Below are 55843 nucleotides of genomic sequence, written 5' to 3'. Positions count from 1 at the left end.
GCCAGGACGCCCCTCAGGTCGTCTAGCGCGGGTCGAGTGACAGCTGGACCACCCGGCCCTCGCGGAGGACGAGCAGGTCGGGCGATTCGCACTCGTAGTGGCGGATGCGGCCGACCGGGCCCGGCGGGCGGATGTGCGGCGCGATGGCCATGAGGAAGTCCTCCAGGTCCGGGAGCTGTTCCTCGTGGATCTCCTGGCGGGCGGTCAGGGCCCAGCCGCCCCGGTCGGTCGGGGCGAACTCGCCCACGAGCATGCCGCCGACGCGCCACGCAGGGCCGCGGGACGACAGGAGGCGCCAGTCGTCGCCGTCGTTCTCGCGGTCCGGCGCGAGCTGGCGCCGGATCTCCGCGAGGACTGCCTCCGGGGTGCCTTCCACGAGGTCGAAGGCGAGGTCCAGGGCGTAGAGATCAGCCATGCGGCCGATCCTACGGGTCCGGCGCGGACGGCCCGGAAACGGGGTCGACCGGCAAGATCGGCTCCGGTAGCGTGACGGGCACCGTGCGAGCCGCCGAAGTCTCCACTCCCCACATGCCCTTGGAGCTCCCGGTGACCCTTGCCGCACCCGCCCTCGCCGCCCCCCGCCGGACCTGGCTCACCGACCTGCCGGTCCTGGCCGTCGCGGTCGTCTGGGGCGGCAGTTATCTCGCCGCCAAGGGCATCACCGCCACGCACACCGTGATCGCCGTGCTCGTGCTGCGGTTCGCGCTGGTCCTGCCCGTGCTGGTGCTCGCCGGGTGGTCGCGGCTGCGGGCGCTGAGCGCCGGTCAGCTGCGCGGAGCCGGGCTGCTGGGGCTCGTGCTCGGCGGGATCTTCCTCCTGGAGACCTACGGGGTCGTGCACACCTCCGCCACCAACGCCGGGCTGATCATCAGTCTGACCATGATCTTCACGCCGCCGGCCGAAGCCGCCGTACGCCGGGAGGCGCCTTCCGCCGCCTTCCTCGCGGCCGCCGCCGTCTCCGTGGCCGGGGTGGTGCTGCTGACCCAGGGGGGCGGATTCACCGCGCCCAGCCTCGGTGACCTGCTCATCCTCTGCGCCGCCCTCGCCCGCACGCTGCACGTCCTGCTGATGGCGCGCATCAAGGCCGTCCAGGACGCCGACTCGCTGTCCCTGACCACCGTGCAGCTGGGGAGCGCCGTCCTCGTGTTCGCCGTGCTGGCCGCCGTGCCGGGAACCGGGGACAGCCCGTGGGCCGCCGCCGCCGGCTTCGGGGCGGCCGAGTGGGCGGGGCTCGCCTTCCTCTCCGTCTTCTGCACCCTCTTCGCCTTCTTCGTGCAGATGTGGGCCGTGCGCCGCAGCTCGCCGTCCCGCGTCAGCCTGCTGCTCGGCACCGAGCCCCTGTGGGCGGCGGCCGCCGGCATCGTCATCGGCGGCGAGCACCTGGGCGCCCTCGGCCTCGCGGGTGCGGCCCTCGTCCTGGCCGGCACCGCGTGGGGCCGCCGGGCCGCCGCCTGAGTGCCCGGGCGCCCGGTCCACCGAGCGTCCGAATGTCTGAAACGGGCCCCTGTCCAAGGTCAATTGCGGGCCTACGCTGGCCCCCATGCCCGTTCTGGACCTCGGCAACCTCGCCGACGACTTCAACGAGAACCCGTACCCGCACTACGCCCGCTTGAGGGAGAGCGGCCCCGTCCACCGCGTCAAGACGGCCGACGGGGAGAAGATCTGGCTGATCGTCGGCCACGACGAGGCCCGGCAGGCCCTCGCCCACCCCGACGTGTCGAAGAACTGGCAGTCCGCCGGCCTCTACGCCGACCGCACCACCACCACCCTCAGCACCAACATGCTCCGCTCCGACCCGCCCCACCACACCCGGCTGCGCCGTCTGGTGGCCCGCGAGTTCACCTCCCGCCGGGTCGAGGCCCTGCGGCCGCGCGTCCAGCAGGTCACGGACGCACTGCTCGACGCGATGGCCGCCGCCCCGGACCGCCGCGCCGACCTGATCCGGTCCTTCGCCGTGCCGCTGCCGATGACCGTCATCTGCGAGCTCCTCGGCGTCCCCGACCTCGAACGGGGCTCCTTCCGCCGGTGGTCCGCCGAGATCGTCGCGCCCACCGGCAAGGAGGCCGAGACCGCCGCCCTGCGCGCCATGTCCGGCTACCTCGCCGAGCTCATCGACGCCAAGCGCGACACCCCCGGCGAGGACCTGCTCAGCGCCCTCATCCGTACGCGCGACGAGGACGGCGACCGGCTGTCCCCGCAGGAGCTGGTCGGCATGGCCTTCCTGCTGCTCGTCGCGGGCCACGAGACCACCGTGAACCTCATCGGCAACGGCGTACGGGCCCTGCTCGCCCACCCCGACCAGCTGGCCGCCCTGCGCGCCGATCCCGACGGGCTGACCGACGGCGCGGTCGAGGAGATGCTCCGCTACGACGGCCCCCTCGAGAGCGCCACCTTCCGTTTCGCGAGCGCCGACCTCGAGATCGGCGACACCTTCATCGAGGCCGGTTCTCCCGTCGTGGTCGCCCTCGCCGCCGCCGACCGCGATCCGGGGCGCTTCCCGCAGCCCGACGCCTTCGACATCCGCCGCACCGGCCCGAGCCACCTGGCCTTCGGCCACGGCATCCACTTCTGCATCGGCGCCCCGCTGGCCCGCATGGAGGGCCGCATCGCGATCCGGAGCCTGCTGGAACGTTTCCCCGGGCTGGCCGAGGATCCGGGCGCCGGCCCCCGGGAGTGGATTCCCGGCACTCTGATCCGGGGCGTGAAACAGCTGCCGGTGCGCTGGTAGCCGTCCATGTGCCGCATTCCGTACCCGCCGCCCGTGCGGTACGTCCCCGGCAGGGGGACCCGGGCCCGCTCACAGGGCCGGCAGCTCCTCCATCCGGACCCGGCGCCGCTCGCGGCGCGACAGCTCGCACGCCTCCGCGATCCGCAGCGCGGCCAGTGCCTCGCGGCCGTCGCACGGGTTCGGCCCCTCGCCGCGCACCAGACGGACGAAGGCCGCCAGCTCCGCCTCGTACGCCGGGCCGAACCGCTCCAGGAACCCCGTCCACGGCTTGCTCGCCGGGGGCGGGCCGTGCGGCTCCGTCGAGGCGATGGGCGTACGGTCGTCCAGCCCTGCGGAGACCTGGTCCAGCTCACCGGCCAGCTCCATCCGCACGTCGTAGCCGGCGCCGTTGCACCGGGTGCCGGTGGCCGTGACCAGGGTCCCGTCGTCCAGGGTCAGCAGGGCCGCCGCCGTGTCGATGTCACCCGTCTCCCGGAAGAGCGCGGGACCGGCGTCCGACCCGGCCGCGTACACCTCCGTCACCTCGTGCCCGGTCACCCAGCGCACCATGTCGAAGTCGTGCACCAGGCAGTCGCGGTACAGCCCGCCGGACTTCGCCAGGTACTCGGCGGCCGGCGGCGCGGGATCGGCCGTCATCGTCCGTACGGTGTGCAGCCGCCCCAGGGCGCCCGAACGGACCAGCTCGCGCGCGGTGCGGTAGCCCGCGTCGAAGCGGCGCATGAAGCCCACCTGGAGCAGCCCGCCCCCGGCCTCCACCTCGCGCAGCACGGTCAGGGAGCGGGCCAGGTCCGGGGCCACCGGCTTCTCGCAGAACACCGGCAGCCCGCCGCGCACGGCCCGCACGACCAGCTCCGCGTGCCCCTCGGTGGCGCAGGCCACGACCACCGCGTCCACGCCCCAGGTGAACACCTGCTCCACCGAGGGCGCGGCGGTGGCCCCGAGCCGGTCGGCGAGGCGTGCCGCCCGCGCGGGGACGGCGTCCGCGAGCAGGAGCGAGCCCGCCTCCGGGTGGCGGGCCAGGGCCGCCGCGTGGAAGGAGCCGATCCGGCCCGTTCCGATGAGCCCGATGCGCATGCACTCAACGTGGCCCCGTACGGGGTACCTGTCAATCTGCCCGCGCATGCCCCGATGGCCCCGCATGGTCCACTGTGGCGGATACTGGGCGGCTGGAACCGGATGGAACCGGATGGATCCGGAATGACCGAATGATGACGGCCGGGGGACGACGGCGGACCATGACGGACGAGACGGACGAGACGGATGAGGGAAGGGCGCGGCGACGTGGCTAGGGTTCGGACAGGGGTACGGGTCGTGGGCGCCGTGCTCGCGGCGGTACTGGGGGCCTCGCTCGCGGGCTGCAGCAGTACGGGCGGCAAGCGCGCCGAGGAGCGTGCGAAGGCCGCCGAGGCGGGCCGGCCCGCCGTGTCGACCCCGCGCTGGACCTTCGCGATGGTCACCCACGCGGGCGACGGCGACACCTTCTGGGACATCGTCCAGAAGGGCGCCAAGGAGGCCGCGGCGAAGGACAACATCAACTTCGTCTACGCCCACGACGACCAGGCGCAGCAGCAGGCGCAGTTCGTCCAGAACGCCATCGACCAGAAGGTCGACGGGATCGTCGTCAGCCTCGCCAAGCCGGAAGCCCTCAAGGACGTCATCGCCAAAGCCGTCAAGGCCGGCATCCCGGTGGTCACGGTCAACTCCGGATCCGCCCAGTCCGCCGAGTACGGGGCGCTGACGCACATCGGCCAGGACGAGCAGATCGCGGGCGAGGCGGTCGGTGCGGAGCTGGGCAAGCGCGGCCGCAAGAAGGCCGTCTGCGTCCTGCACGAGCAGGGCAACGTCGGCCACGAACAGCGCTGCGCCGGGGCGAAGAAGACCTTCAGCGGGACGATGGAGAACCTGTACGTCGAGGGCACCAACATGCCCTCGGTGCAGGCGGCCATCCAGGCGAAGCTCCAGGCCGACCCCTCCGTCGACGCGGTCCTCACCCTCGGCGCGCCCTTCGCCCCGACCGCGATCAAGGCCAAGGACGCGGCCGCGAGCAAGGCCGAGGTGGACACCTTCGACCTCAACGAGTCCGTCGCCCGCGACCTGAAGTCCGGCGCCCTCGGCTTCGCCGTCGACCAGCAGCCCTACCTCCAGGGCTACGAGGCCATCGACCTGCTCTGGCTCCACCGCTACAACGCGGACGTGCTCGGCGGCGGCCGCCCGGTCCTCACCGGGCCGCAGATCGTCACCGGCGCCGAGTCCGCCAAGCTGGAGGAGTTCATCAAGCGGGGCAGCCGATGAGCGCCGCCACCGCCGTCGACGAACGGCTGGCGCCCACCTCGCTCGTCCGCAGGCTGCTGGGCCGCCCCGAGCTCGGCGCGGTCGTCGGCGCCGCCGCCGTCTTCGTCTTCTTCTCCTTCGCCGCCGACAGCTTCCTGCAGGCCTCCAGCCTCAGCACGATCCTGTACTCGGCCTCCACCATCGGGATCATGGCCGTCCCCGTGGCGCTGCTGATGATCGGCGGCGAGTTCGACCTCTCCGCCGGTGTCCTGGTCACCACCTCGGCGCTGCTGAGCTCGATGTTCAGCTACCAGATGACCGCCAACGTCTGGGTCGGCGTACTGGTCTCCCTGGCCGTCACCCTGGCCGTCGGCTTCTTCAACGGCTTCATGCTGACCCGCACCAAGCTGCCGAGCTTCATCATCACGCTCGGCACCTTCCTGATGCTCACCGGCCTGAACCTCGGCTTCACCAAGCTGATCAGCGGCTCGGTCTCCACCAAGACCATCGCCGACATGGAGGGCTTCCCCTCCGCCCGTGCCCTCTTCGCCTCGCAGTGGAACGCCGGCTCGGTCACCCTCAAGGTCACCATCCTGTGGTGGCTGGCCCTGGTGGCCGTCGCCACCTGGATCCTGCTGCGCACCCGCGCCGGCAACTGGATCTTCGCGGTGGGCGGCGGAGCCGACGCGGCCCGGGCGACCGGCGTGCCCGTCGTGAAGACCCGCATCGGCCTCTACATGGGCGTCGCCCTGTGCGCCTGGATCTCCGGCCAGCACATCCTCTTCTCCTTCGACGTGGTCCAGTCGGGCGAGGGAGTCGGCAACGAGTTCCTCTACATCATCGCGGCCGTGATCGGCGGCTGTCTGATGACCGGCGGCTACGGCTCGGCGATCGGCTCGGCGGTCGGCGCGTTCATCTTCGGCATGACCAGCAACGGCATCGTCTACGCCCAGTGGAACCCGGACTGGTTCAAGTTCTTCCTCGGCGCGATGCTGCTGCTCGCGACGCTGCTCAACGCATGGGTCCGCAAGCGGGCGGAGGCGAAGTGACCATGACCGTGTCCGACGGGAAGGGCACTGCCGCCCTGGTGAGGCTGACCGGCGTCAGCAAGTACTACGGCAACATCCGCGCCCTCCAGGAGGTCTCACTGGAGGTGTCGGCGGGCGAGATCACCTGCGTCCTGGGCGACAACGGCGCCGGCAAGTCCACCCTCATCAAGATCATCGCGGGCCTGCACCGGCACGACGCCGGATCCTTCGAGATCGAGGGGGAGGAAACCGTCCTCGCCAACCCGCGCGCGGCCCTCGACCGGGGAATCGCCACCGTCTACCAGGACCTGGCCGTCGTCCCCCTGATGCCGGTCTGGCGCAACTTCTTCCTCGGCTCCGAGCCGACCAGGGGCCGCGGCCCCTTCCGCCGCCTCGACGTGGAGCTCATGCGCGAGACCACCCGCGCCGAGCTGCTGCGCATGGGCATCGACCTGCGCGACGTCGACCAGCCCATCGGCACCCTCTCCGGCGGCGAGCGGCAGTGCGTGGCCATCGCCCGCGCGGTGTACTTCGGCGCGAAGGTCCTCGTACTGGACGAGCCCACCGCGGCCCTCGGCGTCAAGCAGTCCGGCGTCGTCCTCAAGTACGTCGCCGCCGCCCGCGACGCGGGCCTCGGCGTGGTCCTGATCACCCACAACCCGCACCACGCCCACCTGGTCGGGGACCGGTTCGTCCTCCTCAAGCGCGGCACCATGGCGGGCAGCCACACGCGCGACTCGATCACCCTCGACGAGCTCACCCGGCAGATGGCGGGCGGCTCCGAGCTGGAGGAACTGAGCCACGAACTGGAGCGGGTGGCAGAATCAGGCCCATCACGGTCACCCGACGCCTCCGGCACCACCGCACCCACGAGGGACGACACGACTCGATGAGCACGTACCGGGACTTCTCGCTCGCCCACCGGGGGTCGGCGCGGGGCACCGTCCTGCGGACCGTGGGAACCCGTGAGCGCCGGTCGCACCTGACCGCCCCGCGCGTCCCGACCGTCGGCATCGACATCGGCGGCACCAAGGTGATGGCCGGTGTCGTCGACGCCGACGGCATCATCCTGGAGAAGATCCGCACCGAGACCCCGGACAAGTCCAAGAGCCCCAAGGTCGTCGAGGACACCATCGTCGAACTGGTCCTGGACCTCTCCGACCGGCACGACGTGCACGCGGTGGGCATCGGGGCGGCCGGCTGGGTCGACGCCGACCGCTCCCGCGTCCTGTTCGCCCCGCACCTGGCCTGGCGCGACGAGCCGCTGCGCGACGCCCTGCAGTCCCGGCTCGCGGTCCCGGTCATGGTCGACAACGATGCCAACACCGCCGCCTGGGCGGAGTGGCGCTTCGGCGCCGGCCGCGGCGAGGACCACCTCGTCATGATCACGCTGGGCACCGGCATCGGCGGGGCCATCCTCGAAGGCGGCCAGGTCAAGCGCGGGCGGTACGGGGTCGCCGGAGAGTTCGGCCACATGCAGGTCGTCCCCGGCGGCCACCGCTGCCCTTGCGGCAACCGCGGCTGCTGGGAGCAGTACAGCTCCGGCAACGCCCTGGTCCGCGAGGCCCGCGAGCTCGCCGCCGCCGACTCCCCGGTCGCGTACAACATCATCGCCAGGGTCGGCGGCAACGTCTCGGAGATCACCGGCCCGCTCATCACCGAGCTGGCGCGGGAGGGCGACGCGATGTGCGTCGAGCTCCTCCAGGACATCGGCCAGTGGCTCGGCGTCGGCATCGCCAACCTCGCGGCCGCCCTCGACCCCTCCTGCTTCGTCATCGGCGGAGGCGTCAGCGCCGCCGACGACCTGCTGATCGGACCCGCCCGGGACGCCTTCCGCCGCCACCTCACCGGGCGCGGCTACCGGCCCGAGGCCCGGATCGCCAAGGCCCAGCTCGGCCCCGAGGCGGGTATGGTCGGAGCCGCCGACCTCGCCCGATTGGTCGCCCGCCGCTTCCGCCGCGCCACCCGCCGCCGCGTGGAGCGCTACGAACGGTACGAGCGCTACGCGCAGCAGCTGGGCCGGCGCGAGACCACCGGCCCCGACGACCAGGAACCGAAAGCGTGACACCGCACTCCCTGCCCCGCCAGGCGTCCGCCCCCGACGAGGGCGGCGCGCCGGTGCCCCCCGCCGAGGACCGCAGACACGTCGTCCGGCGGCGCTGGATCACCGCGATCATCATCGTGCTGCTGATCGGCGTACCCGCGGGCTACCTGGCGATCTCCACCCAGCAGAGCCGCGAGAGCGGCCGCGACAAGGCCGCGAAGATCGGCGCCACCAAGGTGCGGCCCGGCTGGCCCTCGAAGGTGCAGCGCAGCATCTACGAGGTCCCCATCCCGGACAAGGCCTGGCGGGTCGGGTTCCTGGAGACCAACAACTGGCGCACCAGCCGGCTCTTCACCGCCTTCGCGGTCACCCCGGAGGACCTGGACGCCTTCCTCGCTTCCGTCGGCACCAGCCGGGCCGCGCTGAACCCGGGCGAAGTCGCGATCTCCCCGCACGACGCCGAAGTCGCGGGCTGGAGCTGGAGCCCCAAGGCCACCTGGTACGGGATCACCCTGGAGCAGCCGGACCCGCGGCCCACCCGGGACATCACGGTCGACATGACGCACCCGGAGCACCCCAGGGTCTACGTGGTTTCCACCACGACCCCGTAAGACACCCCCTAGCCTTGGATCATGAAGCTCACCAAGCGGCTGCACTCCTGCGTCCAGCTGGAGAAGGACGGGCGCACGCTCGTCATCGACCCGGGCGCCTTCAGCGAACCGGACGCGGGCCTCGGGGCGGACGTCCTGCTGGTCACGCACGAACACCCCGACCACTTCGAGGAGGGCCGGCTGCGGGCCGCCCTCGACGCGAATCCGGCAGCCGGGCTGTGGACCCTGCGCAGCGTCGCGGAGAAGCTGGCCCCCGCCTATCCGGGCCGGGTGCACACCGTGGGCCACGGCGACGCCTTCACCGCCGCCGGATTCGACGTCCAGGTGCACGGTGAACTGCACGCGGTGATCCACCCGGACCTGCCGCGGGTCACGAACGTCGGCTACCTGGTGGACGCCTCCCTCTTCCACCCCGGGGACGCCCTGACCGTGCCCGGCGCCCCGGTGGAGGCCCTGATGCTCCCCGTGCACGCGCCCTGGAACAAGGTCTCCGAGGTCATCGACTACGTCCGCGAGGTCAAGCCGCGCCGGGCCATCGACATCCACGACGCCTACCTCTCCGACATCGCACGGCCGATCTACGACTTCGCCCTGGACACCCTCGGCCGCACCGATCACGGCCGGCTCGGCGCCGGGGACAGCGCCCGGCTATGACTGTCGGTGCCGGGCGGTAGGTTGGGAGGCATGCGTATTGCCACGTTCAACGTCAACTCCATCACCGCCCGGCTGCCCCGTCTGCTCGCCTGGCTGGAGAGCTCCGGCACGGACGTCCTGTGCGTCCAGGAGACCAAGTGCTCCGCGGAGCAGTTCCCGCACGCCGAGCTGCGCGAGCTGGGCTACGAGTCGGCCGTCAACGCCACCGGCCGGTGGAACGGCGTGGCCCTGCTCTCGAAGGTCGGCCTCGACGACGTGGTCATGGGGCTGCCCGGCGGACCCGCCTACGAGGGGGTCGACGAACCCCGCGCGATCTCCGCGACCTGCGGCGGGGTCCGCCTCTGGTCGGTGTACGTGCCCAACGGCCGCGAGGTCGAGCACGACCACTACGGCTACAAGCTGGACTGGTTCCGCGCCCTGACCGCCGCCGTCGCCGAGGACGCGGCAGGGCCCCGCCCCTTCGCCGTGCTCGGCGACTTCAACGTGGCCCCGACCGACGAGGACGTCTACGACCCGGCCGTCTTCGCGGGCCTCACCCACGTCACGCCCGCCGAGCGGGCCGCCCTGGAGGCGCTGCGGGCCGCCGGGCTCTCCGATGTGCTGCCGCGTCCGCTCAAGTACGACCGCCCGTACACGTACTGGGACTACCGCCAGCTCGCCTTCCCCAAGAACAGGGGCATGCGCATCGACCTGGTGTACGGGAACGCGCCCTTCTCCAAGGCCGTCACCGACGCCTACGTCGACCGCGAGGAGCGCAAGGGCAAGGGTGCCTCCGACCACGCCCCGGTGGTCGTCGACCTGGACCTGGACGTCGACGGCTGAAGCCCGTCCAGGCGCGCCCTATGGCCGATGGCGGATCCTGGTGCGACGCTGGGCGGTATGAACATCCCTTTCCTGGGCAACTGGCTGAACCGGCACGAATCGGAACAGGGCGCGGGTCTCGCCGCCGCCCTCGCGGACGATCCCGAGGGCGTCGCCGAGTTGTTCTCGGAGTGCGAGATGCTGCGCGTCCAGGCGAGGTCGGCCGGGCTCGAACTGGACGGGAGCCAGGAGTCTTTGGAGGCGCTCGACCAGCTGATGCCCCGCTGGCGGCGGGATCCCGAGATCGTGCCGTGGCTCGGCAACGACGCGGGCTTCTATCTGGGGACGGTGATCATCCGCACCACCCCCGGCGCCGCCTGGCAGGTGTGGCCCAACGGCCAGCCGGTGATCCGGCTGGCCTCGGGACGCGAGCTGAACGTGATCGAATCAGGGGTTTCCTGGGCGATGACCGGCTCCCCCGAGCTCAGCCAGGCCTATGCCGAAGCCTCGGAGGGCTGACCCCGGCCAGCTTTATGTCCCCTTTAGGCGTGTCGAGGTGAAGTGCCCTTCCCGGGCTGGATAGTTTGCGCTGACCTCGACACCGACAAGTGGGCAGGGCAGCGCATGGCCGTCGATCCGTTGATCGAGCTGCGGGACGTCAACAAACACTTCGGGCAGTTGCACGTACTACAAGACATCAACCTCACCGTCGGCCGCGGGGAGGTGGTGGTGGTCATCGGCCCCTCCGGGTCGGGCAAATCGACCCTGTGCCGGGCCATGAACCGGCTGGAGACCGTCGAGTCGGGCACGATCCTCCTCGACGGACACCCGCTCCCCGCCGAGGGCAGGGAACTGGCCCACCTGCGCGCCGAGGTCGGGATGGTCTTCCAGTCCTTCAACCTCTTCGCGCACAAGACCGTCCTGGCGAACATCTCCCTCGCGCAGGTCAAGGTCCGCAAGCGCCGCAGGGAGGAGGCGGACAAACGTTCCCGGGAGCTCCTGGACCGGGTCGGCCTCGCCGACCAGGCCGGCAAGTACCCCGCCCAGCTCTCCGGCGGCCAGCAGCAGCGCGTCGCCATCGCCCGCGCCCTCGCCATGGACCCCAAGGCCCTGCTGTTCGACGAGCCCACCTCCGCGCTCGACCCCGAGATGATCAACGAGGTGCTGGAGGTCATGCAGCAGCTGGCCAGGGAGGGCATGACCATGGTCGTGGTCACCCATGAAATGGGCTTCGCCCGCTCCGCCGCCAACCGCGTCGTGTTCATGGCCGACGGGAGGATCGTCGAGGACCGGACCCCGGAGGAGTTCTTCACGGCGCCCGAGAGCGCGCGGGCCAGGGACTTCCTTTCCAAGATCCTCAAGCACTGAGGGGGCCCGACCGATGAGACACCTGCGCGTGAGACACCTGCGCATGAGACACCTGCGCCCCCTGGCCCTCGTCGCCGTCCTGCTCGCCGCCGCCACCGGATGCGGCAGGTCCGGCAGCCCACCGGTCAAGGGGCCCCAGCCGGAGGACCTGCCCGCGTACGAGGTCGACACCGGCTTCCGGCTGCCCGCCTCCCCGACCTGGGAGAAGGCGCGCAGGCGCGGCCACCTCGTGGTGGGCGCCAAGGAGGACCAGCCGTACATGGGGGAGAAGGACCCCGCGAGCGGCGGCTACTCCGGCTTCGACATCGAGATCGCGAAGATGATGTCCGCCTCGCTCGGCTTCGCCCCCAAGACGATCGAGTTCCGTACGATCGCCTCCGCCAACCGCGAGACGGCCCTGCAGAACGGCCAGATCGACTACTACGTCGGCACCTACACGATCAACGACAACCGCAAGAAGCAGGTCGGCTTCGCCGGCCCCTATTTCATGGCCGGCCAGTCCCTCCTGGTCCGCAGGAGCGAGAAGGCCGTCAAGGGCCCCGAGGACCTCGCGGGCAAGAAGGTCTGCTCGGCCGCCGGCTCCACCCCGTACCAGCGCCTCCAGCGGGAGTTCCCCAAGGCGGTCCTCGTCGCCTACGACACCTACTCGGTCTGCGTGGACAACCTGCTCACCTACCAGGTCGACGCCGTCTCCACCGACGACTCGATCCTCCTCGGCTACGCGGCCAAGGTCCCCGAGGAGCTCAAGGTGGTCGGCAGGCCGTTCTCCGAGGAGCCCTACGGCATCGGCGTCCCACGCGGCGACAACGCCCTGCGCTTCGCGCTCGACGACGCCCTGGAGGCGAACGAGAAGAACGGCAACTGGAAGAAGGCCTACGAGGCCACGCTCGGCCTGTCCGGCGTGCCCGCCCCCACTCCGCCGCCCATCGACCGCTACCCGGCGGGCTGAGGGAGAGGACACCGCCATGGACGTACTCACCGAGAACTTCTCGCTCTACGGGAAGGGGTTCCTCGGCACGGTCGAGCTGACCGTCTACGCCTCTCTCCTCGCCCTGGTCCTGGGCTTCGTCATGGCCTCCTTCCGCGTCGCACCCGTCGGCTCCTTCCGGGTCTTCGGCACGGTCTGGGTCACCGTCCTGCGCAACACCCCGCTCACCCTGCTCTTCTTCGCCGTCCTGCTGGGCCTGCCCCGCTTCGGGCTGGTCCTGCCCTTCCAGCTCTTCGCCGTCCTCGCTCTGGGCTGCTACACGTCCGCCTTCATCTGCGAGGTGCTGCGGTCGGGCATCAACACCGTGCCCAAGGGCCAGGGCGAGGCGGCCCGCAGCCTGGGGATGTCCTTCGGCCAGACGCTCGCCGCGGTGGTCCTCCCGCAGGCCTTCCGCTCCGTCATCCCGCCCATCGGCTCCACCCTGATCGCCCTCGCCAAGAACTCCGCGATCGCCGGCGCCTTCAGCGTCACCGAGCTGCTGGGCACGTACAAGACCCTCAACGAGCTGGGCTACAGCATCATCTGGACCTTCGTCTGGATCGCCGTCGGCTACCTGATCATCACCCTGTCCATCAGCGCGCTCTTCAACGTGCTGGAGAAGCGCTTCGGAGTCGCCCGATGACCGCGCACGCGCTCCACGGGGACACGCAGTCCACCGCCCTCTACGACATCCCCGGCCCCCAGGCCCGGCGCCGGCACTTCCTCTACGGGATCCTGTCGACCGCGCTGATCCTCGGCCTGCTGGCCTGGATCCTCTACCTGCTCTTCGACACCCGCCAGTTCACCGACGCCAAGTGGCGGCCCTTCGCCTACGAGGGCATCCAGGACCTGCTGCTCAAGGGCCTGGGCAACACCCTCAAGGCCTTCGCCTACGCCTCGGTGCTCTCGCTCGTGCTCGGCGCGGTGCTCGCGACCGGCAGGCTCTCGGTCCACCGGCCGGTGCGCTGGCTGTCGACGCTGTGCGTGGAGTTCTTCCGGGCCATGCCGGTGCTGGTGATGATCTTCTTCATCTTCGTCGCGCTGAAGGTCCAGCCGCTGCCCGCGCTGGTGGCGGGACTGACCCTGTACAACGGCTCGGTGCTCGCGGAGGTCTTCCGTACGGGCATCAACGCGGTGGCCGCAGGGCAGCGCGAGGCCGCGTACGCGCTCGGCATGCGCAAGACGCAGGTGATGACGCACGTCCTCGCCCCGCAGGCGGTCCGGGCGATGCTCCCCGCCATCATCAGCCAGCTGGTGGTGGCCCTGAAGGACACCTCCCTCGGTTTCCTGATCACCTACGAGGAGTTCCTGCACGCGGGCAAGCTGATCGCCTCCAACCTCGACTACGACCTGCCCTTCATCCCCGTCGTGATGATCATCTCGCCCGTCTACATCGGGATGTGCATGCTGCTGTCCTGGTTCGCCACCTGGGTGGCCCGGCGGGAGCGGCGCAACCTCAAGACCGAGGCCGTGGAGGTCGCGCCGCCCGATCCGGGCATGGTGCTGCAGGGCCGGGAGTAGGACGCCCCCAAGGACCCTTGCGCCCCTGCGAGCCGGGGGCGCGGGGCGACCCCCGGTCCGGCAGCAGCCGTGGATCACTGCTCGCGCAGCGGCACCGAGACGTACGAGGGATCGGTGCGCGGCGAGGAGAAGGTCAGCTGCGCGCCGGTGGGGTTGTGCTCGATGTAGAGCGGGTCCACGGTGTCGACGACGAGGGCGAGCCGGTGGCCCGCGGGCACGTCGTAGGCGGTGGAGAAGAGCTCGAGGTCCACGCCGAACGCCTGCCCCGGGGTGCGGCCGTGGAAGGTGTACGGGGCGTTGCTGACCAGCTTGCCGATGCCGAGCGGGCCCACGTCGTAGAGGTACGCGACGAAGGTGCCGTCGGCCTTCGTGGGTGTGACGGTGGTGTGCAGCCGGGCCGTGCCGCGCACCCGGCGGTCCTCGCCGTAGCGCTCGGACTGCCAGACCGCCGCGAAGGCGCGGGGGAGGAGCGGGATGGAGGCGGCGGGGGGCGCTTTGACGAACTGGTCGAGGACGCTGGAGAGGAAGATGATCCCGCCGTTGGCGCCGGAGTCCACGTTGGCGAAGAGGTGCTCGCCGTCGGAGAGCGCGATCCTCTCGGTGTCGCCGGAACCGACCGACTTCCAGTCGGCGTAGCCCTCGTAGCCCTCCTGGCTGCGGGACTTGATCTGCACCGGGGCCTCGGTGTCCACGCCGTTGCGCTCGCCCTTGAGGTAGCGGTCGAACCAGCGGTGGGCGTGGGTCCAGGTGTCGTTGGGCAGGCCGAGCAGACCGGTGGCCTCGGCGGTGGCGTGGTCGCCGGGCCGGAACTCGAGGCGCTTGGGGCCGGTCAGCTGCTCGAAGAACTCCGCGTACTGGTTGGGCGGGAAGATGGTGTCGCCCCAGGCGTTGCCCAGCATGATCGCGGCGCCGTTGGCGTTGATCAGGTCCACCTGCTCGGCGGCCGATCGCTTCCTGCCCCATTCGATCATCGCCTGCTCCTTCTCCAGCTTCGAGCCGAGGAAGTCGCCGAGGATCTGCTGCAGTTCGGGGCCGGGGCGGCCGGTGAGGTAGCCGGCGGCGCCCAGCATGCCGGCGGCCTGGAGGTGCTGGGTGCGGCCGGAGTAGATGGAGTCGATGAGGTCGGCCCAGCCGCTGAGCGCGACGACGGCCTTGACGCGCGGGTCGTGCGCGGAGGCCAGCAGACTGATGCCCGCGCCGTACGAGACGCCGCCGAGGCCGACGCGGCCGGGGTCGGCGGGGGTGGTCGCCAGCGCCCAGTCGATGACCGCGGAGACATCGGCGATGTCCGGCGGGCCGGCCACCTCGATCTGTCCGCCGGAGAGCCAGAAGCCGCGGGAGGTGTAACTGACCACCACGTAGCCGGAGTCGGCGAGCTGCCTGGCCTGGGCGACGTATTCGATCTGCGGCATGCCCCAGCTGGTGGGCAGCACGATCAGGGGGTACTTCTGGCCCGCGCGGGCGCCCGCCGGGGTGAAGACGTTGCCCTTGAGGGTGATGCCTCCGGAGCCGGGGATGTCGTGGAACCGCAGCTCCGGGGAGGCGTCGGCGGAGGCCGGCGCGGAAGCCGTGGGAGCCGCCTGGGCCTGGTGGGGGGCCAGGCCCAGGGCGGCTGCCGCCAGCAGCGCCGCCACGGCCGCGGCGGTGGTGGTGCGTTGCATTCAATCGCTCCTCGCGTACGCCGGGGTTGTCAAAGTGACCCGACGGTAACCGGAGGGGATTACCGGGGGTAACCCGCCGGTAAGTTACGCACTGGTAACGATTGAACAAGAGTCAGTGGAGCGTTCAGCCGTTCTGAGGGGCGCCGGACAGGGCGCTCTTGGCCTTCCACTGGTCCCAGGAGAGGTTCCACTCGCCGTAGCCGTTGCCGATGTCGGCGTTGCCCTTCGAGCCCTCGCCGACGACCTCGAAGGGGTCGCCGACCTGCACCCGGGCGTAGAAGGAGGCGGCGTCCGCGTCACTCATCCCCACGCAGCCGGAACTGGCGTTGGCCCTTCCGAAGTTGGCGCTGTTCCACGGCGCGGCGTGCGCGTACATGCCCGACCAGGTCAGCCGCATCGAGTAGTCGACCATCTTGTCGTAGGCATCGCCCAGGCCCACCGTCTGGGAGTCCATCCGGATGGTGCCCTCCTTGGCCATCAGCGCCATCTTCCCGGACCAGGAGGCCTTCTTGCCGCCGGGGGTGCCGGCCGAGATCGGGATGGTGCTCACCGCCTGGCCGTCCTCGGTCACCTTCATCTTCTTGGTGTCGAGGCTGACCTCCATCCGGCGGTCCTTGCCGATCTTGAACTCGGTGGTGTAGTCCCGGGCGAAGAGCCCGCCCCCCGGGCCGGAGTCCACGCCGTTCAGGTTCATCTCGACCTTCACGTCGGTGCCGGACTTCCAGTAGTCCTTCGGCCGCCAGTCCACCCGGTCGTTTCCGGAGTAGTCCTTGAACCAGCCCCAGGACCCCTCGGTGTTGTCCGAGGTGGTGACCTTCAGCTGCTTCTCCACCTCGGCCTTGTTCCGGACCGGATTGTCGAAGACCAGGGAGACGGGCATGGCCACGCCCACGGTGCTGCCCTTGGCCACGTTGATCGAGACCTTGTTCACCTTGTCGGCGGCGGAGGTCTTGAACTGCAGGGCCGCGCTCTGGCTGTCGGTGTTCTGCGCCTCCACCTTGTAGTCCGTGCCGGGCGGGGCGCTGCGCTCCGAGGTCCAAGTCCTGCCGTCGGCGGATATCCGGCCGGCCAGTTCCCCGCCCTTGCCGTCCGTGACCTTCACCAGGGACAGCTTGCCGTCGGCGAGGGTCACCTTCACCGGCTCTCCGGCCTTGACCTGATCGCCCGTGAGGTTCACCGAAAGGGCCATGTCCGGTTTCTGCTTCGAGTCCGCCTGACCGGCCCCGCTCCCGGCGGCTCCCGAGCCGCCCCCGCAGGCGGTCAGCGCGAGGACCAGAAGTGCGGTGCCGGCCATGGCGGTGTGACGTGTGCGGCTCAACGAAGGCCCCTTCAGATGGTTGTGGCTGTGAACGTTCGCAAAGTAGGAGCGGACAAACCGACTTTAGGTTCCGGCAGCCGGGAAAAAGACCGCCCGCGCGGCTGTGACGTGGACCGCAGCGAAACGGTCATCGTCCGGTCACATGCGCCGCGCACTGCGGTCACGGGTGGCTGTGAGAGTCCTGTGCGTATCCCTCCGGACCGGACAGGAAGGCCGTCGGCCGTGTGTGCACTGCTCGTGACCAGCCATCAGCAGCACCAGGACCAGGAGTTCGGCGTGCGCACCCTGTCCGTCTCCGAATACCAGTGGTTCCTTCTGCGGCACCGGCGGGCGAGTTTCCTCCAGTACCCGTCCTGGGCCGGGGTAAAAGACCTGTGGCGCTCGGAAAGGGTCGGTTGGCACGGGCCCGACGGGACCCTCGTCGGCGCCGGGCTCGTTCTCTATCGCCAATTCCCCGGCACCCGCAAATATTTCGCCTACCTTCCCGAGGGGCCCGTCGCCGACTGGTCCGATCCGCACATCGACCGCTGGCTCACCCCCCTCACGCGCCACCTGAAGGCCGCCGGAGCCTTCGCGGTCCGCATCGGCCCCACGCCCGCCTACCGCCGCTGGGACGCCGCCACCGTCAAATCGGCCACCGGCCCCGGCCGGCAGGTGTCCGACGTCCTCGCCACCGAGGTCGACCCCGTCGGCGCCGCCCTCGCCGACCGGCTGCGCACCCGTGGCTGGAGGCGCTGCGGCGGCGAGGACGACGGCGACGCCCAGCCGCGCCACGTCTTCCGCGTGCCGCTGGCCGGCCGCACTCCCGAAGACCTGTGGTCGGGCCTGAACCAGGAGTGGCGGCGCAATGTGCGCAAGGCCGCGAAAGCGGGCGTGGAGACGGTCCTCGGCACCTCCGCCGACCTGCCCGAGTTCTACCGGCTGCTGCGGATCACCGAGGAGCGCGACGGTTTCCGGCTGGGCCGCTCCCTCGCCTACTACGAGCGGCAGTACGAGGTCCTCAACGCCGAGCAGCCCGGCCGGATGCGGCTCTACCTGGGCATCCACCAGGGCGAGATACTCGCCGCCCACACGATGATCGTCGCCGGCAGCCGGGTCTGGTACCAGACCGGCGCCTCCGCCGACCACCGCCGCGAGGTCCGCCCCAGCAACGCCCTTCAGTGGCGCATGATGCGCGACGCACATGCCCTCGGAGCGGACGAATACGACATGCGCGGGGTACCCTCCACCCTCGACCCCGACGAACGCTCTTTCGGGCTGCTGCGCTGGAAGCTCGGCACCGGCGGACAGGTCGTCGAGACGCTCGGAGAGTGGGAGACCCCGATGGACGGCTACACCAACACGGCGCTCTACAAGGCCTTCCAGGCCTATATGGCCCGCCGGTGACGGCCACCGGAACGGCCACCGGCCCGGTCGGCGACACGGCCACCGGCCCGGCCGGCGAAGCCGCACCCGCCGGGGCGGGCGCCGGCAGCAGGGCGCCGAAGAAGGCCTCCGTACTGCGCAGCGGCGCGCTCATGGCGGCCGGCTCGATCGTCTCCCGCGCCACCGGCTTCGTCCGCTCGGCGGTCGTCGTCGCGGCGCTCGGTACCGCACTGCTCGGCGACAGCTACGCCGTCGCCAACACGGTCCCGAACATCATCTACATGCTGCTCATCGGCGGCGCCCTCAACGCGGTCTTCGTCCCCGAGCTGGTCCGCGCCGCCAAGGAGCACGCCGACGGCGGTTCCGCCTACACCGACCGGCTGCTCACCGCCTGCACCGCAGCCCTCGTCGCGCTCACCGCCGTTGCGGTCCTCGCCGCCCCGCTCATCGTCTCCACGTACACCGACTACAGCGGAGCCCAGGCCGACACCACCGTGGCGCTGGCCCGGTACTGCCTGCCGCAGATCCTCTTCTACGGCCTCTTCACCCTGCTCGGCCAGGTGCTGAACGCCCGCGGCCGGTTCGGCGCGATGATGTGGACCCCGGTCCTCAACAACTTCGTGATCATCGGCGTCTTCGGGCTCTTCCTCCACCTCTCCCACGACGCCGCGCACGGCCTGACCGCCGCCGACACCCGGCTGCTCGGCCTCGGCACCACCGCCGGAATAGTCCTGCAGGCCCTCGCCCTGGTCCCCTCGCTGCGCGCCGCCGGCTTCCGCTGGCGCCCCCGCTTCGACTGGCGCGGCAGCGGTCTGGGCCGCCCGCTGCGCAACGCCGGCTGGCTGGTGCTGCTCGTCTTCACCAACCAGATCGCCTACTGGGTCGTCACCCGGCTCTCGACCGCCACCGGACAGCACGCCGTCGAGGCCGGCCTCGCGGGCGGCGCCGGCTACACCGCCTACAGCAACGCCTACCAGCTGTGGATCGTCCCCCAGGGCATCATCACCGTCTCCCTCGTCACCGCCCTGATGCCCCGGATGAGCGCCGCCGCCTCCGACGCCGACCTCGGCGCCGTCCGCCGCGACATCTCCTACGCCCTGCGCTCCAGCGCCGCGCTCGTCGTCCCCGCCGCCGCGCTCTTCGCCGCCCTCGCCCCGTGGGTGATCGGCAGCGTCTTCGAGTACGGCCGCACCGGCGCCGCCGACGTCGAGGTCATGGCGGGCATCCTCGTGGCCTTCGCGCCCGGCCTGATCGCCTACTCCGCCCAGTACGTGCTCTCCCGCGGCTTCTACGCCCTCTCCGACACCCGCACCCCCTTCTTCCTGAACCTGGTCATCGCCGCGCTGAACGCCGGCCTGTCCGCCGCCGCGTACTTCCTGCTGAGCCCGCGCTGGGCGGTCACCGGCATGGCCGCGGCCACGTCCGTCGCGTTCCTCGCCGGCGCCGCCGTGACCGCCGTCACCCTCTCCCGGCGGCTCGGCCCGCACCCGGGCACGCGTACACGGCGGCGCGCGACCGCCGTACGGACCCACCTGCGGCTGCTCGCCGCCTGCACACCGGCGGCAGCCGCCGGGTACGCCGCCGCCCGCGCCGCGGATCCCCTCGGCGACTTCGCCGCGGTCGGGGCGGGAACCGTCGCACTGGTGCTCGTCGTCGTCCTCCTTGCGCGCCCGCTGCGCCTGACGGAGATCACCGACCAGCTGGACTCCCTGCGGCGCAGGCTCGGCCGCAAGAGCGAGGAAAAGCCGATCGAACACCCTGGATACTGACCCGATGCCACGCGTACTGCTGATCGAGGACGACCCTTCCATCCGGGAGGGGGTGGGCCTCGGCCTGCGCCGCCGCGGCCACGAGGTGAGCGCCGCCGAGACCGGGGAGGACGGACTCGCCCTGATGGCGGACTTCCACCCCGAACTCGTCCTGCTCGACCTCATGCTGCCGGGAATGAACGGCGTACAGGTCTGCCACCGCATCCGCGAAAACAGCGAAGTGCCGATCATCATGCTCACCGCGCGCGGCGACGACTTCGACATAGTCGTCGGCCTGGAGGCCGGCGCCGACGACTACATCGTCAAGCCCGCCCGCACCGAGGTCATAGAGGCCCGGATCAGGGCCGTGCTGCGCCGGCTCAGCGACCCGGTGGGGCTGCGCCCCGAAGTCGAGTTCCACGGCCGGCTCGCCATCGACCGCGCCGGGCTGACCGTCGCCAAGAGCGGTGAGCGGGTCGCCCTCGCCCCCAGCGAGATCAAACTCCTGCTGCACCTGTCGGCCTCGCCCGAGCAGGTCTTCTCCCGCCAGCAGCTCCTCGAAAGCGTGTGGGACCACAGCTACCACGCCGACGCCCGGCTCGTGGACGCCTGCGTCCGCCGCCTGCGGACCAAGATCGAGGACTCCGACGGCAGCCCCCGCTACATACAGACCGTGCGCGGCTTCGGCTACCGCTTCGGGCCGCTGTGAGGCGCTTCGCGCCGCTGGGGCTGCGCACCCGGCTGATCGCCGCCTTCCTGCTGGTCGCCGCGATCAGCGCGGTGACCACGGCCGCACTGACCTACCAGCAGGCCCGCACCGCGATCCTCAAGCAGAGCCAGGACACCGCGGTCATCACCCTGCGCGACCTCGTGGGCAGTCAGCCCCTCGACCTGCCGCTGGACCAGGCGCAGCTCCAGCGCATCGTCAACGAGATCGGCAAGAAGGGAAGGCCGAACCCGTGGAACGTCTTCGCCGAGTACGGCGTCCTGCGGGCCTCCAGCACCAGCGCGCCCACCTCCACCGTGGTGACCGAGGAGCTCCGCCGCCAGGTGACGGCCCATCCGCACGCGGCCTTCCAGCGGGTGACCGATGCCTCCGGCACCCCCTACCTCACCGTCGGCATGCCGGCCGTCTTCCTCCACAACGAGACCCGTGAACCCACCGGCCTGGTGGTTTTCGCGACGATGCGCCTCACCACCGAGGGGAAGACGGTCGAGGCCATGGTGGAAGCCGCCCAGCGCGGCGCCGTCCCCGGCCTGGCCATCGCGGTCGTCCCCGCCCTGCTCGCCGCGCGCAGCGTCCTGCGCCCCGTACGGGACATGCGCCGCGCCGCCCAGCGCCTCGGCCGGGGCCGCCTCGACACCCGGATCGAGGTCCGCGGAGCCGACGAACTCGCCGGACTGGCCCGCACCTTCAACGAGACCGCCGGTGCGCTCGAACGGTCCGTGAGCGAACTGCGGGACGCCGAGGCCCGGGCCCGCCGCTTCGCCGCCGACGTGTCGCACGAACTGCGCACCCCGCTCGCCGGGATGCTCGCCGTCACCGAGGTCCTGGACGAGGACGCCGACCGCCTCGATCCCGACACGGCCGCCGCCCTGCGACTGGTCAGCGCCGAAACCGGCAAGCTCGCGGTCCTCGTCGAGGACCTCATGGAGATCTCCCGCTTCGACGCCCGTGCGGCCGGGCTCAACCTCGACGACGTGGACGTGGCCGAGGCGGTGGGCAAGAGCCTCGAACTGCGCCACTGGGACGACGAGCGGGTGATCACCCGACTGCCGCGCCAGGTCCGGGCCCGGCTCGACCCGCGCCGCTTCGACGTGGTCCTCGCCAACCTCGTCGGCAACGCCCTGCGGCACGGCGGCGCTCCGGTCCACGTCACCGTGCGCACCGAACCACGGCCCGGCGGCCCCCGGCTGCTGATCGAGGTCGCCGACAGCGGGCCCGGCATCGCCCCCGAGGTGCTGCCGCACATCTTCGACCGGTTCTTCAAGGCCGACGCCGCCCGTACCCGCTCGGCGGGCAGCGGCCTGGGCCTCGCCATCACCCTGGAGAACGTACGGCTGCACGGTGGCACCCTGCACGCCGCGAACGGCCCCGCCGGGGGAGCCGTGTTCACCCTCGACATGCCCCTGGAGGCCGACGGATGACCCGGGTACGGGCGGCCGCGGCCGCCATGACCCCGGTACGGGCGGCCTCGGCCGCCCTGCTGCTGGGCCTTCCGCTGCTCACCGGCTGCGGCATCAAGCCCACCGGGGTCATCGAGAGCGGGGACGCCGCGAAGGTGGTCTTCCCCGACCCCCACACCAAGGGGACGGTGTACTTCGTGCTGTCCGACGGGCGCCTCGCTCCCGTACCCGACAAGGACCAGCCGTCGACGTCCGCGACCGCCAATCTGGTGCGGCTGCTCGCGGGCCCCACCGACGAGGAAAGGGCCGCGGGCATGGACACCCGGCTGCCCGTGACGGATCCCAGGAAACAGGGCGCGGGCGCGGGAGTCGGCATCGTGTCGCCGGACACCGTCGAGGTCGGCGTGCCGTTCAACGTCGCCGGCCTGTCCGAGCCGGCCCGCCTCCAACTGGTGTGCACGGTGGCCTCCACCCACCCGCAGTACCGGGTGGCCTTGCGCGGCCCGGACACCGATCTCGAACCCGCCCGCTGCCAACTCGACCGCTGATCGTCCCCTTGCGGAACTCCGGGTGCGCTCGCCACCGTGACCGCATGGACCCCGCCGACCACGTCCCCGACGTCTTCGACCCCCGGCTCTACGCCGCCGGCATCCCGTACGAGAGCTACCGGCTGCTGCGGGACCGGCACCCGGTCGCCTGGCAGGCGGAGCCGGAGATCCAGGGCTGGCCCGCCGGCCCCGGCTTCTGGGCGGTCACCCGGCACGCCGATGTCGTGCGTGTCCTGCGTGACCACCGCACGTACTCCTCCTGGCTCGGCGCCACCCAGATCCGCGACCCCGACCCGGGCGACCTGTCCTTCCTGCGCCGGACCATGCTGAACCAGGACCCGGCGAAGACCTCCGGGGACCACGGGCGGCTGCGCCGGCTGGTCTCGCGCGCCTTCACCCCCGCCCGCGTCGAGGCCTTCGCCGGGCGGGTGCGCGAGCGGGCCCGCACCCTGCTGGCCGCCGCCCGGGACGGTGCCGAGGACGGGGCCGCGGACGTGGTGCACACGGTCACCGACGAATACGCCCTGCTCAACCTCACCGACCTGCTGGGCGTCCCGCCCGCCGACCGGGCGCTGCTGCTGGAGTGGACCGTACGGATCATCGGCTACCAGGACCCCGAGGACGCGCCCGCGCCCCTGCTCGGCCCCGACGGCAAGCCGCTGAACCCGCGCTCTCCGGCGCTGCTCGGCGAGATGTTCGCGTACGCCCGCGAACTGGCCGCCCACAAGCGGGCGCGACCGGGCGACGACGTGATGACCGCCCTGGCGCACGCCGGACTGGACGACGCCGAGCTGGAGATGTTCTTCTTCCTGCTCACCGTCGCCGGCAACGACACCGTCCGCAGCGCCGCCCCCGGCGGCCTGCTCGCCCTCGCGGGGGCCCCGGACGCCTACCGGCAACTCGCCGCGGGGGACGCCCCGGTGGACCGGGCCGTCGAGGAACTCCTGCGCGTCCACCCGCCGGTGCTCAGCTTCCGCCGCACGGCCGCCGCCGACACGCAGCTCGCCGGGCAGCCGATCCGGGCCGGGGACAAGGTGGTCGTCTTCCACGCGTCCGCCAACCACGACGAGCGCGTCTTCACCGCACCGGGCCTGCTCGACCTCGGCCGGGCGCCCAACCCGCACGTCTCCTTCGGTGACGGCCCGCACGTCTGCCTCGGCGCCCACTTCGCCCGGCTCCAGCTGCGCACCCTCTACGAGGAGTGGCGCGCTGCCATGCCGGTGCCCGAACTCGCGGGCCCGCCGAGGCGGCTGGTCTCCAACTTCATCAACGGGATCACGCGGCTGCCGCTACGGGTGTCCGGGCCGCCCGGGTGACATCGGCCACCAGCTCCGTGACGTCCGGTCCGTAGGCATCGGAGTTGATCACCTTCAGCATCAGGCAGAACGACTCGTTGCCGTACGTGCGGGCCAGCTGCACATGGTGCCTGGCCAGGTAACGGGCGGCCGCCTGGTTGCTGTTGGCGGTCTGTCCCGACAGCAGGAACACCGGCCGCGAGCCCTGCCCGGTCGTCAGCCGCGCCAGCAGGACGTGCTCGACCCGGCCCTTCTCCCAGCGGTAGGTCTCCTCGCCCACGCGAATGGCCCCGCGATCGGGATGGCCCGTCTCGAGGCCCACGTCGGTGCGCACCCCCGGCAGCATGGAGTCCAGGTGCGCCGTCGTACGGGCGTTGGACACGGGGCCGCCGACGCAGAACTCGGCCCGCTCGCCGAAGCCCTGGCGGGCCGTGTCGTGGGTGACGATCTGCACGTTCGCCCCGCAGTCCTTGATCAGGGCGGATATCTCCAGAAGGGCGAAGGCGTCGTTGCGGTGCAGGGAGGAATCGGTGCCGCCCATCTGGCGGTTGACCACGAACAGACAGTCGGACCCGGTCGGCAGGCCGAAGAAGGCCTGCTTGCGGCGCAGCGCGCGCCGCCAGACGTAGGTCCGGGTGAACCAGCCGAACCCGCCGCTGCAGGCGGTGGCTATCACCCCGAGCACGATGTTGCGCACGTCGTCGTTCATGCGCCGGATGCTAGGCCATCCCCTGCCGAGGGGTCACCAACGGTGCAGGGGTGCCGAACGCCACGGCCACGCCGACGTCCTGACGGCGCGGCGGGCAGGCCGCTAGGCTCGGCGCACGCTGCCACTGGAGGTCCGGATGCACCGTCCCGCCGCCCGTACGTTACCGCTGCTGGCCGTCGCCGCCGCGCTCGTCTCGACCGGAGCCGCCGCTCCGCCCCAGGCCCCGGCCGCCCCGCCCAAGGTGCCGGTCGCCGCGGGCTACGGCGGGGCCGTCGCCAGCGTCGACGCGGACGCCTCCGCCGCCGGCATCGCCGTCCTGAGGTCCGGCGGCAACGCCGTCGACGCGGCCGTCGCCACCGCCGCCGCGCTCGGCGTCACCGAGCCCTACTCGGCCGGCATCGGCGGAGGCGGCTACTTCGTCTACTACGACGCAGGGTCCCGCCGCGTACAGACGATCGACGGCCGCGAGACCGCCCCGGCCACGGCCACCGCCGGCCTCTTCCAGGAGAACGGGGTTCCGATCCCCTTCGCCGAGGGCCAGACCAGCGGGCGCGGGGTCGGCGTCCCCGGCACCCCCGCCACCTGGAAGAGCGCGCTCGACTCCTGGGGCACCCGGCCGCTCGGCCGGCTCCTCAAGCCCGCCGAGAAACTGGCCCGGGACGGGTTCACCGTCGACGCCACCTTCCGGGCCCAGACGGAGGCCAACCAGGACCGGTTCAAGGACTTTCCGGACACCGCGAAGCTCTTCCTGCCCGGCGGCGCCCTGCCCGTGGTCGGCTCCACCTTCAAGAACCCGGACCTCGCCGCCACGTACGCGGAGCTCGGCCGCAAGGGAACCGGCGCCCTCTACAACGGTCCCATCGCCGACGACATCGTCCAGGCGGTCCGCAAGCCCCCCGTCGACCCGGCGGCCACCCGCAAGGTCCGGCCCGGCGACCTCACCACCGCCGACCTGCGCGCGTACGAGACCAAGCGGCAGGCCCCGACCCGGATCGGCTACCGCGGCCTGGACGTCTACAGCATGGCGCCCTCCTCCTCCGGCGGCACCACCGTCGGCGAGGCGCTGAACATCCTGGAGCGGACCGACCTCTCGGAGCTGTCCGAGGCGCAGTACCTGCACCGGTTCATCGAGGCCTCCCGGATCTCCTTCGCCGACCGGGGCCGCTGGGTCGGCGACCCCGCCGCCGAGGACGTGCCCACGCGCGAACTGCTGTCCCAGCGCTTCGCCGACTCGCGCGCCTGCCTGATCAGCCCGGACCGGGCGCTGACCAGTCCGCTGGCCCCCGGGGACCCGCGCAACCCCGTGCCCTGCGCCACCACCGGGCAGACCGCCCCGACCACCTACGAGGGGGAGAACACCACCCACCTGACGGTCGCCGACCGCTGGGGCAACGTGGTCTCCTACACCCTGACCATCGAGTCCACCGGCGGCAGCGCGATCACCGTCCCGGGCCGCGGCTTCCTGCTCAACAACGAGCTGACGGACTTCTCCTTCGCACCGGCCGCGCCCGGCGTCCCGGACCCGAACCTGCCCGGCCCGGGCAAGCGGCCGCGCTCCTCCATGTCCCCGACCATCGTGCTCGACGACGGACGGCCGGTCCTCGCGGTGGGCTCCCCGGGCGGCGCCACCATCATCACCACCGTCCTGCAGACCCTGACCGGCCACCTCGACCGGGGCCTGCCGCTGGTCGACGCCATCGCCGCGCCGCGGGCCAGCCAGCGCAACCAGACCACCACCGAGCTGGAGCCGGGCCTGTGGAACAGCCCGTTGCGCGCGGAGCTGGAGGCGCTCGGCCAGGGCTTCCGGCAGAACCCGGAGATCGGCGCCGCGACCGGCGTGCAGCGGCTGCCGGACGGCCGCTGGCTGGCGGCGGCCGAAACGAGCCGGAGGGGCGGCGGATCGGCCATGGTGGTCCACCCGCACGGGCGGCCGTAGCGGGGGCCCGGCGGTCACAGGGAGGTGAGGATCCTCGGGCCCTCGGCGGTGACGGCGACCGTGTGCTCCGCGTGCGCGGCCCGGCTGCCGTCGAGGGTGCGCAGGGTCCAGCCGTCGCCGTCGCACCGGTAGTCGTCCGTACCGCCGGCGATCAGCATCGGCTCGATCGCGAGGACCATGCCGGGCCGCAGCTTCATGCCGCGGCCCGGCCGGCCCTCGTTGGGCACGCCCGGGTCCTCGTGCATGCCGCGGCCGACGCCGTGACCGCCGAAGCCGTCCGGGATGCCGTACCCGGCGGCGCGGCCGACCGAGCCGACGGCGTGGGCGATGTCCCCGATCCTGTTGCCGGGCACGGCGGCGGCGATCCCGGCCGCCAAGGCGGCCTCGGCGGCTTCGATGAGCCGGAGGTCGGCGGGGCGGGCCCGGCCGACCGTGAAGCTCACGGCCGCGTCCCCGACCCAGCCGCCGAGCCGGGCCCCGCAGTCGATGCTGACCAGGTCGCCGTCGCGCAGCCGGTACCCGTCCGGGATGCCGTGCACGATCGCGTCGTTGACCGAGGCGCACACCACGGCGGGGAAGGGCACGGGCGCGAACCGGGGCCGGTAGCCCAGGAAGGGTGAGCTCGCTCCGGCCTCGCGGAGCACCGTGCGGGCCACCCGGTCCAGCTCCTCCAGGCTGACGCCGACCCGCGCAGCCTCCCGTACGGCCGCCAGGGCGTGGGCGACCACCCGGCCCGCGGCGCGCATCTCGTCGATCTGTCGGTCCGTCTTCAGTTCCACCATGCCAATAACTATACCGGTATAACTATCACGGGATACTTATTGGGTGCCGGGGTAGCATGGGGGCATGGTCCGTACCCCCCTCACCCCCGAAGAGCGCGAGCGCGGCGAGCGGCTGGGCGCCCTGCTGCGCGAAGCCCGCGGCAGCCGCAGCATGGTCGAGGTCGCGGCCGGCGCCGGGCTCTCCGCCGAGACCCTCCGCAAGATCGAGACCGGCAGGGCGCCCACCCCCGCCTTCTTCACGGTCGCGGCCCTCGCGGAGGCGCTCGGACTCTCCCTGGACGAGCTGCTGAGGCGCTGCGCCGCCGTTCCCGCCTAGGCTCGCGCCCCCTTCCCGCCGGGTCCGACCGGCCCCACCGGCCCCGTCGTTCGGGCGGGAGCGGCGGCCGAACGGACCAATCGGCGGTGGGGCCGCCGGGGCGCGGGGCAAGCGTGAAGGCGTGTCAGCCACCCACGCATCCAAACGACTCGGTCTCGGACTCCTCGGCGCGCTGCTCGCGATCGGTCTCCTGCTGGCGGCCTGCGCCGTCCCCGAGGACCGGGACCGTCACGAAGGCCCGCGCGACGGGGTCCTCCACCACCCGGGCGCCGCCCCCCTTAGGCTCCGGTCATGACTCTTGAAGAGCTGAACCGGGGCAGGTACGTCAGCCTCACCACCTTCCGGAAGGACGGCACGCCCGTGGCCACTCCGGTGTGGGCGGTGGCCGACGGCGGCGAGCTGTACGTGTGGACGCGCAGCGATTCCTGGAAGGTGAAGCGGATACGCAACAACGGGCGGGTCACCGTCGCCGCGTGCGACGTACGGGGGCGCCTGGCGGAAGGGGCGCCCGTGCTGGAGGGCGAGGCGCGGCTGCTGGACGAGGCCGGGCTGAAGCGGGTCCGCAAGCTGATGTCCCGGAAGTACACCTGGCAGTTCTGGGCGGTGGACCTGCCCGCCTCGGTGGCGCGGCGGGGGAAGCGGCCGCACACCGGGATCGCCGTGAAGCTTTGAGGCGCCCGTAGCCCGCCCGTAACACTGGTGGGGTGCAATGCGGTCATGGAGACCGCGACTTCGCTGGTGATCACTCAACTGGCGGGATACCTCCGGGGGTTGACCCAGAGGCTGGATCCCGGGGCAGGCTGGTACGGGGAGTTCCTGCGCCGGGATCCGGAGGGCGTGCAGGCCTGTCTCGACGGGGTCGCGATCCCGCCGTGGGACGTACTGGAATCCCTGCTGAGGGACTTGGCGGCGGCGTGGGGCGCGGAGCCGGCCGCCCGGGAGACCGCCTACGCGGCGCGGCTGCGGGGTGCGGCGGTCGCCGCGTGGGACAGGCTGCCGGGCGGGGCGGAGGAACTGCGGACCATGCTGGCGGAGTCGGCCGCCCGTAGGGCCGAGTCGGAGGCGACCCTGCGCGCCCTCAGCGCACGACTCGGCACCACCACCGACCCGGCCGCGGCGGACGCGCTGTCCCGGGAGCTCGCCTGGACCCAGGACGACGCCGCCCGCGCCACCTCCCGCCACGCGGACCTGACCTCCCGCCTGTCGGCGCTCCACGCCCCCGGCCGGCCGACCACCGGCCCTGCCCCGGCACCCCCTGCGCCCGGCCTCCCCACCACCCCACCCGCAGCCCCGCACCACCCCGGCCCGCCACGGCCCACCGGGCCGAAGCCGGCCGACCCGTCCCCCGGGCCCCCTCGGCAGCAGTGGCCCACGGGGCCGAAGCCGGCCGACCCGTTCCCCGGGCCCTCTCGGCAGCAGTGGCCCACGGGGCCGAAGCCGGCCGAGCCGTCCCCCGGGGCTCCTCGGCAGGAGTGGCCCACGGGGCCGAAGCCGGCCGAGCCGTCCCCCGGGGCTCCTCGGCAGGAGTGGCCCACGGGGCCGAAGACGGCCGACCCGTTCCCCGGGGCCCCTCGGCAGGAGTGGCCCACGGGGCCGAAGACGGCCGAGCCGTTGCCGGGGCTGCCCCGGCAACGCGTCCCGCAGGCCGAGCGGCAGCCCGTCGGGCGCGCCGAGGGGCGATGGCTGCGCGGTTCGCGGCGGACCGGGGGAGCCCGATACGCGGGCTCCCCGCCTCCCGAAGCCCCGGTCTTCACCCCACCCCCGGGCCACCCGGGCGGCGCCGGCACACCCCCGTCCCAGGCCGGCTTCCCCGCCCCGCGCGGCGCCCGCTTCGGCCGCCCCGAGCCCCGAACCCCCGCCCGCGCATCCGAGCCCGGGTCGACCGGGGGTGCCCAGGCCGCTTCGTACGCCGCGGGTTCCGGTGGGGCCGGGCGTGTGCCGGGGCGCCCCCGCAGGGCGCCGAACGCAGTACCGCTCCCACTCTCCGACCCCTGGCCACGTTCGGCGCCCGAGGAGGTGCCCCGGCGCGCGCCCGGCCCCACCGGAACCACCCCGGCGGCCCCCGGGACCCCGGACACCCCCGGGACCCCGGACACCCCCGGCACCACCGCCCAGGCGGCCCCGGCCCCCGCAGTCCCCACCCCGGCTGCCCCCGGCGACGCCGGCCGAGCCGAGTTCCCCGCCGGGAGTGCGGAGGCCCGGACCACGCGGGACGCCGTCGGGGAGCTGGTCGCGCTGCGCGCGCAAGGGCGGGGCGGCGAGGCGCACGCCCTGCTCTGCGAGGCCGCGGGCTGGCCCGCAGAGCGGCTGCCCGGGCTCGCCGCGGAGCTGGCCCGCGCCGGGCTCGCGGCCGACTGGGGCACCCTGCTGTGGGAGGCGGCCTCGCTGCCCCCCGACCGGCTCGCCGCGGCCGCCGCCGCCCTCGGCGAGGCCGGCCGGGAGGCCGACAGTGACCGCATGCTCCGTCAGGGCCTCTCCCGTCCCACCTCCGAGATCGCCGACGCGGCCCTCGCCCTGGACGCGGCCGGCCGCCCCCGGGAGGCCGCCGCCCTGCTCGACGCCTTCCTCCGGGCCCGCACCGCGGAGGAGGCGGCCGACCTCGCCCGCCGCGACCCCGGCCGGTTCGCCCCGCGCCTGCTCGACGCCGCCGCCTCCCTGTCCGCGACCCACCACCGGGACCTGGCCCACGCCCTCCGCGTGGCCGGCATCGCAGCGGCGTAAACCGCCCGTCTCCTGACCGCAAACGACCACGGGACGACCTAACCTGATCAACTACTCCAACCGCGCACGGCGCTCTTGCCCCACGCTGTGACGAGGCCTACGTTCTACTCCCTACGTACTCCGTCTACGTGCGTAGAACCGGCGTTCCCGTCGCCCGTCGCCCGTCGCGAGGAGCAGCTCATGGCCCAAGTCGTCCGCGCCGCGCTGGTCCAGGCCACCTGGACCGGAGACACCGAGTCGATGATCGCCAAACACGAGGAGCACGCCCGCCGGGCCGCCGCCCAGGGCGCGAAGGTCATCGGCTTCCAGGAGGTGTTCAACGCCCCCTACTTCTGCCAGGTCCAGGAGCCCGAGCACTACCGCTGGGCCGAGCCCGTCCCCGACGGCCCGACCGTCCGCCGCATGCAGGACCTCGCCCGCGAGACCGGCATGGTGGTCGTGGTCCCCGTCTTCGAGCGGGAGAGCGAGGGCTTCTACTACAACACCGCCGCCGTCATCGACGCCGACGGCAGCTACCTCGGCAAGTACCGCAAACACCACATCCCCCAGGTCAAGGGCTTCTGGGAGAAGTACTACTTCCGCCCCGGCAACCTCGGCTGGCCCGTCTTCGACACCGCCGTCGGCCGGGTCGGCGTGTACATCTGCTACGACCGCCACTTCCCGGAGGGCTGGCGGCAACTGGGGCTGGCAGGAGCCCAGTTGGTCTACAACCCGTCCGCCACCCACCGCGGCCTCTCCTCGCACCTGTGGCAGCTGGAACAGCCCGCCTCCGCCGTCGCCAACGAGTACTTCGTCGCCGCCATCAACCGCGTGGGCCGGGAGGAGTACGGCGACAACGACTTCTACGGCACCAGCTACTTCGTCGATCCGCGCGGCCAGTTCGTCGGTGAGCTCGCCAGCGACAAGGAGGAGGAACTCCTGGTCCGCGACCTCGACTTCGGACTCATCGAAGAGGTCCGCACCCAGTGGGCCTTCTACCGCGACCGCCGCCCCGACGCCTACGGAGGACTCGTACAGCCGTGAGCAACCCCATTCCCCTGCACAGCCGCCACCGTTCCGTCCTGCCCGAATGGCTGACGCTCTACTACGACCGCCCCATCGAGCTGACCCACGGCGAGGGCCGCCACGTCTGGGACGCCGACGGCAACCGCTACCTCGACTTCTTCGGCGGCATCCTCACCACCATGACCGCCCACGCCCTGCCCGAGGTCACCAAGGCCGTCTCCGAACAGGCCGGACGGATCATCCACTCCTCCACCCTCTACCTCAACCGGCCGATGATCGAGCTGGCCGAGCGGATCGCCGCCCTGTCCGGCATCCCCGACGCCCGGGTCTTCTTCACCACCTCCGGCACCGAGGCCAACGACACCGCCCTGCTGCTGGCGACGGCGTACCGCCGCTCCAACCAGATCCTGGCGATGCGCAACAGCTACCACGGCCGGTCCTTCTCCACCGTGTCGATCACCGGCAACCGCGGCTGGTCCCCGACCAGCCTCTCGCCGCTCCAGACCTACTACGTCCACGGCGCCGTCCGCACCCGCGGCCCCTTCGCGCACCTCTCCGACGCCGACTTCACCGCCGCCGCCGTCGCGGACCTCGAAGACGTCCTCGGCCAGGCCCGCGGGGGAGTGGCCGCCCTCATCGCCGAGCCCGTCCAGGGCGTCGGCGGCTTCACTTCCCCGCCCGACGGCCTCTACGGCGCCTTCCGCGAGGTCCTGAACCGCCACGGCATCCTCTGGATCAGCGACGAGGTGCAGACCGGCTGGGGACGTACGGGCGACCACTTCTGGGGCTGGCAGGCCCACGCCCAGAGCGGCCCGCCGGACATCCTCACCTTCGCCAAGGGCATCGGCAACGGCATGTCCATCGGCGGGGTCGTCGCCCGCGCCGAGGTGATGAACTGCCTCGACTCCAACTCCATCTCCACCTTCGGCGGCTCCCCGGTCACCATGGCGGCGGGCAACGCCAACCTCGCCTACCTGCTGGAACACGACCTCCAGGGCAACGCCCGCCGCGTCGGCGGCCTCCTGCTGGAGCGGCTGCGCGCCATCGCCGCCCACGCGCCCGCCGTACGGGAAGTGCGCGGCCGGGGCCTGATGGCCGGTCTGGAGCTGACGGAGCCCGGCACCGACCGGGCCGACCCGGACGCGGCCGCCGCCGTCCTGGAAGCCGCCCGCGCGGGCGGTCTGCTCCTCGGCAAGGGCGGCGGGTACAACACCAGCGTGCTGCGCATCGCGCCGCCGCTCTCCCTGACCGTCGCCGAGGCGGAAGAGGGCGCCGACATCCTCGAACAGGCGCTCCGCAGCATCGAGTAGGGGGATTCCGATGAGCACCCGCACCCTGATCCGCGACGGCCTGGTCCTCACCGCCGCCGACGAACTGCACGCGGACGTCCTGATCGAGGACGGCCGCGTGGCGGCCCTGGCCGCGCACGGCTCGGCCGCCGCCGAGGCCTGGACGGCCGACCGTACGATCGACGCCAGCGGGAAGTACGTCATCCCGGGCGGGGTCGACGCGCACACCCACATGGAGCTCCCCTTCGGCGGCACCTCCGCCTCGGACACCTTCGAGACCGGGACCCGGGCCGCCGCCTGGGGCGGCACCACCACCATCGTCGACTTCGCCGTGCAGAGTGTGGGCCGGCCCCTGCGCGCCGGGCTCGACACCTGGTACGACAAGGCCGACGGCCACTGCGCCGTCGACTACGCGTTCCACATGATCCTCTCGGACGTCAACGAGGGCACCCTGAAGGAGATGGACCTCCTCGTCGGGGAAGGCATCACCTCCTTCAAGCTGTTCATGGCCTATCCGGGTGTGTTCTACAGCGACGACGGGCAGATCCTGCGCGCCATGCAGCGGGCCTCCTCCAACGGCGGGCTGATCATGATGCACGCCGAGAACGGCATCGCGATCGACGTCCTCGTCGAACAGGCGCTGGCTCGCGGGGAGACCGACCCCCGCCACCACGGCGAGGTCCGCAAGGTGCTCCTCGAGGCGGAGGCCACGCACCGTGCCATCCAGCTGGCGCGCGTCGCCGGCTCCCCGCTGTACGTCGTCCACGTCTCGGCCGAGGAGGCGGTGGCCGAGCTCGCCGCGGCCCGCGACAAGGGCCTGCCCGTCTTCGGGGAAACCTGTCCGCAGTACCTGTTCCTGTCCACCGACAACCTCGCCGAGCCCGACTTCCAGGGCGCCAAGTACGTCTGCTCCACCCCGCTGCGCCCCCGCGAACACCAGGCGGCGCTGTGGCGGGGGCTGCGGACCAACGACCTGCAGGTGGTCTCCACCGACCACTGCCCCTTCTGCTTCCGCGGCCAGAAGGAGCTGGGCCGCGGCGACTTCTCCAAGATCCCCAACGGGCTGCCGGGGGTGGAGAACCGGATGGACCTCCTCCACCAGGCCGTCCTGGACGGGCACATCAGCCGCCGCCGCTGGATCGAGATCGCCTGCGCGACCCCGGCCCGGATGTTCGGCCTGTATCCCCGCAAGGGCACCATCGCGCCCGGTTCCGACGCCGACATCGTCCTCTACGATCCGCACGCCGAGCAGGTCATCTCCGCCGAGACGCACCACATGAACGTGGACTACTCGGCGTACGAGGGCAAGCGGATCACCGGACGCGTCGACACGGTCCTCTCGCGCGGCGAACTCGTCATCGACCGGCGCGAGTTCACCGGCCGGGCCGGACACGGTGCCTTCGTCCACCGCTCCACCTGCCAGTACCTGTAGGGGTGTCCGGTGGATCAGGGCCGGGCCCGGGTCCGCCCCTGATCCACCGGACACCCCCCAAGCGCACGCAAGGAGCAGCCAGCCATGGATTTCGGCCTCGTCCTGCAAACCGACCCGCCCGCCTCGCAGGTCATCAGCCTGATGCGCCGCGCGGAGCGCAACGGCTTCCGCTACGGCTGGACCTTCGACTCCGCCGTGCTGTGGCAGGAGCCGTTCGTCATCTACAGCCAGATCCTGGAGCACACCCGCAAGCTGCACGTCGGCCCGATGGTCACCAACCCGGGCACCCGCACCTGGGAGGTGACCGCCTCCACCTTCGCCACCCTCAACGACATGTTCGGCAACCGCACCGTGTGCGGGATCGGCCGCGGGGACTCGGCGATGCGGGTCGCCGGGCGCAAACCGAACACCCTGGCCCGCCTCGGCGAGGCCATCGAGGTCATCCGCGACCTGGCGGAGGGCCGCGAGGCGTTCGTCGACGGCAACCCGGTGCGCCTCCCGTGGGTCCGGGACGGCCGCCTCCCGGTCTGGATGGCGGCGTACGGGCCCAAGGCGCTCGCGCTCGCCGGCGAGAAGGCGGACGGGTTCATCCTCCAGCTCGCCGACCTCTACCTCACCGAGTGGATGGTCAAGGCGGTCCGCGAAGCCGCGACGGCGGCCGGCCGCGACCCGGCCGAGATCACCATCTGCGTGGCGGCCCCCGCGTACGTGGGCGACGACCTCGCGCACGCCCGCGACCAGTGCCGCTGGTTCGGCGGCATGGTCGGCAACCACGTCGCCGACCTGGTCGGCCGCTACGGGGAGCACTCCTCCATGGTCCCGGACGAACTCACCGAGTACATCAAGGCCCGCGAGGGATACGACTACAGCCACCACGGCCGAGCCGGGAACCCGTCGACCGACTTCGTCCCCGACGAGATCGTGGACCGCTTCTGCCTGCTGGGACCGGTCGAGGCCCACATCGAGAAACTGCGGGCCCTGCAGGACCTCGGCGTCGACCAGTTCGCCCTCTACGACATGCACGACGCGAGGGAGGCCACCATCGACGCCTACGGCCTGCACGTCATCCCCGCCTTCAGATCCTGACCCCTCCCACCCGAAGGGACGCGCGCGCATGCGGGACCACACGATCGGCCACACCGGCGGCACGGGCGACACCGGCGGCACGGGGGACCGCGTCGAGCTCGCGCCCGGCGACATCCCCTCCGACGGCCGGTTCGCCAACACCGACCTGCTCCCCGTACCGGTCGAGGGCAGGCGCTGGACGACGTACAACTTCACGGCCCTGTGGGTCGGCATGGCGCACAACATCCCCTCCTGGCTGCTCGCCTCCGGCCTGGTGGCCCTCGGGATGGACTGGAAACAGGCCGTCTTCACCATCGCCCTGGCCAACCTGATCGTGCTGGTGCCCATGCTGCTCACCGGGCACGCCGGCCCCAAGTACGGGATCCCGTTCCCGGTGCTGGCGCGGGCCTCCTTCGGAGTGCGCGGGGCCAATCTGGCCGCGCTCATCCGGGCGGCCGTGGCCTGCGCCTGGTTCGGGATCCAGACCTGGATCGGCGGCTCGGGGATCTTCGTCCTGCTCGGCAAGATCTTCGGCGGCTGGGCGGACGCCGGGGAGATCGCCGGCCAGCCCTGGACGCTGTGGCTGTGCTTCGTGCTCTTCTGGGCCCTCGAACTCGCCATCATCTACCGGGGGATGGAGACCCTGCGGCGCTTCGAGAACTGGGCCGCGCCCTTCGTCATCGTCGGGGCCCTGGTGCTGCTGGTGTGGATCGGGGTGAAGGCCGGCGGCTTCGGCGAACTGCTCGACCAGCCGTCCCGGCTCGGCTGGGGCGCGGACTTCTGGCCGGTCTTCTTCCCCTCGCTGATGGGGATGATCGCCTTCTGGTCCACCCTCTCGCTCAACATCCCGGACTTCACGCGCTTCGGAGCCGGACAGCGCTCCCAGATCCTCGGCCAGTCCCTGGGGCTGCCGACGACGATGACCCTCTTCGCGCTGCTGTCGGTCTTCGTGACCTCCGGCTCGGAAGCGGTGTACGGCACGCCGATCTGGGACCCGGTGGAGCTGGTCGGCAAGACCGACAACGTCTTCGGGCTGCTCTACGCCCTGGTGACGGTGCTCGTCGCGACCATCTCGGTCAACATCGCGGCGAACGTGGTCTCCCCGGCGTACGACCTCGCCAACCTGGCGCCCCGGCTCGTCAACTTCCGCAGGGGGGCGCTGATCACGGGAGTGGTCGGCGTACTGATCATGCCGTGGAAGCTGACTTCCACCCCCGAGCTGTACATCTTCACCTGGCTCGGTCTCGTCGGCGGTCTGCTCGGCACGGTCGCCGGCATCCTGATCGCCGACTACTGGATCCTGCGGCGCACCCGGCTGTCGCTGCCCGACCTCTACCGGGCGGAAGGGCCGTACTGGTACGCCAACGGCTGGAACCCGCGGGCGGTCGCCGCCTTCCTCGTCGGCGGCGTCCTGGCCATCGGCGGCTCCCACTCGGCCCCCGGCAAGGGCCCCTTCCCCGAGGACGGCCTGATCCCGCTCCTGCGCCCGCTGGCGGACTACGGCTGGGCGGTGGGCCTGGCGTCGTCCCTGCTCCTGTACACGGCGCTCATGTGGCACAGCCGCCCCTCCCGCTGACCTGCGCCGCGCCGCCGGGACGGGCCGGTTCACCGGAAGTCCACCCGGTGTCCGGCCGGGCGCCGCGGACCGGCGGTGGGGATTGTCGGCGGGGCGTGGTGTGATGGGGGCATGATCGATGAGTTCCTGGCCCAGGGCCTGTCCGACGTGGAAGAAGCCGTCCGCAAGGCGGCGGCGGTCGAGATCATGCCGAGGTTCCGGCAGCTCGCCGAGCACGAGGTGGACCAGAAGAGCGGCCCGCACGACCTGGTGACCATCGCCGACCGCAGGGCGGAGGAGCACCTCACGGCCGCCCTGACCCGGCTGCTGCCCGGCTCGGCCGTCGTCGGCGAGGAGGCCGTGCACGCCGACCCGACCGTCTACGGGGCGCTGCGCGCCGACGCGCCGGTGTGGATCGTGGACCCGGTCGACGGCACGCGGCAGTTCGTGAACGGGGACCCGGCCTTCTGCACCCTGGTGGCGCTGGCCCTGCGCGGGGAGATCCTCGCCTCCTGGACCTACGCCCCGGCCCTGGAGGACATGGCCACCGCCGTGCGCGGGCAGGGCGCGTACGTCAACGGCGAGCGGATCCACAGCGGCTCCCCCGAGCCGGGTGCCGAGCTGCGCGTGGCCATGGCCCACCCGCTGTACACCTCCGAGGCGGACAAGCGGGCCCTGAGCCGCCTGGACGTGCCCGGGGTCGCCGCCCGCCCGTGCGGTTCGGCGGGCCTGGAGTACCTGAGGGTGGCCCGCGGCGAGGTGGACGGCCTGGCCTTCACCTGGCCCTCGGCCTGGGACCACGCGGCCGGTCTGCTGCTGGTCGCCGAGGCGGGCGGGGCGCAGAGCACCGTCGCCGGGGTTCCCTTCCGGGTGGACCGGGACAACGAGCTGCCGTTCGCCGTCGGACGGGACGAGGCCACCGCCGTACGGATCCGGGATCTGCTCCGGGGCGCATAGGGGTTCTCCGGCCGTGGACGCGGTCGGTCCGCCCGGGCGGGCGGAATATGGTGGGAATGCAGGCGCCGCCGGACGAAGGAGTCGCAAGTGCCGTCGATTCTCGATGCGGTCGTGGTGGGGGCGGGGCCCAACGGGCTGACGGCCGCCGTCGAACTGGCCCGGCGCGGCTTCTCGGTGGCCGTCTTCGAAGCCGCCGACACGGTCGGCGGGGGAGCCCGGACCGAGGAGCTCACCCTGCCCGGCTTCCGGCACGACCCCTGTTCGGCGGTGCACCCGCTCGGCGTCGGCTCGCCGGTCTTCGCCACCATGCCGCTGCAGCGGTACGGGCTGGAGTGGCTGCACGCCCCGCTGCCGATGGCGCACCCCTTCGACGACGGCACCGCCGCCGTCCTGTCCCGCTCGGTCGCGGAGACGGCGGCGTCCCTGGGGCCCCGGGACGCGGGCACCTACCGGCGGCTCGTCGAGCCGTTCCTCGGCAAGTGGGACACCCTGGCCCGGGACTTCATGTCCCTGCCGAGCACCGCGCTGCCCCGCGACCCGCTCACCCTCGCCCGCTTCGGGCTGGCCGGACTGCCCCCCTCCACCTGGCTCCTGCGCCGGTTCCGCGACGAGCGGGCGCGCGCCCTGTTCGCGGGGCTCGTCGCGCACGTCATGGCCCCTCTCGACGGGATCGCCACCGGCGCCGTCGGCCTGGTCTTCGCACTCGCCGCGCACGCCAACGGCTGGCCGATGCCGCGCGGCGGTTCGCAGTCCATCTCCGACGCCCTCGCCGCCTACCTGCGTGACCTCGGAGGCGTCGTCCACACCGGCTTCGAGGTCAAACGGCTCGACGACCTCCCGCCCGCCCGCACCTACGTCTTCGACACCTCACCGACGGCGCTGGCCCGGATCGCCCGGCTGGGGCGGGCCTACGACGGCTACCGGTACGGCGCCGCCGCGTTCAAGATCGACTACGCCCTGGACGGCCCCGTCCCCTGGACCGCCGAGGAGCCCCGCCGGGCCGGCACCGTCCAGATCGGCCCGCGCGCCCGCGACATCGACGCCGCCCTCCAGCTCGCCACAGGCGGCCGCGCCCCGCGCAATCCCTTCCTCATCACCGCGCAGCCCAGCCTCGCCGACCCCGGCCGCGCACCGGCGGGCAAGCACGTGTTCTGGGCGTACGGCCACGTCCCCGCGGGCTGGGGCGGAGACCTCACCGACGCCGTCGAACGCCAACTGGAGCGCTTCGCCCCGGGCTTCCGCGACCTGGTCCTGGCCCGCGCCACCGCCGGCCCGCCCGAGATCGCCGCCCGCAACCCCAACTACGTCGGCGGGGACATCGCCTGCGGCGCCGCGTCGGGACTCCAGCTCCTGCTGCGCCCCAGGCTCTCCCTCTTCCCGTACGCCACCGCCCACCCGGCCGTCTTCATCTGCTCCTCGGCGACCCCGCCCGGCCCGGGGGTCCACGGCATGTCCGGGCACAACGCGGCCAAGGCCGTCTGGCGCCACCTGCGAAAGGACTCGTGATGGTCCGCATCACCCTGGTCCGCGGCGACATCACCGCCGAGAAGGCCGACGCGATCGTCAACGCCGCGAACTCCTCGCTGCTCGGCGGCGGCGGAGTCGACGGCGCCATCCACCGGCGCGGGGGACCGGAGATCCTGGCCGCCTGCGAGGACCTGCGCCGCTCGCACTACGGCAAGGGTCTGCCGACGGGCCGGGCCGTCGCCACCACGGCCGGCCGCCTCCCCGCCGAGCACGTCATCCACACCGTCGGCCCCGTCTGGTCCCGCGAGGAGGACCGCTCGGAGCTGCTCGCCTCCTGCTACCGCGAATCCCTGCGGGTCGCCGATGAGTTGGGGGCCCGTACGGTCGCCTTCCCGGCCATCTCCACCGGCATCTACGGGTGGCCCATGGACGACGGGGCGCGGATCGCGGTGCAGACCGTACGGGAGGCCCGGACCGCGGTGGAGGAGGTCCGGTTCGTCCTCTTCGACGAGAAGGCCTACGCGGCCTTCGCCGGCCAGGCCGGCACCGGCACCCCTGAGGGGCCGCCCGCACCCTGAGGGGCCGACCTCCCCGGTGAAGGCCCGCCCTGCGCCGGCCCGTGATCAGCGCGTCCTGCCCGGAGCCGGGCGCGGGTACGTCCTCGACTGCTTGACGCTGCCGAAGGCGAAGCTCGACTCGATCGAGGCGATGCCGGGAATGGCGTGGATCCGGTGGCGCACCAGCGCCTCGTAGGCTTCCAGGTCCTCGATGACGACGCGGAGCAGGTAGTCGCTGCTGCCCGCCATCAGGTAGCAGTCCTGGATGTGCTCGATGACCGCGACGTGCTCCTCGAAGAGCCGGACCGCCTCCGCCGTGTGCCGCTCCAGCCTGATCCGGACGAAGACCGTGACCGGGAGCCCGAAGGCGACCTGGTCGACCATGGCCGTGTAGCCGCGGATGAGGCCCGCCTCCTCCAGGCGCCGGACCCGGCGCAGGCAGGGCGACGGGGAGAGCCGGACCCGGTCGGCGAGCTCCTGGTTGGTCAGGCGTCCGTCGGCCTGCAATTCCCGGATGATCTGCAGATCGACTGCGTCCACGCCCACTCCTTGGCAGATTCTGCCCCAAACGTATGTCCGAGCGGCAGAACTGGCAATCGGCTGCCCCGCCCGAAGCCCTAGCGTTGCCAGGGACGGACCAGACCGGTCCGGTCTCAGAGGCTGGAGCACTTTCCCTTGGTCGCGACGAACACCTCCCCAGCGGCCGCGCCTCCCGATGTGGCGGGCCCGCGCGCCGGACACCCCAGCCGGCGCGGGCTCTCCTCCCAGGCCCGGGGCACCCTGGCGCTGCTGGTGACCGTGTCGATCTGGGCCGCCTTCGCGCTCAGCGCCCGCGCGCTGAGCGCGTCCACCCTGCTGCCCGCCGACGCGGCCCTGCTGCGGTTCGGCGTCCCGCTCGTGGCCTTGGCGCCCGCGCTGTGGCGCCGCCGCCGGCGCATCGCGGCGGTCCGGCCGGGCGCCGCGGTGAAGATCATCTGCGGGGCGGGGGTGCCGTTCTTCCTCGCCGCGATGCACGGCGGCGCCCTGACCTCGGCCGCCTTCGTCGGCTCGATCGTGCCCGGCATGGTCCCGCTCTTCGTCTCCGCCCTCATGGTCGCCCGCGGCCACCGCGCGCCCCGCGGCACCCAGGCGGCCGGGCTCGCGCTGATCGCGGTCGGCGTCATCGCCCTCGTCTGGCGCTACGTCGTCCCCGTGGACACCGGTGTCCTGGCCGGCGCGGGCACGCTGCTCGTGGCCAGCGGCCTGTGGGCCCTGTACACCGTGGGCCTGCGCGACGTGGACCTCGATCCGGTCGGCTCCATCGGCCTGCTGTGCCTGCCCTCCTTCGCGGTGATCGGGCTCCTGGTCCTGACCGGGATGCTCCCCACCGGTCTCGCCCACGCGGCGGTCGGCGACATCGCCCTCTTCCTCGTGGTGCAGGGGCTGGGGGTCGGCCTGTGCGCCGGCCTGCTGTACGCCTACGCCATCCGCCGGCTGGGCGCCGAGCGCAGCGCCGTCGTCGGCAGCCTCAGCCCCGTCGCCGTCGTGCTGCTCGCCATCCCGCTGCTCGACGAGTCGCCCACCCTCGCCGTCCTCATCGGCGTACCCCTCATCACCGCCGGCGTGGTCCTCGCCAACCGCCGTTCCCCCGTCCGCCCCCACCCCCGCCCCGAGGTTCCCGCAGATGCTTGAGCTCCTCCCGCCGCCGCCCACCGACCCGCTGTGGGACCTGACCGCCGAGTACGCGGCCGACGAGCGGCCCGAGCGCCTCAACCTCGTCCTCGGCGTCTACCGCGACGCCGCCGGCCGCACGCCCGTCATGGCGGCCGTCCGCGAGGCGGAGATCCGCCTGGCGGAACGCTCCGCGTCCAAGGAGTACCGGGGCCTGTCCGGCAACACCGGGTTCAACCGCGCCCTGGTGGAGATGGTCCTGGGCGCGGGCGACGGCGCCGCGGGCCGGGCCGCCGCCGTCCAGACCGTCGCGGGCTCCGGCGCGCTGCGGCTGCTGGCCGACTTGATCTGCCGGACCCGCCCGGGCACCACGGTCTGGATCAGCGACCCGGCCTACGTCAACCACCGGCCCATCCTGGAGGCCGCCGGGCTGCGGGTGCGTCCGTTCGGGTGGGTCGACGCGGAGGGAGGCTTCGACGCGGCGGGAGTGCTGCGCGAGCTGAGCGCGGCCCGCCGGGACGACGTGGTGCTGCTCCAGGGCTGCTGCCACAACCCCTCGGGCGTCGACCCGTCGCCGCAGGACTGGGCGGCGCTGGCCGACCTGGCCGTCCGGGACGGCTGGGTGCCCTTCGTCGACCTCGCCTACCACGGACTCGGCGGGGGCCTGGAAGCCGACCTGGCGGCCACCCGCATGCTCGCCGCGCGGGTCCCGGAGATGCTCATAGCCGTCAGCTGCTCGAAGAACTTCGGCCTCTACAGCGACCGCACCGGCTGCGCGATCGTCCTCGGCGCGTCGGGCCGGGCCGTGCGGCACGCCGAGACGACCCTCCAGAACGCCGCCCGGACGCTCTACTCGATGCCGCCCGAGCACGGGGCGGCCGTCGTGACGACGATCCTGGAGGACGAGCGGCTGCATGCCCTGTGGCGCGCGGAACTGGACGTCATGCGGGGCCGTATCGCGGCCAACCGCACCGACCTGACCACCCACCTGAGCGCCCTGGGCTGCGAGGCGCAGGCCCGGTCGCTGGCGCGGCAGAAGGGCATGTTCTCGATGCTGCCGCTCTCGGCCGAGCAGATGCTCCGGCTGCGCAGGCAGTTCGCGATCTACGGGACGACATCGGGGCGGATCAACATCGCGGGGATCCCGGCGCACCGCATCCCGTTCCTGGCGCAGGGTATCGCGGCGGTCGTCCTCGGGACGGGGACCGGTACGGGTCCGGGCGTGGATGCGGGGGCGGGCGAAGGTGCCCGGACACGACAGTCCCCGGCAGTCTCGTCGATGCCATGAGCCATCCGCCGTCGCCGATGGCTCCCGTGGCTCGCAAGTGCTGCCGGGGGCCTGGCCAGAGCCTGGAACAGGGTCACGCGGGCCTCTGGACGTCTCCAAAGGGAGGTGCGGCTCTTTCCGGTATTCCGGTGTATTGATGAGTTTCCTCCCTATTTCTCCGGAGTCAAGACCTGGGAGTGGACTGCCCGGAAGCGCCGGACGGAGAGCCCGGCGTCGACGCCTCAGATAGGGTGAATCGGTAGGAATCGGGCCCCCCGCGGTGAGGTCGGTGCATTGGACACGTACCAGTCGACGAGCGCGCTGCCGGACCCGCCGGTGGCGGCTGTCGGCTATGCGGGCGTGCTCCGCGAGCTGCTGCCGATCGCCCTCTGGCGGGAGGACGCGGACGGCCGGGTCGTGGAGTGGTCGCTCGCCGCCCAGGACCTGCTCGGCCACCGCCCCGAGGACGTCCTCGGCCGCCGCGGCACCGCCGTCCTCGTCCCCGAGGCCAACCGCGAGCTCGCCGACCAGCTGACCCGCCGGGTCCAGGCGGGCGAGACCGTCGTCGGCACCCTGCCCGTGCGCCACCGCGACGGCCACCGCGTCGCGATGGAGATGTGGATCGTCCCCGCCGCCGACCCGAAGGGCCGCACGGGGGCCATGCTCATCGCCGTGGAGACCTCCGAGGTCCTCCACATGCGCGACTCCCTGGCCGCCCTCCAGAGCCTCTTCACCCAGTCGCCCATCGGGCTCGCCACCCTCGGCCCCGACCTGCGCTTCCTGCGGGTCAACGACGCCCTCGCCCGGATGAACGGCGTCTCCGCCGCCGAACACCTCGGCCGACGGCTCACCGAGGTGGTGCCGGGGGTCAACGCCACCGCGCTGGAGGCGATGATGCAGCGGGTGCTCGACCGGGGCACGGCCGTCGTCGACGTGCGGCGCACCGGGCGCACCCCCGCCGACCCGGAGCACGACCGGACCTGGTCCTGCTCCTACGCGCCGCTGCTCGACGGCTCCGGGCGCCGCCTCGGCCTCATCGCCTCCCTCATCGACATCACCGAGGGCCAGCGGGCCCAGGCCGACGCCGAACGGGCCCGCCAGCGGTTCGCCCTGCTGGCCGAGGCGGGCACCCGCATCGGCACCACCCTGGATCTGCGGCAGACCGCCCAGGAGATCGTCGACTTCCTGGTACCGCAGCTCGCGGACTCGGCCGACGTACAGCTCCTCGAAGCGGTCCTCGGCCCCGACGAGAGCGCCGTCGCCACCGCCTCCACGCGCGGGCTGATGCGCCGGCTGGCGGCCTCCTTCCCCGACCCGGACGCCCCCACCGCGAAACTCGCCCCCGGCCAGACCTTCCGGATCCCCCCGGACTCGGTCTACGAACGGGTGATCGCGGAGGGCCGGCCCATGAACCTCTACGCCTCCGACGTCCCGGCGCTGATCACCGACCCGCGCGCCGGGGCCCTGCGCGGCTACCTCGCCACCCTGGGCTCCGCGCGCATGATCCCGCTGGTCGCGCGCGGCACCGTACTGGGTGCGGTCGCCGTCACCCGGCTCCGGGACCGCGAGCCCTTCGACGAGGAGGACCGCGTCCTCCTCGACGAACTCGTCGCCCGCGCCGCCCTCAACATCGACAACGCCCGGATGTACACCCGGCAGCGGCAGGCCGCCCTCACCCTCCAGCGCAGCCTCACCAACAGCGCGCTGCCGGCGGTCACCGGCCTCGAGCTCACAGGCCGCTACCTGCCGGCCAGCGACCAGGACGTCGGCGGCGACTGGTTCGACGTCATCCGGCTGCCCGGCGGCCGCACCGGGCTGGTCATCGGGGACGTCATGGGCCACGGCGTGCACGCGGCCGCCGTCATGGGACAGCTGCGCACCGCCGTACGCACCCTCGCGCGCCTCGACGTGCCCCCGGCGCGGATGCTCCGCTCGCTCGACGCCGTCGTGGCCGACCTGGGCGAGGACGAGATGGCCACCTGCGTCTACGCCGTCCACGACCCGGCATCGGGCGGCTGCGTGATCGCCCGCGCCGGACACCCGCCCCCAGCCGTGGCCGCCGCCGACGGCACCATCACCTTCCTCCACGGCCCGCCCGGAACCCCGCTGGGCACCGGCGGCCGGGACTTCCGCACCGAGGAGGTGCCGCTGCCCCCGGGAAGCCTGCTCGTGCTCTACACCGACGGCCTCATCGAAGCCCGCGACCGGGACCTCGACGAGGGCATGGACCGTCTGGGGCGGGCCCTGCGCGGGGTGGAGCGGCCGCTGGAGGAACTGTGCGACGGGATCCTGGACAGCCTGCTGCCGCGCGCCCCGCAGGACGACGTGGCGGTCCTGCTGGCCCGGACCCGGCCCGTGTGACCCCTGCGCCGCCGGCCTCAACGGCCTGCGCCACGCCCGGGTCCGTCCGGGGGCCGGCTCACGCGGCTCACCCGCTCACCAGGCCAGGTCCTCCAGCGCGTCCAGGTCCAACGGGACCGGCGCCGGCGGTTCGGCGCCGCCGGTCAGCGGCAGCTCGGCCCAGATGACCTTGCCGCGCTCCGTGTAGCGGGTGCCCCACCGCTCGGAGTACTGCGCCACGAGGAACAGCCCGCGCCCGCCCTCGTCGGTGGTGGCCGCGTAGCGCAGGTGCGGGGCGGTGCTGCTGCCGTCGGAGACCTCGCAGATCAGACTGCGGTCGCGCAGCAGCCGGACCCGGACGGGCGCGCTCCCGTACCGGATGGCGTTGGTGATCAGCTCGCTGAGGATCAGCTCGGTGGTGAAGGAGATGTCCTCCAGGCCCCAGGCCATGAGCTGCGCGGCCCCGGCGTTGCGCACCCGCGATACGGCCGACGGGTCGCCCGGCACCTCCCACTCCGCGATCCGGTCCCGCTCCAGCAGCCGGGTGTCGGCGATCAGCAGGGCGATGTCGTCGCTCTGCACCGGGTACAGCATCGCGCCGAGCACGTCCGCGCAGGCCTGTTCGGGGCTGCGGCCGGACCGGGCAAGGGTCTCGGCGAGCAGGGTCACGCCGGAGTCGTAGTCCCGGTGGCGGTCCTCCACGAGGCCGTCGGTGAACAGCACGAGCCGGCTCCCCTCGGGCAGCTGCAGCTCGGTGGCCTCGAAGGGCATGCCGCCCACGCCCAGCGGCAACCCGGCCGGCAGCTCGGGGAACTCCACCTCGCCGCCCTCGGAGACGAGCGCCGGCCCGGGGTGCCCGGCGCTGGCCATCACGCACCGCCCGGACACCGGGTCGTAGATCGCGTACAGGCAGGTGGCGCCGGTGATCCCGGCGGCTTCGCCCACCCCGTCCGCGCCCTCCTCGCCGCCGCCGCGGTCTCCGGTCTCGTCCTGGTCGATCCGGTTGATCAGCTCGTCCAGGTGCCCGAGCAGCTCGTCCGGCGGCAGGTCCAGGGTGGAGAAGTTGTGCACGGCGGTCCGCAGCCGCCCCATCGTGGCCGCGGCGTGCACCCCGTGACCGACGACATCGCCCACGACCAGCGCCACCCGCGCCCCCGGCAGCGCGATCACGTCGAACCAGTCCCCGCCCACCCCCGCCTTCGCCGGCAGGTAGCGGAAGGCGACCTCCACGGCGGTCTGGTCGGGCAGCACCCGCGGCAGCAGGCTGCGCTGGAGGGCCACGGCCGTCGCGTGCTCGCGCGTGAAGCGCCGGGCGTTGTCGATGGAGACGGCCGCGCGCGCCCCCAGCTCCTCCGCGAAGGACAGGTCCTCCTCGTCGAAGGACTCCGCGGTGTCGGCGGCCCGCCAGAAGTTGGCCATGCCCAGCACCACGCCGCGGGCCTGGAGCGGTACGGAGATCAGCGAATGGAGCCCGTAGTCGAGGGCGACCCGGGTCCCGTCGGCGTCCTGGGCCCGCCAGCCCATCGCTGCGTTCAGGTCGGCGGCGAGCACCGCGTGTCCGGCGTGCAGGGCGGCCGCCATCGGCGCGGTCGCCACGTCGAACCGGACGACGTCGCCGACCGGCTGGAGCGGGTGGTCGGTGCGGACGGCCGTCATGGCCGTCCGCCGCATCTCGGTGTACACGCCGTCGGCCGACGAGGGCTCGTCGCCGCGCAGCACCGGTTCCAGCAGCTCCACGGTGACGAAGTCCGCGAAGCGCGGCACGGCGACCTCCGACAGCTCCTCGGCGGTGCGGACCACGTCCAGGGTCGTCCCGATCCGCACGCCCGCCTCGTAGAGCATCTGGAGCCGCTCGCGGGCCACCTCGGCCCGGCCGGAGAGCGCGGCGAGCTCGGTGGTGTCGCGCAGGGTCATGACGGTGCCGGAGGGCTGGCCGGCGTACGGCTTGGTGGGGCGGACGTTGACCGCGAGCAGCCGGTCGCCCGCCAGGTGCACCTCGTCCGTGGCGGACCGGCCCGAGGCGAGCAGCTCGGCGGTGCGCGGGTCCAGACCGAGATCGCCGACGTGCCGCTGTTCGGCGTCGGGCGGCAGGTCGAGCAGCCGGCGGGCCTCGTCGTTGGCGAGGACCAGCCGCCGGTCGGCGCCGATGATGAGCACGCCCTCGCGTACGGCGTGCAGGACGGCCTCGTGGTGTTCGTTCATCCGGGTCATCTCGGCGACGCCCCAGCCGTGGGTCTGGCGCCGCAGCCGATTGCTGACCAGGGCCGCGCCTCCGGTGCCGAGCAGCAGGGCCCCGGCGGCCGCGCCGAGGAGCAGCGGGAGCTGGTCCGCGACCGCGTCGCTGACGTTGACCACCTCGATGCCCGTGCCGACCAGGCCGATGACCGCGCCGCTCGCGTCCCGTACGGGCACGATGGCCCGCACCGCGTCGCTCGGCTCGCCCCGGAAGCTCTCGGTGAAGGACTCCCCGGCGGCGGCGCGGGCCAGGTCGCCGGTGGCCCGCTGACCGATCAGCTCGGGCCGGGAGTCGGTGTAGCGGACCCCGTCGGTGCTCATCACGGCGATGAAGTCGACGCCGGAGGCCCTGCGGGCGGCATCGGCCAGCGGCTGGAGCTCGGCGGTCGGGTCCGCCGACTTCAGCGCGGCGGGCAGGCCGGGGGCGTGGGCGAAGGCCTCGGCGGCGGCGAGGGAACGGTTGCGCGCCTCGCGCGTGCTGTCGTAGCGGGCCTGGACCACCAGGGCCACGGCCGCTGCGGTGATCAGCAGCAGCACGATCACCGCCTGGAGGGCGAAGACCTGACCGGCGACGCTGTGCAGCCCCCGGGCCAGGCGCGCGCGCAGTCGCGGGCCCCATCCGGTCGGCTGACGACCAAATCGTCCGGTCATGAGCCATTTCTAACACTGTCCAGGGGGTTTGGGAGCGGCTCCGCAGGCGCCCCTGCCGCGCACGGCCTCCCCGGCCCTCCGGGTGCGGTTCGACGACGTCCCCGGCCGCACGCGGCAGCGGCGCCCGGGGACGGCGGGGAACGGGTGAGGCCCGGTACCCCCACGCGGGGGACCGGGCCTCGAGGGATCGGGGGTCAGAGGATGTCGGCGGCGATCCCGGCCGCGACGCGCTCCAGCAGCGGACCCGCGTTCGGGATGGACTTGGCCGGGTCGGGCTCCAGGTCCGTCAGCGGGTAGGCGCGGCGGATGCCGGCCGCCTCCAGGGCCTCCTGGCTCAGCAGCAGCCGCCCGCAGACCGCCACCACCGGCTTGCCCGCGGCGCGCGCGGCGGCCGCGACACCCGCCGGGGCCTTGCCGTGCAGCGTCTGCTCGTCCAGCGAGCCCTCGCCGGTGATGACCAGCGTGGCCCGCTCCAGCGCCGGAGCGAAGCCCAGCACCTCCAGCATCAGCTCGATCCCGGGACGGAACGTCGCACCGAGGAGCAGCGCCCCGTAGCCGATGCCGCCCGCGCCACCCGCGCCCGGCAGCACCGCGCACTCGGCCGCCTTCGCGCCGATCGACTTCTCCAGCACCACCGCGAAGTGCGCCAGCGCGGCGTCCAGCGTCGCCACGTCCTGCGGGGAGGCCCCCTTCTGCGGGCCGTAGACCGCCGCGCAGCCCTTCGGGCCGGTCAGCGGGTTGTCCACGTCGCTCGCGAGGACGAACTCCACCTCCGCGAAACGGGGGTCGACCCCGGACAGGTCCGCCGAGGCCAGGGACGCCAGCGCGCCGCCGCCCGGGCCGACCGGTTCGCCGTTCGCGTCCAGGAACACCGCGCCCAGCGCCGCCAGCATGCCCGCGCCGCCGTCCGTGGTGGCGCTGCCGCCCACGCCGAAGACGATCGAGCGCGCGCCCGCGTCCAGCGCGGCCTTCAGCAGCTCGCCCGAGCCGTACGTGGTGGCCGTCAGCGGGGCGAAGGTGCCCTTCGGCAGCAGCTGCAGGCCGGAGGCCTCCGCCATCTCGACCACGGCGGTGCCGTCGCGCAGGGCGAAAGCGGCCGTGACCTGGTCGCCGAGGGGCCCGGTGACCCGTACCTCCCGGCGTTCGAAACCGGCCGCCACAGCGGCCGCGACCGTGCCGTCGCCGCCGTCCGCGACGGGGAGGGTCTCGATCTCCACGCCCGGTACGGCCCTGCGAAGGCCTGCCGTCACCCGCTCCGCGACCTGAACGGCCGTGAGCGAGCCCTTGAATTTGTCCGCGGCGATGAGCACGCGCGCGGCCTCAGTTACTGCTCCGTCCGTCACCTTGCTAATCCCTTGCTATCGAACAGTGCAGTCGCGCCACCCTGAGGGTATCCGGAGGATCCTCCTATGCCCATGCGTGGCCTGGGACACACCCGGCGCGCCATGGCGCTAAATACGGATATACGCCCCCATAGTGGGGCCACATGATCGCGGATTCACTGGAACAGCCACGTCCGGATTCCCCAGGCGGGCCCCCGGAAGGCCCCGCGGACGGCGTGGCCGACGCCGCGCCCGACCGTACCGTCGTCGCGGTCGGCGTGATCGCCGTGCTGGCCGTCGTCGCGTGGGCCGCCCTGGCCAAGGGCTCCTTCGACACCGCGTCGAGCACCGCACTCGCCTGGGTCCTGGACAACTTCGCGTGGCTGTTCGTGATCGCCGCCGACCTCTTCCTCGTGATGTGCGTCGTCCTCGCCGTCAGCCGCTTCGGCCGGATCCGGCTCGGCGCCGACGGCTCCGAGCCGGAGTTCACCCATCTCGCCTGGATCGCCATGATGTTCAGCGCCGGCATGGGCATCGGCCTGATGTTCTACGGGGTGGGGGAGCCGCTCACCCACTACCTGAACCCGCCCCCCGCCTCCGGGGCCGCCCCCCGCACCGGCGGCGCCGCCCTCGCGGCCATGGAGTACTCCTTCTTCCACTGGACCCTCACCCCCTGGGCGATCTACGGCATCACCGGCCTCGCCCTCGCCTACGCCACCTTCCGCAAGGGGCGCGGCAACCGTCTCAGCTCCGCCTTCGTGCCCCTGATGGGCGAGGAGCGGGCGGGTGGCCCGCCCGGCAAGGCCATCGACCTGCTGGCCGTGTTCGCCACCGTCTTCGGAACCGCGACCAGCCTCGGGCTCGGCGCGCTCCAGGTCTCCAAGGGGCTGGGCATCACCACCGGAGTCCAGGACTCCACCACCGTCCGGCTGGTCATCATCGGTTCGCTCTCGGCGGCCTTCGTGCTCTCCGCCTTCTCCGGCCTCCACAAGGGCGTGAAGTGGCTGAGCACCATCAACATCGTGCTCGCCGCCGGCCTGATGCTGTTCGTCTTCGTCCTCGGCCCCTCCGTCCACATCCTGGACGTGATCCCCGCCGGCGTCGGCGGCTACCTGGACGAGCTCCTCCCCATGGCCAGCCGCACCGGCGCCTTCACCGACGCCACGTGGCTCGGCGCCTGGACGATCTTCTACTGGGCGTGGTGGCTCTCCTGGGCGCCCTTCGTCGGCACCTTCATCGCCCGCATCTCGCGCGGCCGCACCATCCGCGAGTTCCTCATCGGCGTGCTCCTCGTCCCCAGCGGCGCCACGATCGTCTGGTTCTGCGTCATGGGCGGCACCGCCATCCGCCTCGACTCCACCGGTGCCGTGGACTTCGCCGCCACGATCAAGGACGGCACCGAGGCCTCGCTCTTCGCCATGCTGGACGCGCTGCCGGTCCCCACGCTCACCTCGTGGGTCGCCATGGCCCTGGTCATGACCTACTTCGTCACCAGCGCCGACTCCGCCTCCCTGGTCATGGGCTCGCTCACCAGCGGCGGCTCCCTCCACCCGCCGACCTGGCTGGTCGTCACCTGGGGCGTGCTGATGGCCGCCGTCGCCGCCGTACTCCTCGTCGCGGGCGGCCTCACATCCCTCCAGACCGCCACCATCCTGGTCGCACTGCCGTTCGTCATCGTCATGCTGGTGCTCTGCTGGGCCCTGGTGAAGGAACTCCGGGAGGACCCCGGCGCCGGACCGGGCCGCCACCACGCGCTGCACGGGCTGGGCGACGCGGTCCGGGCCGTGGTCGGCGACGCCGTCACCGAGCGGGCGCCCGCCCGCCACCCGCGGCTGCGGCGCGTCGCGGAGTCGAAGGGCCGGGACCGCGAGGACGGGCCGGGCGGGCCCGACGGACCGGCGGACCCGGCGCCCGGCCCTCGGTAGGGTGACCGGGTGACCACCACCGATGACTACGCCACGTACATCGCGAGCCTGCCCCGGGTGCTGGCCGGCGCGGCCGCCCTCTACCGGGACACCGAGGGCCGCGTCCTGCTCGTCGAGCCCAACTACCGCGAGGGCTGGGCCCTGCCGGGCGGCACCATCGAGTCGGACCGGGGCGAGTCACCGCGCGCGGCCGCCCGCCGCGAGAGCGCCGAGGAGATCGGCATCGACGTACCGCTCGGCCGCCTCCTCGCCGTCGACTGGACCCTCGGCCCGGGCCGCCCGCCGCTCGTCGCCTACGTGTACGACGGCGGGGTGCTGGACGCCGACCGGCTCGCCTCCATCAGGCTCCAGGAGGAGGAGCTGATCTCCTGGCGGCTGGTCGAGCCCTCCGAACTCACCGCGTACCTCCCCCTCGCGCTCGGGCTGCGCATCGAAGAGGCCTACCGGGTCCTGCGGTCGGGCGAGGGCGCCGCGGAGCTGGAGAACGGCCGGCGCCCGCTCCCCTCGTAACACCGGGCTTACTGCGAGCAGGACAGAATCAGCTGATGATCACGATGTACGCCTGGCCCAGCACCGCCGACGGGCCCGACGCCCTGCCCATGGTCCACTTCACCACCGACCAGCAGGCCGGCGGTGAAGTCACCCCCGAGGGGACGCCGGTCTGGCTGTTCGACACCGCGATCCGCGACGGCGGCTGGGCCCAGTTCACCGACTTCGAGGGCTGGTCCGTGCCCTCCCCCCAGTGGCAGGCCTTCTACCGCCGCGAGGACGACCTCTTCGCCGTCAGCGGCCCCGGCTCCTGCGAGGGCTGGTACCAGGGCAACCTCGGCGCCGACGCCGACTGGGTCGAGGCCGCCGCCGCCCGGCAGAGCGTGGTCCTGCTCGCCGCCCCCGTCCAGCACCCCTCGCTCTACGGCTACGCCGTCGAGGCGGGCGCCGCCTTCGCGCTGCTCGTCCCGCTGCTCGTGGTGTAGGCCGGGACCAGGACGCCGCTCCCGGACTCGAACGCCAGCAGCCGCACCTTGCGCTCGACCCCGCCGCCGTAGCCGGTCATGCCGCCCGAGGCCCCGATCACCCGGTGGCAGGGGACGATGATCCCGATCGGGTTCCTCCCGTTGGCCAGGCCCACCGCGCGCGAGGCGTTCGGCTTGCCGAGCTCGGCGGCGAGCCGCCCGTACGACCACGTCTCGCCGTAGGGGATCCGCACCAGCTGGTCCCACACGCTGCGCTGGAAGTCGGTGCCCTCCAGCCGGAGCGGGAGGTCGAACGCGGTGAGCTCCCCGGCGAAGTACGCGGTCAACTGACGGGTCACCGCCGGGAAGGGCTCCTCGGTGGGCGCGACCCGCTCCCCGAAGGACTCCTCGGCCGGGCGGTGGCGCTGCCCGACCATGTAGAGGCCGCTGAGGACGCCGTCCGTGGAGACCAGGGTGAGCGGGCCGTAGGGGCTGTCGACGACGGTGTGCTGCTTGACGCTCATGGCTGGATGCTCCTCAGACGGGCAGGTGGTTGATGGCGTGGTCCTCGGTGGCCCACAGGTACTGCACGGCGTACGCGCGCCAGGGCCGCCAGCCGGCCGCGCGGGCGGTCAGCGCGGACGGGGTGGAGGGCAGCCCCAGCCGCCGCGCGGAGCGCCGTACGCCGAGGTCGGACGGGAGGAACGCGTCGGGGTCGCCGAGCGCCCGCATCGCGATGACCTCGGTGGTCCAGGGGCCGAAGCCCGGCAGCGCCGAGAGCTGCGCACGCGCGGCCTCCCAGTCGCTGTCGATGCCGAGCGGCAGCGAGCCGTCGCCGAGCGCCGACACCAGGGTGGTGAGCGTGGCGCGCCGGCTGCGCGGCAGGGCCAGGGACTCGGGGTCGAGGGCGGCGAGCGCCTGCGGGGAGGGGAAGAGGTGCGTCAGCCCGCCCAGCGGGTCCTCGACCCGCTCCCCGTGGGCGGTGACCAGGCGGGCCGCGTGCGTGCGCGCCGCCGCCGTGGAGACCTGCTGGCCGAGGACCGCCCGTACGGCGAACTCCTGTGCGTCGACCGTACGGGGAACCCGGCGGCCGGGGGCCTTGTCCACCAGGGGGGCCAGCAGCGGGTCGGAGCGCAGCTGCCCGTCCACGGCCTCGGGGTCGGCGTCCAGGTCGAGCATCCAGCGGCAGCGGCTGATGGCGATGGTGAGGTCGCGCAGGTCGGTCAGGGCGAGGCGGCAGCCGATGTGGTCGGGCTGCGGGGTGAGTGCGACGACGCCGGTGCCGTAGGGGAGGCGCAGGGTCCGGCGGTAGGCGCCGTCGCGCCACTCCTCGACGCCGGGGACGGCGGTCGCGGCGAGGTGCCCGAAGAGGTTGTCCGGGTTGAGCGGGGCCCGGAACGGCAGCCGCAGACCGATGGTCCCCGGGATCCGGGGCGCGGCGTTCTTGGCGCGGCTCGCCTTCACCGCCCGCTGCCGCAGCTCGCTCGGGGCCACGGCGAAGACCTCGCGGACGGTGTCGTTGAAGGTGCGGATGGAGGAGAACCCGGCCGCGAAGGCCACGTCGCCCATCGGGAGCTCGGAGGTCTCGATGAGCAGCCGGGCGGTCTGCGCGCGCTGGGCCCTGGCGAGGGCGAGCGGGCCGGCGCCGAGCTCGGCGTTGAGCTGCCGTTCCACCTGGCGGGTGGAGTACCCCAGCCGGACGGCGAGGCCCGGGACCCCCTCCCGGTCCACGACCCCGTCCTGGATCAGCCGCATCGCGCGCGCGACCGCATCGGCGCGGGCGTTCCACTCGGGGGAGCCGGGGCTGGTGTCGGGCCGGCACCGCTTGCAGGCCCGGAAGCCGGCCTGCTGGCAGGCGGCGGCGCTGGGCAGGAAGGTCATGTTCTCGACCTTGGGCGGCACGGCGGGGCAGCTGGGCCGGCAGTAGATCCGGGTGGTCAGGACGGCGGTGAAGAACCATCCGTCGAAGCGGGCGTCCTTCGACTGCACGGCTCTGACGCAGCGCTCGGTGTCGGTGTGCATGGCTCCAGCATCCGGGGTCCGCCCCCCACCGGCTGGCCGTTTTCCGACATCAAGCGTAGCGGGCCCCGTCGGCTCGCACGGTCCGGCGGCAGCCTGCGCCGGCCGTCGCGCGATACCGGTCTGTTCGCAACCGCAGGCCGGAGATTCACCCGGACGGAGCAATTGGGTGGCCGCTGAGCGTGCACGTCTACGCCGAACGGGTGAAGATCATCCCATCGACCGGCGTGCGATGACTCGCGGTCCGCGGATGATCCGCGCCCGAGGGCAGCCAGGTCTGGCGGCGCGGGCGCCGAAGCACGGCATCCCGGAACGCTGTCCTTCGACGAAACCCGCATCGAGGTGGCCGATGAAACGCAACGCCTTCGCCACAGCCGCCGCGGTCATCTGCGGCCTCGCCATGATGGGCTCGACCACGGCTGCCTCCGCCTATGCAGCTGCTGTCCCGGTGCCCGCGTCCGAGCGGAAAGCTCCCCTCTGCCCTTCCTCCGACCCCCCGCCCGGCACGGGCTCGGCGGTCAGTTCCGCCGACGCCGCCGAGATCGTCCGTGTCCACAACGAAGCCCGCCGAGCGGCCATCCAGAAATACAACCCCGGCCTTCCCGTGGTTTCCGTTGTCTGGAACGCCAGACTCGCCTGCGACGCGCAGGCGTGGGCCGATGACCCCGAGTCCACTCAGGGCGGCCGGCTCCACCACAGCAACCGGGAGACCAACGGCCACGAGGGGGAGAACCTTTTCAGCGCTTTCCCCGGACCGGCGCGTCCGGTGAGGGCGTTGGACAGCTGGCTGGCCGAGAAATCCAAATTCGACGCGGACAACAACGCCCCGGTCGACAGCAAGGCGGCCCCCGGAACCAATTACCGTGCGTGGGGCCATTACTCCCAGATGGTGTGGATGTCCCCCTCGTCGTCCACGACTGCGGTCGGTTGTGGCGTAAAGGAGGGCGTCCCCGTGGGTGACACCACGGGGTGGGTCGTGGTGTGCCGGTACACCGCCGCAGGCAACATCGGCGGCGAGCGGGCCATTCCGCCCGGGGGCGCCGCTCCGGTCCCACAGCCCCCGCCGCCTCCCCGGCCCCCGGCCACGCAACCCTTCCGTGGCATCAGCAGCGTCTCTCAGCGGGACGATCACCTTGATGTGTTCTGGGTGGGTCCGGATGGTTCGGTGCGGTCGCAGTGGTGGGATGGGAAGTGGGGCAACGGGGCGTGGGACAAGCACGGGTCGTTCAACATCGCGCCTGCGGGTAGTGCGGCGGCGAATTCGGGGATCGCTTCGGTTTCTCAGCGGGACGATCACCTTGATGTGTTCTGGGTGGGTCCGGATGGTTCGGTGCGGTCGCAGTGGTGGGATGGGAAGTGGGATAACGGGGCTTGGGACAAGCACGGGTCGTTCAACATCGCGCCTGCGGGTAGTGCGGCGGCGAATTCGGGGATCGCTTCGGTCTCCCAGCGGGACAACCACCTCGACGTCTTCTGGCTCGGTCCGGACGGTTCGGTGCGGTCGCAGTGGTGGGATGGGAAGTGGGATAACGGGCCGTGGGACAAGCACGGGTCGTTCAACATCGCGCCTGCGGGTAGTGCGGCGGCGAATTCGGGGATCGCTTCGGTCTCCCAGCGGGACAACCACCTCGACGT

Annotated in this window: 51 protein-coding genes; 39 read left to right on the top strand and 12 right to left on the bottom strand. The window is 72.7% G+C overall.

Annotated elements, in window-relative coordinates; genetic code table 11:
* Nucleotides 1–22: 22 nt before the first annotated feature.
* Complete coding sequence (locus ACIP5M_RS12610; RefSeq protein ID WP_401195593.1) at nucleotides 23–415, bottom strand: hypothetical protein; 393 nt, start codon at nucleotides 413–415, stop codon at nucleotides 23–25.
* Nucleotides 416–528: 113 nt separating this feature from the next.
* On the opposite strand from ACIP5M_RS12610, the gene ACIP5M_RS12605 reads away from it, so the two are divergent.
* Together ACIP5M_RS12605 and ACIP5M_RS12600 are read left to right on the top strand one after the other, a co-directional pair.
* Complete coding sequence (locus tag ACIP5M_RS12605) at nucleotides 529–1455, top strand: DMT family transporter (RefSeq protein ID WP_401195590.1); 927 nt, start codon at nucleotides 529–531, stop codon at nucleotides 1453–1455.
* Between the two features lie 85 nt (nucleotides 1456–1540).
* Entirely contained in the window at nucleotides 1541–2728 is a 1188-nt protein-coding gene (locus tag ACIP5M_RS12600; RefSeq protein ID WP_401195588.1) for a cytochrome P450, read from the top strand.
* 69 nt (nucleotides 2729–2797) lie between these two features.
* Here the strand turns inward: ACIP5M_RS12600 and ACIP5M_RS12595 are convergent, their stop codons facing one another.
* Nucleotides 2798–3802: a Gfo/Idh/MocA family oxidoreductase gene (locus tag ACIP5M_RS12595; RefSeq protein ID WP_401195586.1), complete on the bottom strand. Its 1005-nt coding sequence runs from the start codon at nucleotides 3800–3802 to the stop codon at nucleotides 2798–2800.
* A 237-nt stretch (nucleotides 3803–4039) separates the two neighbouring features.
* On the opposite strand from ACIP5M_RS12595, the gene ACIP5M_RS12590 reads away from it, so the two are divergent.
* The 12 genes from ACIP5M_RS12590 (at nucleotide 4040) to ACIP5M_RS12535 (ending at nucleotide 13993) form a co-directional block, all read left to right on the top strand.
* Nucleotides 4040–5020, top strand: a complete 981-nt coding sequence (locus ACIP5M_RS12590) for a substrate-binding domain-containing protein (protein WP_401195583.1) — start codon at nucleotides 4040–4042, stop codon at nucleotides 5018–5020.
* Nucleotides 5017–6048, top strand: coding sequence for an ABC transporter permease (locus ACIP5M_RS12585; RefSeq protein ID WP_401195580.1), 1032 nt, complete (start codon nucleotides 5017–5019; stop codon nucleotides 6046–6048). The genes ACIP5M_RS12590 and ACIP5M_RS12585 overlap by 4 nt, the downstream gene beginning before the upstream one ends.
* Nucleotides 6049–6050: 2 nt before the next feature.
* Nucleotides 6051–6920 carry an ATP-binding cassette domain-containing protein gene (locus ACIP5M_RS12580; RefSeq protein WP_401195577.1) on the top strand — a complete coding sequence of 290 codons (870 nt, stop codon included), beginning with the start codon at nucleotides 6051–6053 and terminating at the stop codon, nucleotides 6918–6920.
* Nucleotides 6917–8092 (top strand): ROK family glucokinase, encoded by a 1176-nt coding sequence (locus ACIP5M_RS12575; RefSeq protein ID WP_401195574.1) that lies wholly within the window; start codon nucleotides 6917–6919, stop codon nucleotides 8090–8092. Before ACIP5M_RS12580 ends, ACIP5M_RS12575 begins: the two co-directional genes overlap by 4 nt.
* The gene (locus ACIP5M_RS12570) at nucleotides 8089–8682 is read left to right on the top strand and encodes a hypothetical protein (RefSeq protein ID WP_401195572.1); all 594 of its coding nucleotides are present in this window, start codon (nucleotides 8089–8091) and stop codon (nucleotides 8680–8682) included. Before ACIP5M_RS12575 ends, ACIP5M_RS12570 begins: the two co-directional genes overlap by 4 nt.
* A gap of 21 nt (nucleotides 8683–8703) precedes the next feature.
* Entirely contained in the window at nucleotides 8704–9336 is a 633-nt protein-coding gene (locus tag ACIP5M_RS12565) for an MBL fold metallo-hydrolase (protein WP_401195570.1), read from the top strand.
* Between the two features lie 30 nt (nucleotides 9337–9366).
* A complete protein-coding gene (locus ACIP5M_RS12560; RefSeq protein WP_401195568.1) occupies nucleotides 9367–10158 on the top strand; it encodes an exodeoxyribonuclease III in 792 nt (263 codons plus the stop codon).
* A 57-nt stretch (nucleotides 10159–10215) separates the two neighbouring features.
* On the top strand, nucleotides 10216–10656 hold the full coding sequence (locus tag ACIP5M_RS12555; protein ID WP_401195565.1) for a DUF6278 family protein: 441 nt from the start codon (nucleotides 10216–10218) through the stop codon (nucleotides 10654–10656).
* A 105-nt stretch (nucleotides 10657–10761) separates the two neighbouring features.
* Entirely contained in the window at nucleotides 10762–11505 is a 744-nt protein-coding gene (locus tag ACIP5M_RS12550; RefSeq protein WP_401195563.1) for an amino acid ABC transporter ATP-binding protein, read from the top strand.
* 43 nt (nucleotides 11506–11548) lie between these two features.
* A complete protein-coding gene (locus ACIP5M_RS12545; RefSeq protein WP_401195560.1) occupies nucleotides 11549–12454 on the top strand; it encodes a glutamate ABC transporter substrate-binding protein in 906 nt (301 codons plus the stop codon).
* A gap of 16 nt (nucleotides 12455–12470) precedes the next feature.
* Entirely contained in the window at nucleotides 12471–13115 is a 645-nt protein-coding gene (locus tag ACIP5M_RS12540; protein ID WP_401195558.1) for an amino acid ABC transporter permease, read from the top strand.
* Nucleotides 13112–13993, top strand: a complete 882-nt coding sequence (locus tag ACIP5M_RS12535; RefSeq protein WP_401195556.1) for an amino acid ABC transporter permease — start codon at nucleotides 13112–13114, stop codon at nucleotides 13991–13993. The genes ACIP5M_RS12540 and ACIP5M_RS12535 overlap by 4 nt, the downstream gene beginning before the upstream one ends.
* 74 nt (nucleotides 13994–14067) lie before the next feature.
* On the opposite strand, the gene ACIP5M_RS12530 is transcribed toward ACIP5M_RS12535, so the two are convergent.
* Nucleotides 14068–15654 (bottom strand): CocE/NonD family hydrolase, encoded by a 1587-nt coding sequence (locus ACIP5M_RS12530; RefSeq protein ID WP_401195554.1) that lies wholly within the window; start codon nucleotides 15652–15654, stop codon nucleotides 14068–14070.
* A gap of 124 nt (nucleotides 15655–15778) precedes the next feature.
* Complete coding sequence (locus ACIP5M_RS12525) at nucleotides 15779–16948, bottom strand: Ig-like domain-containing protein (RefSeq protein ID WP_401196299.1); 1170 nt, start codon at nucleotides 16946–16948, stop codon at nucleotides 15779–15781.
* A gap of 300 nt (nucleotides 16949–17248) precedes the next feature.
* Here ACIP5M_RS12525 and ACIP5M_RS12520 point away from each other — a divergent pair, with 300 nt between their 5' ends.
* The 6 genes from ACIP5M_RS12520 to ACIP5M_RS12495 are packed head-to-tail and all read left to right on the top strand — an operon-like array spanning nucleotide 17249 to nucleotide 24076.
* Nucleotides 17249–18358 carry a lipid II:glycine glycyltransferase FemX gene (locus ACIP5M_RS12520; RefSeq protein WP_401196297.1) on the top strand — a complete coding sequence of 370 codons (1110 nt, stop codon included), beginning with the start codon at nucleotides 17249–17251 and terminating at the stop codon, nucleotides 18356–18358.
* A complete protein-coding gene (gene murJ / locus ACIP5M_RS12515) occupies nucleotides 18355–20106 on the top strand; it encodes a murein biosynthesis integral membrane protein MurJ (protein WP_401195551.1) in 1752 nt (583 codons plus the stop codon). Before ACIP5M_RS12520 ends, murJ begins: the two co-directional genes overlap by 4 nt.
* 4 nt (nucleotides 20107–20110) lie before the next feature.
* Nucleotides 20111–20794 (top strand): response regulator, encoded by a 684-nt coding sequence (locus ACIP5M_RS12510; RefSeq protein ID WP_401195549.1) that lies wholly within the window; start codon nucleotides 20111–20113, stop codon nucleotides 20792–20794.
* Nucleotides 20791–22233, top strand: a complete 1443-nt coding sequence (locus tag ACIP5M_RS12505) for an ATP-binding protein (RefSeq protein ID WP_401195547.1) — start codon at nucleotides 20791–20793, stop codon at nucleotides 22231–22233. The genes ACIP5M_RS12510 and ACIP5M_RS12505 overlap by 4 nt, the downstream gene beginning before the upstream one ends.
* Nucleotides 22230–22760 carry a hypothetical protein gene (locus ACIP5M_RS12500; protein WP_401195544.1) on the top strand — a complete coding sequence of 177 codons (531 nt, stop codon included), beginning with the start codon at nucleotides 22230–22232 and terminating at the stop codon, nucleotides 22758–22760. Before ACIP5M_RS12505 ends, ACIP5M_RS12500 begins: the two co-directional genes overlap by 4 nt.
* 44 nt (nucleotides 22761–22804) lie before the next feature.
* Nucleotides 22805–24076, top strand: a complete 1272-nt coding sequence (locus ACIP5M_RS12495; protein WP_401195542.1) for a cytochrome P450 — start codon at nucleotides 22805–22807, stop codon at nucleotides 24074–24076.
* Here the strand turns inward: ACIP5M_RS12495 and ACIP5M_RS12490 are convergent.
* Nucleotides 24036–24764 (bottom strand): hypothetical protein, encoded by a 729-nt coding sequence (locus tag ACIP5M_RS12490; protein ID WP_401195540.1) that lies wholly within the window; start codon nucleotides 24762–24764, stop codon nucleotides 24036–24038. The genes ACIP5M_RS12495 and ACIP5M_RS12490 overlap by 41 nt on opposite strands.
* A gap of 136 nt (nucleotides 24765–24900) precedes the next feature.
* Here ACIP5M_RS12490 and ggt point away from each other — a divergent pair, with 136 nt between their 5' ends.
* Nucleotides 24901–26700 carry a gamma-glutamyltransferase gene (gene ggt / locus ACIP5M_RS12485; protein WP_401195537.1) on the top strand — a complete coding sequence of 600 codons (1800 nt, stop codon included), beginning with the start codon at nucleotides 24901–24903 and terminating at the stop codon, nucleotides 26698–26700.
* A gap of 14 nt (nucleotides 26701–26714) precedes the next feature.
* Here ggt and map read toward each other — a convergent pair whose 3' ends face one another.
* The gene (map, locus tag ACIP5M_RS12480) at nucleotides 26715–27482 is read right to left on the bottom strand and encodes a type I methionyl aminopeptidase (protein WP_401195535.1); all 768 of its coding nucleotides are present in this window, start codon (nucleotides 27480–27482) and stop codon (nucleotides 26715–26717) included.
* A 64-nt stretch (nucleotides 27483–27546) separates the two neighbouring features.
* On the opposite strand from map, the gene ACIP5M_RS12475 reads away from it, so the two are divergent.
* Nucleotides 27547–27798: a helix-turn-helix domain-containing protein gene (locus ACIP5M_RS12475; RefSeq protein WP_401195532.1), complete on the top strand. Its 252-nt coding sequence runs from the start codon at nucleotides 27547–27549 to the stop codon at nucleotides 27796–27798.
* A 124-nt stretch (nucleotides 27799–27922) separates the two neighbouring features.
* Here ACIP5M_RS12475 and ACIP5M_RS12470 read toward each other — a convergent pair whose 3' ends face one another.
* A complete protein-coding gene (locus tag ACIP5M_RS12470; protein WP_401195530.1) occupies nucleotides 27923–28060 on the bottom strand; it encodes a hypothetical protein in 138 nt (45 codons plus the stop codon).
* A gap of 29 nt (nucleotides 28061–28089) precedes the next feature.
* On the opposite strand from ACIP5M_RS12470, the gene ACIP5M_RS12465 reads away from it, so the two are divergent.
* The 10 genes from ACIP5M_RS12465 (at nucleotide 28090) to ACIP5M_RS12420 (ending at nucleotide 39867) form a co-directional block, all read left to right on the top strand.
* Nucleotides 28090–28470 (top strand): PPOX class F420-dependent oxidoreductase, encoded by a 381-nt coding sequence (locus ACIP5M_RS12465; RefSeq protein ID WP_401195527.1) that lies wholly within the window; start codon nucleotides 28090–28092, stop codon nucleotides 28468–28470.
* Nucleotides 28471–28515: 45 nt separating this feature from the next.
* Nucleotides 28516–30519 carry a hypothetical protein gene (locus ACIP5M_RS12460; protein WP_401195524.1) on the top strand — a complete coding sequence of 668 codons (2004 nt, stop codon included), beginning with the start codon at nucleotides 28516–28518 and terminating at the stop codon, nucleotides 30517–30519.
* A gap of 180 nt (nucleotides 30520–30699) precedes the next feature.
* The gene (locus ACIP5M_RS12455; protein WP_401195523.1) at nucleotides 30700–31542 is read left to right on the top strand and encodes a nitrilase-related carbon-nitrogen hydrolase; all 843 of its coding nucleotides are present in this window, start codon (nucleotides 30700–30702) and stop codon (nucleotides 31540–31542) included.
* Nucleotides 31539–32834: an aspartate aminotransferase family protein gene (locus ACIP5M_RS12450; protein WP_401195522.1), complete on the top strand. Its 1296-nt coding sequence runs from the start codon at nucleotides 31539–31541 to the stop codon at nucleotides 32832–32834. Before ACIP5M_RS12455 ends, ACIP5M_RS12450 begins: the two co-directional genes overlap by 4 nt.
* A gap of 10 nt (nucleotides 32835–32844) precedes the next feature.
* Nucleotides 32845–34245 carry a dihydropyrimidinase gene (hydA, locus tag ACIP5M_RS12445; protein ID WP_401195519.1) on the top strand — a complete coding sequence of 467 codons (1401 nt, stop codon included), beginning with the start codon at nucleotides 32845–32847 and terminating at the stop codon, nucleotides 34243–34245.
* Between the two features lie 84 nt (nucleotides 34246–34329).
* Nucleotides 34330–35331, top strand: a complete 1002-nt coding sequence (locus ACIP5M_RS12440) for a TIGR03842 family LLM class F420-dependent oxidoreductase (RefSeq protein ID WP_401195517.1) — start codon at nucleotides 34330–34332, stop codon at nucleotides 35329–35331.
* 28 nt (nucleotides 35332–35359) lie between these two features.
* Nucleotides 35360–36886 (top strand): NCS1 family nucleobase:cation symporter-1, encoded by a 1527-nt coding sequence (locus ACIP5M_RS12435; RefSeq protein ID WP_401195516.1) that lies wholly within the window; start codon nucleotides 35360–35362, stop codon nucleotides 36884–36886.
* A 111-nt stretch (nucleotides 36887–36997) separates the two neighbouring features.
* Entirely contained in the window at nucleotides 36998–37822 is an 825-nt protein-coding gene (locus tag ACIP5M_RS12430) for an inositol monophosphatase family protein (RefSeq protein ID WP_401195514.1), read from the top strand.
* Nucleotides 37823–37909: 87 nt separating this feature from the next.
* Complete coding sequence (locus ACIP5M_RS12425; RefSeq protein ID WP_401195511.1) at nucleotides 37910–39328, top strand: phytoene desaturase family protein; 1419 nt, start codon at nucleotides 37910–37912, stop codon at nucleotides 39326–39328.
* Nucleotides 39328–39867, top strand: a complete 540-nt coding sequence (locus ACIP5M_RS12420) for an O-acetyl-ADP-ribose deacetylase (protein WP_401195508.1) — start codon at nucleotides 39328–39330, stop codon at nucleotides 39865–39867. Before ACIP5M_RS12425 ends, ACIP5M_RS12420 begins: the two co-directional genes overlap by 1 nt.
* A gap of 45 nt (nucleotides 39868–39912) precedes the next feature.
* On the opposite strand, the gene ACIP5M_RS12415 is transcribed toward ACIP5M_RS12420, so the two are convergent.
* Nucleotides 39913–40386: an Lrp/AsnC family transcriptional regulator gene (locus tag ACIP5M_RS12415; protein WP_401195506.1), complete on the bottom strand. Its 474-nt coding sequence runs from the start codon at nucleotides 40384–40386 to the stop codon at nucleotides 39913–39915.
* A 135-nt stretch (nucleotides 40387–40521) separates the two neighbouring features.
* On the opposite strand from ACIP5M_RS12415, the gene ACIP5M_RS12410 reads away from it, so the two are divergent.
* From ACIP5M_RS12410 to ACIP5M_RS12400, 3 genes are all read left to right on the top strand, one after another.
* Nucleotides 40522–41517, top strand: coding sequence for a DMT family transporter (locus tag ACIP5M_RS12410; protein ID WP_401195504.1), 996 nt, complete (start codon nucleotides 40522–40524; stop codon nucleotides 41515–41517).
* A complete protein-coding gene (locus ACIP5M_RS12405) occupies nucleotides 41510–42784 on the top strand; it encodes an aromatic amino acid transaminase (protein ID WP_401195502.1) in 1275 nt (424 codons plus the stop codon). Before ACIP5M_RS12410 ends, ACIP5M_RS12405 begins: the two co-directional genes overlap by 8 nt.
* A 273-nt stretch (nucleotides 42785–43057) precedes the next feature.
* On the top strand, nucleotides 43058–45124 hold the full coding sequence (locus tag ACIP5M_RS12400) for a SpoIIE family protein phosphatase (protein WP_401195499.1): 2067 nt from the start codon (nucleotides 43058–43060) through the stop codon (nucleotides 45122–45124).
* Between the two features lie 75 nt (nucleotides 45125–45199).
* Here the strand turns inward: ACIP5M_RS12400 and ACIP5M_RS12395 are convergent, their stop codons facing one another.
* The gene (locus ACIP5M_RS12395) at nucleotides 45200–47989 is read right to left on the bottom strand and encodes a SpoIIE family protein phosphatase (RefSeq protein WP_401195497.1); all 2790 of its coding nucleotides are present in this window, start codon (nucleotides 47987–47989) and stop codon (nucleotides 45200–45202) included.
* A 194-nt stretch (nucleotides 47990–48183) separates the two neighbouring features.
* Complete coding sequence (locus tag ACIP5M_RS12390) at nucleotides 48184–49332, bottom strand: glycerate kinase (RefSeq protein WP_401195496.1); 1149 nt, start codon at nucleotides 49330–49332, stop codon at nucleotides 48184–48186.
* Between the two features lie 143 nt (nucleotides 49333–49475).
* On the opposite strand from ACIP5M_RS12390, the gene ACIP5M_RS12385 reads away from it, so the two are divergent.
* Genes ACIP5M_RS12385 through ACIP5M_RS12375 form a run of 3 tightly spaced genes read left to right on the top strand, consistent with a single transcriptional unit; the run spans nucleotide 49476 to nucleotide 52210 of the window.
* Nucleotides 49476–51236 carry a BCCT family transporter gene (locus ACIP5M_RS12385; protein WP_401195495.1) on the top strand — a complete coding sequence of 587 codons (1761 nt, stop codon included), beginning with the start codon at nucleotides 49476–49478 and terminating at the stop codon, nucleotides 51234–51236.
* 9 nt (nucleotides 51237–51245) lie between these two features.
* Nucleotides 51246–51746 (top strand): NUDIX domain-containing protein, encoded by a 501-nt coding sequence (locus tag ACIP5M_RS12380; protein ID WP_401195492.1) that lies wholly within the window; start codon nucleotides 51246–51248, stop codon nucleotides 51744–51746.
* A gap of 35 nt (nucleotides 51747–51781) precedes the next feature.
* Nucleotides 51782–52210, top strand: coding sequence for a hypothetical protein (locus tag ACIP5M_RS12375; protein WP_401195490.1), 429 nt, complete (start codon nucleotides 51782–51784; stop codon nucleotides 52208–52210).
* On the opposite strand, the gene ACIP5M_RS12370 is transcribed toward ACIP5M_RS12375, so the two are convergent.
* Both ACIP5M_RS12370 and ACIP5M_RS12365 read right to left on the bottom strand, forming a co-directional pair.
* Complete coding sequence (locus ACIP5M_RS12370; protein WP_401195487.1) at nucleotides 52153–52713, bottom strand: methylated-DNA--[protein]-cysteine S-methyltransferase; 561 nt, start codon at nucleotides 52711–52713, stop codon at nucleotides 52153–52155. The two genes, ACIP5M_RS12375 and ACIP5M_RS12370, sit on opposite strands and share 58 nt — an antisense overlap.
* Nucleotides 52714–52726: 13 nt before the next feature.
* Nucleotides 52727–54211, bottom strand: coding sequence for an AlkA N-terminal domain-containing protein (locus tag ACIP5M_RS12365; RefSeq protein ID WP_401195484.1), 1485 nt, complete (start codon nucleotides 54209–54211; stop codon nucleotides 52727–52729).
* 346 nt (nucleotides 54212–54557) lie between these two features.
* On the opposite strand from ACIP5M_RS12365, the gene ACIP5M_RS12360 reads away from it, so the two are divergent.
* Nucleotides 54558–55843: CAP domain-containing protein (locus tag ACIP5M_RS12360; RefSeq protein ID WP_401195482.1), on the top strand; the 1286-nt coding region annotated here is incomplete at its 3' end.

The organism is Streptomyces sp. NPDC088762 (genome assembly GCF_044750905.1).
Lineage (GTDB): Bacteria > Actinomycetota > Actinomycetes > Streptomycetales > Streptomycetaceae > Streptomyces.
The sequence above is the reverse complement of the archived record's forward strand: the minus strand, read 5'-3'. Positions and strand labels throughout refer to the sequence as shown.

What these genes read in the sequence shown, in the direction of transcription:
- ACIP5M_RS12610 (WP_401195593.1), bottom strand. Translation starts at nt 415, where the DNA reads ATGGCTGATCTCTACGCCCTGGACCTCGCCTTCGACCTCGTGGAAGGC.
- ACIP5M_RS12605 (WP_401195590.1), top strand. Translation starts at nt 529, where the DNA reads ATGCCCTTGGAGCTCCCGGTGACCCTTGCCGCACCCGCCCTCGCCGCC.
- ACIP5M_RS12600 (WP_401195588.1), top strand. Translation starts at nt 1,541, where the DNA reads ATGCCCGTTCTGGACCTCGGCAACCTCGCCGACGACTTCAACGAGAAC.
- ACIP5M_RS12595 (WP_401195586.1), bottom strand. Translation starts at nt 3,802, where the DNA reads ATGCGCATCGGGCTCATCGGAACGGGCCGGATCGGCTCCTTCCACGCG.
- ACIP5M_RS12585 (WP_401195580.1), top strand. Translation starts at nt 5,017, where the DNA reads ATGAGCGCCGCCACCGCCGTCGACGAACGGCTGGCGCCCACCTCGCTC.
- ACIP5M_RS12580 (WP_401195577.1), top strand. Translation starts at nt 6,051, where the DNA reads ATGACCGTGTCCGACGGGAAGGGCACTGCCGCCCTGGTGAGGCTGACC.
- ACIP5M_RS12575 (WP_401195574.1), top strand. Translation starts at nt 6,917, where the DNA reads ATGAGCACGTACCGGGACTTCTCGCTCGCCCACCGGGGGTCGGCGCGG.
- ACIP5M_RS12565 (WP_401195570.1), top strand. Translation starts at nt 8,704, where the DNA reads ATGAAGCTCACCAAGCGGCTGCACTCCTGCGTCCAGCTGGAGAAGGAC.
- ACIP5M_RS12560 (WP_401195568.1), top strand. Translation starts at nt 9,367, where the DNA reads ATGCGTATTGCCACGTTCAACGTCAACTCCATCACCGCCCGGCTGCCC.
- ACIP5M_RS12555 (WP_401195565.1), top strand. Translation starts at nt 10,216, where the DNA reads ATGAACATCCCTTTCCTGGGCAACTGGCTGAACCGGCACGAATCGGAA.
- ACIP5M_RS12550 (WP_401195563.1), top strand. Translation starts at nt 10,762, where the DNA reads ATGGCCGTCGATCCGTTGATCGAGCTGCGGGACGTCAACAAACACTTC.
- ACIP5M_RS12545 (WP_401195560.1), top strand. Translation starts at nt 11,549, where the DNA reads ATGAGACACCTGCGCCCCCTGGCCCTCGTCGCCGTCCTGCTCGCCGCC.
- ACIP5M_RS12540 (WP_401195558.1), top strand. Translation starts at nt 12,471, where the DNA reads ATGGACGTACTCACCGAGAACTTCTCGCTCTACGGGAAGGGGTTCCTC.
- ACIP5M_RS12535 (WP_401195556.1), top strand. Translation starts at nt 13,112, where the DNA reads ATGACCGCGCACGCGCTCCACGGGGACACGCAGTCCACCGCCCTCTAC.
- ACIP5M_RS12530 (WP_401195554.1), bottom strand. Translation starts at nt 15,654, where the DNA reads ATGCAACGCACCACCACCGCCGCGGCCGTGGCGGCGCTGCTGGCGGCA.
- ACIP5M_RS12525 (WP_401196299.1), bottom strand. Translation starts at nt 16,948, where the DNA reads ATGGCCGGCACCGCACTTCTGGTCCTCGCGCTGACCGCCTGCGGGGGC.
- ACIP5M_RS12510 (WP_401195549.1), top strand. Translation starts at nt 20,111, where the DNA reads ATGCCACGCGTACTGCTGATCGAGGACGACCCTTCCATCCGGGAGGGG.
- ACIP5M_RS12500 (WP_401195544.1), top strand. Translation starts at nt 22,230, where the DNA reads ATGACCCGGGTACGGGCGGCCGCGGCCGCCATGACCCCGGTACGGGCG.
- ACIP5M_RS12495 (WP_401195542.1), top strand. Translation starts at nt 22,805, where the DNA reads ATGGACCCCGCCGACCACGTCCCCGACGTCTTCGACCCCCGGCTCTAC.
- ACIP5M_RS12490 (WP_401195540.1), bottom strand. Translation starts at nt 24,764, where the DNA reads ATGAACGACGACGTGCGCAACATCGTGCTCGGGGTGATAGCCACCGCC.
- ggt (WP_401195537.1), top strand. Translation starts at nt 24,901, where the DNA reads ATGCACCGTCCCGCCGCCCGTACGTTACCGCTGCTGGCCGTCGCCGCC.
- map (WP_401195535.1), bottom strand. Translation starts at nt 27,482, where the DNA reads ATGGTGGAACTGAAGACGGACCGACAGATCGACGAGATGCGCGCCGCG.
- ACIP5M_RS12475 (WP_401195532.1), top strand. Translation starts at nt 27,547, where the DNA reads ATGGTCCGTACCCCCCTCACCCCCGAAGAGCGCGAGCGCGGCGAGCGG.
- ACIP5M_RS12465 (WP_401195527.1), top strand. Translation starts at nt 28,090, where the DNA reads ATGACTCTTGAAGAGCTGAACCGGGGCAGGTACGTCAGCCTCACCACC.
- ACIP5M_RS12460 (WP_401195524.1), top strand. Translation starts at nt 28,516, where the DNA reads ATGGAGACCGCGACTTCGCTGGTGATCACTCAACTGGCGGGATACCTC.
- ACIP5M_RS12455 (WP_401195523.1), top strand. Translation starts at nt 30,700, where the DNA reads ATGGCCCAAGTCGTCCGCGCCGCGCTGGTCCAGGCCACCTGGACCGGA.
- hydA (WP_401195519.1), top strand. Translation starts at nt 32,845, where the DNA reads ATGAGCACCCGCACCCTGATCCGCGACGGCCTGGTCCTCACCGCCGCC.
- ACIP5M_RS12440 (WP_401195517.1), top strand. Translation starts at nt 34,330, where the DNA reads ATGGATTTCGGCCTCGTCCTGCAAACCGACCCGCCCGCCTCGCAGGTC.
- ACIP5M_RS12435 (WP_401195516.1), top strand. Translation starts at nt 35,360, where the DNA reads ATGCGGGACCACACGATCGGCCACACCGGCGGCACGGGCGACACCGGC.
- ACIP5M_RS12430 (WP_401195514.1), top strand. Translation starts at nt 36,998, where the DNA reads ATGATCGATGAGTTCCTGGCCCAGGGCCTGTCCGACGTGGAAGAAGCC.
- ACIP5M_RS12420 (WP_401195508.1), top strand. Translation starts at nt 39,328, where the DNA reads ATGGTCCGCATCACCCTGGTCCGCGGCGACATCACCGCCGAGAAGGCC.
- ACIP5M_RS12405 (WP_401195502.1), top strand. Translation starts at nt 41,510, where the DNA reads ATGCTTGAGCTCCTCCCGCCGCCGCCCACCGACCCGCTGTGGGACCTG.
- ACIP5M_RS12395 (WP_401195497.1), bottom strand. Translation starts at nt 47,989, where the DNA reads ATGACCGGACGATTTGGTCGTCAGCCGACCGGATGGGGCCCGCGACTG.
- ACIP5M_RS12385 (WP_401195495.1), top strand. Translation starts at nt 49,476, where the DNA reads ATGATCGCGGATTCACTGGAACAGCCACGTCCGGATTCCCCAGGCGGG.
- ACIP5M_RS12375 (WP_401195490.1), top strand. Translation starts at nt 51,782, where the DNA reads ATGATCACGATGTACGCCTGGCCCAGCACCGCCGACGGGCCCGACGCC.
- ACIP5M_RS12370 (WP_401195487.1), bottom strand. Translation starts at nt 52,713, where the DNA reads ATGAGCGTCAAGCAGCACACCGTCGTCGACAGCCCCTACGGCCCGCTC.
- ACIP5M_RS12365 (WP_401195484.1), bottom strand. Translation starts at nt 54,211, where the DNA reads ATGCACACCGACACCGAGCGCTGCGTCAGAGCCGTGCAGTCGAAGGAC.